The 57,671-nt window shown below is 55.6% G+C and carries 56 protein-coding genes and 1 pseudogene (2 of these 57 only partly in view); 30 read left to right on the top strand and 27 right to left on the bottom strand.

The window, feature by feature from the left end; genetic code table 11:
* From AC22LX_RS01625 to AC22LX_RS01550, 16 genes are all read left to right on the top strand, one after another.
* Nucleotides 1-310 carry the 3' end of a Vmh family MBL fold metallo-hydrolase gene (locus AC22LX_RS01625; protein ID WP_047048579.1) on the top strand. The gene continues 542 nt to the left of window position 1, outside the view, so 310 of the gene's 852 nt are visible here — the last part of the coding sequence; the start codon falls outside the window, past its left edge; the stop codon is at nt 308-310.
* Between the two features lie 174 nt (nt 311-484).
* Nucleotides 485-625, top strand: a complete 141-nt coding sequence (gene sra / locus AC22LX_RS01620) for a stationary-phase-induced ribosome-associated protein (RefSeq protein ID WP_015366494.1) — start codon at nt 485-487, stop codon at nt 623-625.
* 185 nt (nt 626-810) lie between these two features.
* The gene (locus AC22LX_RS01615; protein WP_015366493.1) at nt 811-2,508 is read left to right on the top strand and encodes an NAD-dependent malic enzyme; all 1,698 of its coding nucleotides are present in this window, start codon (nt 811-813) and stop codon (nt 2,506-2,508) included.
* Between the two features lie 178 nt (nt 2,509-2,686).
* Nucleotides 2,687-3,415, top strand: a complete 729-nt coding sequence (locus AC22LX_RS01610) for a glycosyl transferase (RefSeq protein WP_487333691.1) — start codon at nt 2,687-2,689, stop codon at nt 3,413-3,415.
* Between the two features lie 416 nt (nt 3,416-3,831).
* Nucleotides 3,832-4,878: a LacI family DNA-binding transcriptional regulator gene (locus tag AC22LX_RS01605; RefSeq protein ID WP_487333690.1), complete on the top strand. Its 1,047-nt coding sequence runs from the start codon at nt 3,832-3,834 to the stop codon at nt 4,876-4,878.
* Between the two features lie 144 nt (nt 4,879-5,022).
* The gene (locus AC22LX_RS01600) at nt 5,023-6,330 is read left to right on the top strand and encodes an MFS transporter (protein ID WP_032711697.1); all 1,308 of its coding nucleotides are present in this window, start codon (nt 5,023-5,025) and stop codon (nt 6,328-6,330) included.
* Nucleotides 6,331-6,347: 17 nt separating this feature from the next.
* Nucleotides 6,348-7,112 carry an SDR family NAD(P)-dependent oxidoreductase gene (locus AC22LX_RS01595; protein WP_015705502.1) on the top strand — a complete coding sequence of 255 codons (765 nt, stop codon included), beginning with the start codon at nt 6,348-6,350 and terminating at the stop codon, nt 7,110-7,112.
* A 45-nt stretch (nt 7,113-7,157) separates the two neighbouring features.
* On the top strand, nt 7,158-7,571 hold the full coding sequence (locus AC22LX_RS01590; RefSeq protein ID WP_032714566.1) for an RbsD/FucU domain-containing protein: 414 nt from the start codon (nt 7,158-7,160) through the stop codon (nt 7,569-7,571).
* A 322-nt stretch (nt 7,572-7,893) separates the two neighbouring features.
* Entirely contained in the window at nt 7,894-9,609 is a 1,716-nt protein-coding gene (locus tag AC22LX_RS01585) for an ABC-F family ATP-binding cassette domain-containing protein (protein WP_487333689.1), read from the top strand.
* Nucleotides 9,610-9,840: 231 nt separating this feature from the next.
* The gene (gene adhP / locus AC22LX_RS01580; protein ID WP_015366486.1) at nt 9,841-10,851 is read left to right on the top strand and encodes an alcohol dehydrogenase AdhP; all 1,011 of its coding nucleotides are present in this window, start codon (nt 9,841-9,843) and stop codon (nt 10,849-10,851) included.
* A 158-nt stretch (nt 10,852-11,009) separates the two neighbouring features.
* Nucleotides 11,010-12,632, top strand: a complete 1,623-nt coding sequence (locus AC22LX_RS01575) for a TIGR04028 family ABC transporter substrate-binding protein (protein WP_487333688.1) — start codon at nt 11,010-11,012, stop codon at nt 12,630-12,632.
* A 9-nt stretch (nt 12,633-12,641) separates the two neighbouring features.
* On the top strand, nt 12,642-13,586 hold the full coding sequence (locus AC22LX_RS01570) for an ABC transporter permease (RefSeq protein ID WP_047067659.1): 945 nt from the start codon (nt 12,642-12,644) through the stop codon (nt 13,584-13,586).
* On the top strand, nt 13,583-14,434 hold the full coding sequence (locus tag AC22LX_RS01565) for an ABC transporter permease (protein ID WP_487333687.1): 852 nt from the start codon (nt 13,583-13,585) through the stop codon (nt 14,432-14,434). The genes AC22LX_RS01570 and AC22LX_RS01565 overlap by 4 nt, the downstream gene beginning before the upstream one ends.
* A complete protein-coding gene (locus AC22LX_RS01560; RefSeq protein WP_487333686.1) occupies nt 14,431-16,032 on the top strand; it encodes a dipeptide ABC transporter ATP-binding protein in 1,602 nt (533 codons plus the stop codon). Before AC22LX_RS01565 ends, AC22LX_RS01560 begins: the two co-directional genes overlap by 4 nt.
* Entirely contained in the window at nt 16,032-17,018 is a 987-nt protein-coding gene (locus AC22LX_RS01555) for a putative FMN-dependent luciferase-like monooxygenase (RefSeq protein WP_045394639.1), read from the top strand. Before AC22LX_RS01560 ends, AC22LX_RS01555 begins: the two co-directional genes overlap by 1 nt.
* Before the next feature lie 9 nt (nt 17,019-17,027).
* Entirely contained in the window at nt 17,028-18,119 is a 1,092-nt protein-coding gene (locus AC22LX_RS01550; protein ID WP_063447144.1) for an alkylhydroperoxidase domain protein, read from the top strand.
* On the opposite strand, the gene araJ is transcribed toward AC22LX_RS01550, so the two are convergent.
* The 7 genes from araJ to AC22LX_RS01515 form a co-directional block, all read right to left on the bottom strand.
* On the bottom strand, nt 18,120-19,301 hold the full coding sequence (araJ, locus tag AC22LX_RS01545; protein WP_045394155.1) for an MFS transporter AraJ: 1,182 nt from the start codon (nt 19,299-19,301) through the stop codon (nt 18,120-18,122).
* 84 nt (nt 19,302-19,385) lie between these two features.
* Nucleotides 19,386-20,102, bottom strand: a complete 717-nt coding sequence (locus AC22LX_RS01540) for an ABC transporter ATP-binding protein (RefSeq protein ID WP_045394153.1) — start codon at nt 20,100-20,102, stop codon at nt 19,386-19,388.
* A complete protein-coding gene (locus tag AC22LX_RS01535; RefSeq protein ID WP_063447145.1) occupies nt 20,102-20,974 on the bottom strand; it encodes an ABC transporter ATP-binding protein in 873 nt (290 codons plus the stop codon). The genes AC22LX_RS01540 and AC22LX_RS01535 overlap by 1 nt, the downstream gene beginning before the upstream one ends.
* Entirely contained in the window at nt 20,971-22,257 is a 1,287-nt protein-coding gene (livM, locus tag AC22LX_RS01530) for a high-affinity branched-chain amino acid ABC transporter permease LivM (protein WP_315710590.1), read from the bottom strand. The genes AC22LX_RS01535 and livM overlap by 4 nt, the downstream gene beginning before the upstream one ends.
* Before the next feature lie 9 nt (nt 22,258-22,266).
* Complete coding sequence (locus tag AC22LX_RS01525; protein WP_032711708.1) at nt 22,267-23,181, bottom strand: ABC transporter permease subunit; 915 nt, start codon at nt 23,179-23,181, stop codon at nt 22,267-22,269.
* Nucleotides 23,182-23,292: 111 nt separating this feature from the next.
* Nucleotides 23,293-24,408 (bottom strand): branched-chain amino acid ABC transporter substrate-binding protein, encoded by a 1,116-nt coding sequence (locus tag AC22LX_RS01520; protein WP_063447147.1) that lies wholly within the window; start codon nt 24,406-24,408, stop codon nt 23,293-23,295.
* Between the two features lie 153 nt (nt 24,409-24,561).
* Nucleotides 24,562-24,693 (bottom strand): hypothetical protein, encoded by a 132-nt coding sequence (locus AC22LX_RS01515; protein ID WP_015366472.1) that lies wholly within the window; start codon nt 24,691-24,693, stop codon nt 24,562-24,564.
* A gap of 276 nt (nt 24,694-24,969) precedes the next feature.
* Between AC22LX_RS01515 and AC22LX_RS01510 the strand changes: the two genes are divergently transcribed.
* Entirely contained in the window at nt 24,970-25,245 is a 276-nt protein-coding gene (locus AC22LX_RS01510; protein WP_487333685.1) for a hypothetical protein, read from the top strand.
* A gap of 53 nt (nt 25,246-25,298) precedes the next feature.
* Nucleotides 25,299-25,484, top strand: a complete 186-nt coding sequence (locus AC22LX_RS01505) for a hypothetical protein (RefSeq protein WP_045394141.1) — start codon at nt 25,299-25,301, stop codon at nt 25,482-25,484.
* A 12-nt stretch (nt 25,485-25,496) separates the two neighbouring features.
* On the opposite strand, the gene AC22LX_RS01500 is transcribed toward AC22LX_RS01505, so the two are convergent.
* Nucleotides 25,497-25,805, bottom strand: a complete 309-nt coding sequence (locus AC22LX_RS01500) for a monooxygenase (RefSeq protein ID WP_045394138.1) — start codon at nt 25,803-25,805, stop codon at nt 25,497-25,499.
* 195 nt (nt 25,806-26,000) lie between these two features.
* Between AC22LX_RS01500 and ppk2 the strand changes: the two genes are divergently transcribed.
* The 3 genes from ppk2 (at nt 26,001) to AC22LX_RS01485 (ending at nt 27,515) form a co-directional block, all read left to right on the top strand.
* Entirely contained in the window at nt 26,001-26,819 is an 819-nt protein-coding gene (gene ppk2 / locus AC22LX_RS01495) for a polyphosphate kinase 2 (protein WP_213797171.1), read from the top strand.
* Nucleotides 26,820-27,006: 187 nt separating this feature from the next.
* Nucleotides 27,007-27,192, top strand: a complete 186-nt coding sequence (locus tag AC22LX_RS01490; RefSeq protein WP_213292526.1) for a hypothetical protein — start codon at nt 27,007-27,009, stop codon at nt 27,190-27,192.
* Entirely contained in the window at nt 27,189-27,515 is a 327-nt protein-coding gene (locus tag AC22LX_RS01485) for a CcdB family protein (protein ID WP_487333684.1), read from the top strand. The genes AC22LX_RS01490 and AC22LX_RS01485 overlap by 4 nt, the downstream gene beginning before the upstream one ends.
* Before the next feature lie 51 nt (nt 27,516-27,566).
* On the opposite strand, the gene fdnI is transcribed toward AC22LX_RS01485, so the two are convergent.
* The 3 genes from fdnI to fdnG are packed head-to-tail and all read right to left on the bottom strand — an operon-like array spanning nt 27,567 to nt 32,159.
* Nucleotides 27,567-28,223: a formate dehydrogenase-N subunit gamma gene (gene fdnI / locus AC22LX_RS01480; RefSeq protein WP_045366159.1), complete on the bottom strand. Its 657-nt coding sequence runs from the start codon at nt 28,221-28,223 to the stop codon at nt 27,567-27,569.
* Nucleotides 28,216-29,100, bottom strand: coding sequence for a formate dehydrogenase subunit beta (gene fdxH, locus AC22LX_RS01475; RefSeq protein WP_045394130.1), 885 nt, complete (start codon nt 29,098-29,100; stop codon nt 28,216-28,218). Before fdxH ends, fdnI begins: the two co-directional genes overlap by 8 nt.
* 11 nt (nt 29,101-29,111) lie before the next feature.
* Nucleotides 29,112-32,159 carry a formate dehydrogenase-N subunit alpha gene (fdnG, locus tag AC22LX_RS01470; protein ID WP_113771823.1) on the bottom strand — a complete coding sequence of 1,016 codons (3,048 nt, stop codon included), beginning with the start codon at nt 32,157-32,159 and terminating at the stop codon, nt 29,112-29,114.
* 224 nt (nt 32,160-32,383) lie between these two features.
* Here fdnG and yddG point away from each other — a divergent pair, with 224 nt between their 5' ends.
* Nucleotides 32,384-33,262, top strand: a complete 879-nt coding sequence (yddG, locus tag AC22LX_RS01465; RefSeq protein ID WP_047048656.1) for an aromatic amino acid DMT transporter YddG — start codon at nt 32,384-32,386, stop codon at nt 33,260-33,262.
* Here yddG and AC22LX_RS01460 read toward each other — a convergent pair.
* From AC22LX_RS01460 to AC22LX_RS01430, 7 genes and pseudogenes are all read right to left on the bottom strand, one after another.
* Nucleotides 33,259-34,032, bottom strand: coding sequence for a 1,6-dihydroxycyclohexa-2,4-diene-1-carboxylate dehydrogenase (locus AC22LX_RS01460; protein ID WP_213293147.1), 774 nt, complete (start codon nt 34,030-34,032; stop codon nt 33,259-33,261). The genes yddG and AC22LX_RS01460 overlap by 4 nt on opposite strands.
* 9 nt (nt 34,033-34,041) lie before the next feature.
* Nucleotides 34,042-35,058, bottom strand: a complete 1,017-nt coding sequence (benC, locus tag AC22LX_RS01455; protein WP_063447810.1) for a benzoate 1,2-dioxygenase electron transfer component BenC — start codon at nt 35,056-35,058, stop codon at nt 34,042-34,044.
* A gap of 9 nt (nt 35,059-35,067) precedes the next feature.
* A complete protein-coding gene (gene benB / locus AC22LX_RS01450; protein WP_015366457.1) occupies nt 35,068-35,553 on the bottom strand; it encodes a benzoate 1,2-dioxygenase small subunit in 486 nt (161 codons plus the stop codon).
* Complete coding sequence (locus AC22LX_RS01445) at nt 35,553-36,935, bottom strand: Rieske 2Fe-2S domain-containing protein (protein ID WP_045394118.1); 1,383 nt, start codon at nt 36,933-36,935, stop codon at nt 35,553-35,555. Before AC22LX_RS01445 ends, benB begins: the two co-directional genes overlap by 1 nt.
* 111 nt (nt 36,936-37,046) lie before the next feature.
* Nucleotides 37,047-37,973 (bottom strand): catechol 1,2-dioxygenase, encoded by a 927-nt coding sequence (catA, locus tag AC22LX_RS01440; RefSeq protein WP_015705528.1) that lies wholly within the window; start codon nt 37,971-37,973, stop codon nt 37,047-37,049.
* Nucleotides 37,974-38,042: 69 nt separating this feature from the next.
* Nucleotides 38,043-38,333 (bottom strand): muconolactone Delta-isomerase, encoded by a 291-nt coding sequence (catC, locus tag AC22LX_RS01435; protein ID WP_015366454.1) that lies wholly within the window; start codon nt 38,331-38,333, stop codon nt 38,043-38,045.
* Between the two features lie 12 nt (nt 38,334-38,345).
* Nucleotides 38,346-39,508 (bottom strand): annotated as a pseudogene (locus tag AC22LX_RS01430) (muconate cycloisomerase family protein).
* A gap of 209 nt (nt 39,509-39,717) precedes the next feature.
* Here AC22LX_RS01430 and AC22LX_RS01425 point away from each other — a divergent pair.
* Nucleotides 39,718-40,515 carry an IclR family transcriptional regulator domain-containing protein gene (locus AC22LX_RS01425; RefSeq protein WP_045394113.1) on the top strand — a complete coding sequence of 266 codons (798 nt, stop codon included), beginning with the start codon at nt 39,718-39,720 and terminating at the stop codon, nt 40,513-40,515.
* A gap of 2 nt (nt 40,516-40,517) precedes the next feature.
* On the opposite strand, the gene AC22LX_RS01420 is transcribed toward AC22LX_RS01425, so the two are convergent.
* Nucleotides 40,518-42,008 carry an MFS transporter gene (locus tag AC22LX_RS01420; protein ID WP_045394111.1) on the bottom strand — a complete coding sequence of 497 codons (1,491 nt, stop codon included), beginning with the start codon at nt 42,006-42,008 and terminating at the stop codon, nt 40,518-40,520.
* A 121-nt stretch (nt 42,009-42,129) separates the two neighbouring features.
* Between AC22LX_RS01420 and AC22LX_RS01415 the strand changes: the two genes are divergently transcribed.
* The 6 genes from AC22LX_RS01415 to narI all read left to right on the top strand — a co-directional run bounded on the left by AC22LX_RS01415 (nt 42,130) and on the right by narI (nt 51,041).
* Nucleotides 42,130-42,711, top strand: a complete 582-nt coding sequence (locus AC22LX_RS01415) for a TetR family transcriptional regulator (RefSeq protein ID WP_316422347.1) — start codon at nt 42,130-42,132, stop codon at nt 42,709-42,711.
* A gap of 180 nt (nt 42,712-42,891) precedes the next feature.
* Nucleotides 42,892-44,274, top strand: coding sequence for a NarK family nitrate/nitrite MFS transporter (locus tag AC22LX_RS01410; RefSeq protein ID WP_049060100.1), 1,383 nt, complete (start codon nt 42,892-42,894; stop codon nt 44,272-44,274).
* Nucleotides 44,275-44,387: 113 nt separating this feature from the next.
* Nucleotides 44,388-48,128, top strand: coding sequence for a nitrate reductase subunit alpha (locus AC22LX_RS01405; RefSeq protein WP_487333683.1), 3,741 nt, complete (start codon nt 44,388-44,390; stop codon nt 48,126-48,128).
* Nucleotides 48,125-49,669, top strand: a complete 1,545-nt coding sequence (narH, locus tag AC22LX_RS01400) for a nitrate reductase subunit beta (protein WP_047048682.1) — start codon at nt 48,125-48,127, stop codon at nt 49,667-49,669. Before AC22LX_RS01405 ends, narH begins: the two co-directional genes overlap by 4 nt.
* Nucleotides 49,669-50,364: a nitrate reductase molybdenum cofactor assembly chaperone gene (gene narW, locus AC22LX_RS01395; protein WP_045394098.1), complete on the top strand. Its 696-nt coding sequence runs from the start codon at nt 49,669-49,671 to the stop codon at nt 50,362-50,364. The genes narH and narW overlap by 1 nt, the downstream gene beginning before the upstream one ends.
* Complete coding sequence (gene narI / locus AC22LX_RS01390) at nt 50,361-51,041, top strand: respiratory nitrate reductase subunit gamma (RefSeq protein WP_045394095.1); 681 nt, start codon at nt 50,361-50,363, stop codon at nt 51,039-51,041. The genes narW and narI overlap by 4 nt, the downstream gene beginning before the upstream one ends.
* Nucleotides 51,042-51,572: 531 nt before the next feature.
* Here narI and nhoA read toward each other — a convergent pair.
* A complete protein-coding gene (gene nhoA, locus AC22LX_RS01385) occupies nt 51,573-52,418 on the bottom strand; it encodes an N-hydroxyarylamine O-acetyltransferase (protein ID WP_045394092.1) in 846 nt (281 codons plus the stop codon).
* A 173-nt stretch (nt 52,419-52,591) separates the two neighbouring features.
* On the opposite strand from nhoA, the gene AC22LX_RS01380 reads away from it, so the two are divergent.
* Nucleotides 52,592-53,173 (top strand): flavin reductase family protein, encoded by a 582-nt coding sequence (locus AC22LX_RS01380; RefSeq protein WP_049059778.1) that lies wholly within the window; start codon nt 52,592-52,594, stop codon nt 53,171-53,173.
* A 42-nt stretch (nt 53,174-53,215) separates the two neighbouring features.
* Here the strand turns inward: AC22LX_RS01380 and AC22LX_RS01375 are convergent, their stop codons facing one another.
* The 7 genes from AC22LX_RS01375 to AC22LX_RS01345 form a co-directional block, all read right to left on the bottom strand.
* Nucleotides 53,216-53,809 carry a helix-turn-helix transcriptional regulator gene (locus AC22LX_RS01375; protein WP_227502123.1) on the bottom strand — a complete coding sequence of 198 codons (594 nt, stop codon included), beginning with the start codon at nt 53,807-53,809 and terminating at the stop codon, nt 53,216-53,218.
* Between the two features lie 66 nt (nt 53,810-53,875).
* Entirely contained in the window at nt 53,876-54,310 is a 435-nt protein-coding gene (locus AC22LX_RS01370) for a winged helix-turn-helix domain-containing protein (RefSeq protein ID WP_487333682.1), read from the bottom strand.
* Between the two features lie 345 nt (nt 54,311-54,655).
* Nucleotides 54,656-54,883, bottom strand: a complete 228-nt coding sequence (pptA, locus tag AC22LX_RS01365) for a tautomerase PptA (protein ID WP_047048700.1) — start codon at nt 54,881-54,883, stop codon at nt 54,656-54,658.
* 68 nt (nt 54,884-54,951) lie between these two features.
* Nucleotides 54,952-55,569, bottom strand: coding sequence for a glutathione S-transferase family protein (locus tag AC22LX_RS01360; RefSeq protein WP_045394072.1), 618 nt, complete (start codon nt 55,567-55,569; stop codon nt 54,952-54,954).
* 35 nt (nt 55,570-55,604) lie between these two features.
* Nucleotides 55,605-56,303, bottom strand: coding sequence for a YoaK family protein (locus AC22LX_RS01355; protein WP_045394070.1), 699 nt, complete (start codon nt 56,301-56,303; stop codon nt 55,605-55,607).
* Nucleotides 56,304-56,377: 74 nt separating this feature from the next.
* Nucleotides 56,378-57,247: a transporter substrate-binding domain-containing protein gene (locus AC22LX_RS01350; RefSeq protein ID WP_080941180.1), complete on the bottom strand. Its 870-nt coding sequence runs from the start codon at nt 57,245-57,247 to the stop codon at nt 56,378-56,380.
* Between the two features lie 20 nt (nt 57,248-57,267).
* Nucleotides 57,268-57,671, bottom strand: partial view of an amino acid ABC transporter ATP-binding protein gene (locus AC22LX_RS01345; protein ID WP_045394065.1) — the 3' portion only. 373 nt of this gene lie beyond the right edge of the window; the window shows 404 of its 777 coding nt (coding positions 374-777); its start codon lies beyond the right edge, outside the window; it ends in the stop codon at nt 57,268-57,270.

The raw sequence follows: 57,671 nt of genomic DNA, 5'->3' as shown, positions 1-57,671 counted from the left end.
GGGCATGCACGTCTGGACCGCCGATACCCAAAGCGCGGCGAGCCGTCAGCAGTGGCGCCAGACCCTTAACGATATGGCCGCGCTGCATCCGCAACAGGTGATCCCGGGCCACTACCTCGGCACGCCGCCGGCGGGCGACAAGGCTATCGTCTTTACCCGCGACTATCTGGAGAAATTCGAGCAGGCGCTGAAAGCGCATAAAGATTCCGCCAGCGTCATCAAAGCCATGCAGGCGCAATATCCGGGTCTCGCTGAAGAAAGTTCGCTGGAGTTGAGCGCGAAAGTGAACACCGGCGAAATGAAGTGGTAATCGCCCGCGCCTGAATCGAGAACGCTCTTAATCTGCCGACGCAAGGTTGCTATTCGCAAAAAAATGGACCACGATAATCCCGTCGCGTTAAAAAGCGCGGCGTACTTAGGGTTACGTTTCGTCCGGCTTGCGTCGGGCTTGTCCTTGAAACCAGAACAGGATTAAGGAGTAAGAATGAAATCGAACCATCAGGCACGTCATCTTCTCGGTCTGAACTACAAGCTTTCACGCCAGAAAAAAGTGGTGCTGGAAGGCGACGAAGAAACTACCGTTAACCATATCCATGCTACGGGCCGCAAACGCCGCGGTGGTTAATTTTCCAGCTGAGTGATGATAAAAACACCATCCGCTAAACAGGATGGTGTTTTTTTAAGACAATCCCACGCTTCGCATCCTTCTTTTGTTACCATCTGCTCTATACTCTGCCCGCTGCATTTCCTGCCAGCCCGATCGCTTATCGCCGCGCCCGGGTCTGAAGTGAACATCAAGGAGTTAGTGCGATGCAATTCATCTATAAAAAAAACCGTTCTCTTTATATCCCCTACGCTGGCCCGGTTCTGCTTGAGTTTCCGTTACTCAACAAAGGAAGCGCCTTCAGCATGGAAGAGCGTAGCAGCTTCAACCTGCTGGGCCTGCTGCCGGAAGTGGTCGAAACCATCGAAGAACAAGCTGAACGCGCGTGGATCCAGTATCAGGGATTTAAAACCGAGATCGATAAGCACATTTATCTGCGCAACATCCAGGATACCAACGAAACCCTGTTTTATCGCCTGATTGGCAACCATCTCGATGAGATGATGCCGGTTATCTATACCCCCACCGTCGGCGCCGCCTGCGAGCGTTTCTCGGAAATCTACCGTCGCGCGCGCGGCGTGTTCATCTCCTACCAGAATCGCCACAACCTCGACGATATCCTGCAAAACGTACCGAACCATAACGTCAAAGTGATCGTGGTGACCGACGGCGAGCGTATCCTCGGTCTCGGCGACCAGGGTATCGGCGGGATGGGCATCCCTATCGGTAAGCTGTCGCTCTATACCACCTGCGGCGGTATCAGCCCGGCCTACACCCTGCCTATCGTGCTGGATGTCGGCACCAACAACCAACAACTGCTCGACGACCCGCTGTATATGGGCTGGCGTCACCCGCGCGTGACCGACGATGAGTATTATCAATTCGTTGATGACGTTATCCAGGCCATCAAAAATCGTTGGCCGGACGTGCTGCTGCAGTTTGAAGATTTCGCGCAGAAAAACGCCATGCCGCTGCTTAACCGCTATCGTAACGAGATTTGCTCGTTTAACGATGATATTCAGGGCACCGCGGCGGTCACCGTCGGCACATTGATCGCCGCCAGCCGTGGCGCGGGCAGCCAGCTCAGCGAGCAAAAAATTGTCTTCCTCGGCGCGGGCTCCGCCGGTTGCGGTATTGCTGAACAGATCATCGCGCAAATCATGCGCGAAGGGCTAAGCGAAGAGGAAGCCCGCCAGCGCGTATTTATGGTGGACCGCTTTGGCCTGTTGACCGACGGCATGCCGAATCTGCTGTCGTTCCAGAGCAAGCTGGTGCAGAAGCGCGAAAACCTGCAAGGTTGGGATACGACCAACGAAGCGCTCTCGCTGCTTGACGTGGTGCGTAACGTGAAGCCGAATATTCTGATCGGCGTCTCCGGCCAGCCGGGGCTGTTCACGGAAGAAATTATTCGTGAAATGCACAAGCATTGTCCGCGCCCGATCGTCATGCCGCTGTCGAACCCGACCTCCCGCGTTGAAGCCACACCGCAGAACATCCTGACCTGGACCGACGGCGAAGCGCTGGTGGCCACCGGCAGTCCGTTCACCCCGGTGACGGTTAAAGGCAAGCAGTACGCCATCGCGCAGTGTAATAACTCCTATATCTTCCCGGGTATCGGCCTTGGCGTTATCGCCGCGGGGGCATCGCGCGTCACCGACGAGATGCTGATGGCGGCAAGCGAAACCTTAGCCAACCACTCGCCGCTGGTGAATAACGGCGAAGGCCCGGTACTGCCGGAACTGAAAGATATTCAGGCCGTGTCGCGCGCTATTGCATTCGCTGTCGGTAAAGTGGCTCAGGAACAGGGCGTGGCGGTGAAAACATCGGCCGAGGCGCTGCTTCAGGCCATTAGCGATAATTTCTGGCAACCGGAATATCGCAACTATCGCCGAACCTCAATTTAATACGTTATCTCTAACCGGGCCAAATATCGGGCCCGGTTATTTTTTGTCCAATCCGCCTGCCGCTTCTTTATATTTTCCCTCCTGATATTTCTTACGCCAATATATAAATAAAAACACTTGCTACTTTTCCTTACCCATGCAACATTTTCCAACCCCACATCAAACAAAGGAATGCAAAGTGGAAAATGTGACTTTCAAAGAAAACAAAAACACACAGACAATCATCCGCGTCGTATTAATCCTGATAGGTCTTACTGCTATCTTCGCGGGTCTCTCTCTCTTTAGTGGCGATATGTGGCGCATCATACCCGATGCCGACCCAGAAAAAACCGCAACCGGTACTCTCGTTGGTCTTATTATATATTCACCCAGTAAATTCTTTTTTGCGTTGCTTTATATTTTTATCGCCCCTCTAATATGGCTTTTGCTTGTTCGAAAAATCAATTTTCACCTTCTGCACCACCCTATCATCCCTGCAATTTTGTTTCTCTGCGCAGGCATCTTTGTTTTTCTGCATCCAGAAGTGACACCGGGCGAAGACTTGAGCATTCAGTACAGTCGCCACAATAGTTATCATACTTCTATATTCTGGCGAGAAAGAATAACCCGTATTTATCTTAATAACACAATTAAATACGAAACATTTGTCGAGACTAAAGACTCCAGTTGGGATTTTAGTAAATATAATATTAAAAGCGCCTGGCGCTGCAAAGTCCAACAATATTCAAGTTTTTCAACTCTGGGCTTCAATGAAAGCTGGTACCCGGACGATGATCCGCAGGTAATGGCCGCGAACTGTAGACAAATTACGGATATTGAAGGACTCTCTAAAGAAACACTCTACAGTGCCCAGCGGATTGCCACTCAAAATCCCCCGTCAGCGTCGCAAAAAAAGAACGATGAGTAAAATACGACGAAAACCGACATAAACAGTCTGGCTGGCGCGCAATGCCACTATTACTGGTAAACGCGACTTCACTATCACAGACGAGTTAATAGCAAACTACCCGTTAAGTTAGCTGGCAGGAGTGCAAACAGGTCACTCCTGCCCTGGTTGCAGCCTCAGCAAGCCCCTTTGTTCCGTGCGACATCTCAAACTGCCGTCATCGGCAATAAACCCGTACCTGTCTGCTCCACTTTATTGCAATATTTATCGCCCTGTTTACTAAACACCCGTCCATCCTTACGAGTGGCTTCACATATGCTTTATTAACTCGCTCATCCGCGAGTAAAGGTCTTGCCCGCTTACCCGGTCGCCGATAAATTAGCAGTCAGATAACACGGTGCTGAAATAAGCGCGCAGCAAAAACAGAAGGTTTAGGTATGGCGAATATTCGTGATGTCGCCCGTCGGGCCGGGGTGTCAATTAGTAGCGTGTCCAACGTACTTAATAATCGCACACAGCAGATGCGCGAAGAGACCCGACAGCGGATAGTCAAAACGATGGCTGAGTTAAATTACCGCCCGCCGCGTTGCGCCCCGCCGGTCGCCGATTCAGCAACCAAAATGCTCGGCCTGATGGTACCGTCTATCGTCAATCCGAGCTTTTCAGCGCTGGCACATGAACTGGATACTGCCGCGCGCGCTTTTCGCCATCGCCTTTTATTAGGCATTTGCTGCCGCGATGCCGCCGAGGAGTCGGCATTTATCGCGGATATGTTTTTGCATGGCGTACGCGGATTGATCGTCGCCGCCAGCGACGTACGCAAAACCCACTTTGTACGTGCAGCCGAACAAGGCATGACCATTATTAGCTATGACAATCGGCTGGCCGAAAGCGTCCCGCCTCGGGCGCGCTACTTCGATAGTGTCTCAATGGACAACGTTGAAGCGGGACGTCTGGCGGCGCAACATCTGCTGGACAACGGTTGCCGTAATATCGTCTTTGCCACCGAAAGCGGGTTAACGCTGGGACGCAGCCATAAAATCCTCGGCTTTCAGTCCGCGCTTTCCCAAAGCGGTACAGCGGCCAGAGGCGTGGTGATAGAAGGCAAAGGCAATCGGGAATTCGGCGACGCCGAGATGTTCGAACTGGGCGTAAGCCTGGCGCAAAAAATTAGCGCCTTAACGCCGCGAGTGGATGGCGTGGTAGCGATTAACGATGCTTTAGCCATCGGCCTGATGGTTGGGCTACGCGCGCAGGGCCTGAAAATAGCGGAAGATATTTCGGTGATTGGCATCGATAACATCTCCCTGTCGGCGTTATCGTCACCGGGCCTCACCTCGGTAATGGCCCCGCTTTCGGCAATGGCGTCGATGATGGTTGAGCGGCTTATCCAGAGAATTGCTGAGCCGGGATTACAAACCGACGAATTTATCTTTGCACCGGAAGTGATACAGCGTCAGTCGGTAAAAATAAAGCAACCCTAGTTGTTTTTATAAATAAATAGCATGGTGCAGATAATAGTTATTATCTGCAGGGAGACCTATACCCTATTACATTCAAAACGCATATTAATGTCGGGATTTCCATCCCATTCTTTTGTACTTTAACGAGTATAACCGGAAATAATGATGAACCTACAATCTGCGCAAGATATAGAAAAGAGCGCCATTAAGAAATTGACATGGCATATTGTTCCATTAATGATATTGCTTTATTTTCTGGCTTTTCTTGACCGTAATAATATGGCCTACGCCGCAATGGCGCTGGAAGATAGCCTTGGCCTGACGGCCACCGCCTTTGGCTTTGCTTCGGGAATATTTTTCATCGGTTATTTTATGTTTGAAATTCCCAGCAACGCCGGCACGATTAAGTTCGGTCCGCGGCTGTGGTTCGCGCGTATTCTGATCACCTGGGGAATATTTGCCACTTTGATGGGGTTCGTCAGAACGCCGACCGAACTCTATATCTGTCGTTTTATGCTTGGCGTGTGCGAAGCCGGTTTCTTCCCTTCAGTGGTGTACTACTTCACGATCTTTTTTCCGCCAGCCTGGCGGACCAAAATTCTCGGCATGTTCATTATTGTCCAGCCGCTATCCAACGCCGTGGGTTCACCGATTTCAGGCTTAATTCTGCATATCGATAACGGCTGGTTTGGCCTTGAATCCTGGCAGTGGTTATTTATCCTCGAAGGTATTCCGCCGATCATTATCGGCCTGTTCATCCCTTTTATTATTAAGAATTCACCGCAAGAAGTCGGCTATCTCAACGCTGAAGAAAAGGCGTGGTTAATGAGTAGTACGAACCGTTCAAAATCAGGGAGTAAAGTCTCGCTGGCTGAGTTCGCCAGCGGTATTAAAAATCCCAAATACCTGCTTTATGCGCTGCTGAATTTCGGGATGGTGTGTGGAATTTACGGTTTCGGGATGTGGCTACCGTCGATTATTACCGCTATTTCCGGCGATGATATTCTTCGCGTAAGCCTGATTGCCCTTATCCCCTACGGCCTGGCGGCGCTACTGGTTTATCCATGGAGTATGCTGGCCAGTAAAACACGCAAAATCGCCGTTTTTGCCGGTATCAGTATGGTCGTCGCCGCATTAGGGCTCGCCGGCGCGGTGGTGTTCTTTAAGTTCAACGTCGCGATTTCACTCTCATTCCTGACCATTGCCGCCATTGGTATCTATACCGCGGTACCGTGTTTCTTATCGATGCCTGCCAACGTCTCGGCAGGCGCAGCGACGGCCGCGGGTCTCGCCGTGGTGAGCTGCATCGGCAACCTGGGCGGCTTCGTCGCCCCTTACGTGGTCGGCCTCCTTAACGACTTCAGCCACAGCAGCACGCCGGGCCTGATATTCCTCGCCATGTGCCTGCTGATCACCGGCCTGATTTGCATTTTCTACTGCGCCAGACAGCGCGAAGGCGTCATTCAATCCTGAAAATTTAAGGAAACATCATGGGAACTCTTATTGGAAAAAAAGCATTTATCACCGGCTCTGAACAAGGTATCGGCTGGGCTACGGCGGAAAAACTGATTCTGGCGGGATGCGATGTCTTTTTGCACTACCACAGCGGCGAAGAAGGCCCGCAAAAGTTGGCGGCTATCGCCAGCGCGCGAGGGCAAAAAGCGGCCTGGCGCTATGCGGACTTGATTGACACTGAGGACGCGACCGCCTGCGTGCAGGCCGCCGCGGAATTCCTCGGCGGTATCGATATCCTGGTGAATAACGTCGGCGGTATCGTCGGGCGTAAGTGGCTTGGCGAAATTGACCGTCAGTTCTGGCAAACGGTGTTAGACGTCAATATGACCACCATGCTTAACGTCACCCAGGCGGCGCTTCCCTGGCTTAAATCGGCAACGGATGGCGCCAGCATCATTAACCTCGCCTCGCTGGCGGGGCGCTCCGGGGGGCATGCCGGTTCTCTCGCCTATTCAACCACAAAAGGGGCCATCCTGACCTGGACACGCTCGCTGGCGGCTGAACTGGGCGAGCACGGCGTGCGCGTCAATGCGGTTGCGCCGGGGCTTATTCTCGGCACCCGTTTTCATAACCGCCACACCACACAGGCTTCGGCTGACGAAACCATCCGGCAAATTCCGCTTCAGCGCGCGGGAACGCCCGATGACGTCGCCCGCGCCATCACTTTCCTTGCCGGCGAGTATGACGGATTTATCTCCGGCGCCACTATCGATATTAACGGCGGAATTTATCGCATGTAATGCAAACCGGGCGGCCAGAAATCGCCGCCCGCCAGGGAGTACCTGATGATCAAATTCGAAATTATCCATCCACAACTGCTGGCTGCTCTGGCGTGCTGCGGCCATAAATCACAAATTCTCATCGCGGATAGCAATTTTGCCTGTCGCGTTAATGCCAATGCCGATGCCACGTTGATTCAGCTCAACCTCGCGCCAGGCATGGTACCGGCAACTTATATCGTCGAAAAACTGCTTACCTGCGTTAATGTCGAACACGCGACGCTGATGGCATCACCAGCGGAATTCACTAACACCATTGCCAGTGAATACCGGGAGCTTCTACCGACAAACTGCCCGCTTGAATATGTCGAACGCGAAGCTTTCTACACAAAGTCCCGGCTGCCATTGACCCAATTGGTCATCGCTTCCGGCGAACAGCGTCGTTTTGCCAACCTACTACTCACCGTGGCCCCGGCCTAATCGTCATACCCGCCGCCGATAAGACCGGCGGCGCGATCCTCAATGCTGGTATCTGGTCAAAAGACAATTTAGCCACTACACTCCCTGCATCCATCAACCTACTGAAAAAATAAGGAGGATCCCCATGCTGTACTGTGAACTGTTTAATGTTTCACATACATTTGGCGATCGCACCAGCTCAAGCGTTATCGGTATCGTGCTGCGATAACTTTAGCTTGAGCGAAGAAGCCAACGACTAAATCCCTTCCTCGGGCTTACCGGGTTATCGTCAGCGATGTTTGACGAGGCATTCTCATGCCTGTAACTCTTGAGTAAGTTCACAATGAGCACACTTTTAAGCGCACAATCTCTCCACGTTGATACGGCCTTTGGCCCACTTTTCAACGACCTCTCCTTTACCCTGAAAAAAGGCGATCGCATTGGCCTGATTGGCTATAACGGTTGCGGGAAAAGCACGCTATTGCAGGTGCTGGACGGCACTCTCACGCCGAATTCTGGCAGCGTATCGCGGGCTAATCACTGCCTGCTGGCGCGCGTGGAACAACATCTGCCTGACGCCCTACTCAGCCAACCGCTATTGCAGGTGGTACTGGAAAAACTGGCGCCTGGCGAACGGGATTCGCTGCGCTGGCAAGCGGAGCGACTGCTCGCTGAAATGGGTTTTACGGTTCAACAGACCCAACAGCAAGCCGCCACCCTGAGCGGCGGACAACATACTCGTCTGTTGCTCGCCCGTGCGTTGATCCAACAGCCCGATTTGCTGTTGCTGGATGAGCCAGGCAACCATCTCGATCTGCCGACCCTGCTGTGGCTGGAAAGCTTCTTGCAAACCTGGCAGGGGAGCTTCGTGGTGGTGTCGCACGATAACCTCTTACTGGATGCTGTAACTAATACCAGTTGGATTTTACGTGATAACACGCTGCACGCTTTCTCACTACCCTGCAGCGCCGCCCGTCAGGCGCTGCAGGAGCAAGATGCAAGCGATGCTCTGCGCCACAAAGCGGAACAAAAGGAGATCGACCGCGTCGCTGCCAGCGCCAAACGGCTGGCCATCTGGGGTCGGGTTTACGATAACGAAGATCTGGCGCGTAAAGCCAAGCAGATGGAAAAGCAGGTTTCACGCCTGAAGGATAGCCAGACGGAACTCACCGCCGGCACGCCGTGGCGTCTTGAGGTGCATGGCGACGCCGTTCGCGCCGACCGTCTGCTGGAGATGGAAAATCTCCCCGTGCCGCCGGCGCCCGGTCTCCCCGCCCTGTTCACCACCGGTCTGGCGCGGCTGCAAAGCGGCGACCGGGTAGCGATAATGGGGCGCAACGGCGGTGGGAAATCGTCGCTGCTGCGCCTGTTATGGCGACAAATGCAGCAACCGGCTAGCGAAGCCGGGCTGCGTTTACATCCTCGACTACATCCGGGTTATTACGATCAAACCCTGCATCAACTGGCGGATGAGGCCAGCCTGCTGGAGGCGCTGGAGCCCTTTGAGCCTTCGCCGGAAACGCGCAAGCGGGCGCTGATTTCCGCCGGCTTCGGCTGGGCGCGACACGGGCAGAAGGTCAGCACCCTCAGCGGCGGCGAACGTTCACGGCTGCTGTTTGTCGGCCTGTCGCTGGCGAGCTATAGCCTGCTGCTGCTCGATGAACCCACCAACCATCTGGATATGGAGGGAAAAGAGGCTCTGGCGGCGACGTTGCGGGAGTATCCCGGGGGGCTGCTGCTGGTTAGCCACGATCGACAGCTCATCAGCCAGAGCTGTAACCGCTTCTGGTTAATTGATGAAAACGGGTTAAGCGAGTGGCACGACGTCGACGAGGTGTACGCCCGTCTGCGCAGCAACGAGCGCCTTCAGAGCCCGGCGACGCAAACGCCGCCGCAGGCGCCGCCCGTCGACGACCTGCAAGAGGATTTGCTGGAACGTCTGGTGATGCTGGAACAGCTATTGGCGGACGATTTGCAGCGTAAGCCGAAGCATCAAAAGCCGCAGCTACAGGCGCAGTGGCGTCAGGAAATTGAAGAGATAAATACCCACCTGAGTTAAATGCCTATGCCACCGGAGCGTCAGCGCCCCGGTGGCATGACGGCTTGGATACTCAGCTCCTTTCGGGTTGCGCCCCCTAAAATTGGTATAAACGGATGAATATTGTGCCAAATATGCGGCAAATCCCCCCATTCCCAACCATACCGCTTGTAATTAGCGACATAAGATCTAATCCTTAATGAGTATTATTTTCGCTGTTAGCACCTTCGTATCATTAACAAGGAGAAACGCATGAAAGCTGCTGTAGTCACCCACGACCACCAGATTGATGTAACCGATAAAAAGTTACGCCCGCTGGAGCATGGCGAAGCGCTGCTGAAAATGGAATGTTGCGGGGTCTGCCACACTGACCTGCACGTGAAAAACGGCGATTTCGGCGATAAAACCGGCGTCATTCTCGGCCATGAGGGCATCGGCATCGTGGAAAAAGTCGGCCCTGGCGTGACGTCGCTGAAGCCGGGCGATCGCGCGAGCGTGGCCTGGTTCTTCGAAGGCTGCGGCCACTGCGAATACTGTAATAGCGGCAACGAAACCCTGTGCCGCTCGGTGAAAAATGCCGGCTATACCGTCGATGGCGGAATGGCCGAAGAGTGCATCGTCACCGCTGATTACGCGGTCAAAGTGCCGGATGGACTGGATTCTGCCGCCGCCAGCAGCATCACCTGCGCCGGCGTCACCACCTATAAAGCGGTGAAGGTCTCACACATCAAACCCGGCCAGTGGATTGCCATTTATGGCCTCGGCGGCCTGGGTAACCTGGCGCTGCAATATGCCAAAAACGTCTTTAATGCCAAAGTGATCGCCGTTGACGTCAACGATGGACAGCTGGAGCTTGCCGCCTCGATGGGCGCCGATCTGACGGTTAATTCCCGCAACGAAGACGCCGCCAAAATCATTCAGGAGAAAACCGGCGGCGCCCACGCGGCCGTGGTTACCGCCGTTGCTAAAGCGGCATTTAACTCCGCCGTAGATGCGGTTCGCGCCGGCGGCCGCGTCGTCGCCGTTGGCCTACCCCCGGAAGCGATGAGCCTGGATATCCCTCGCCTGGTGCTGGACGGTATTGAAGTAGTGGGTTCGCTGGTCGGTACCCGTCAGGATCTGATTGAAGCCTTCCAGTTTGCCGCCGAAGGCAAAGTGGTGCCGAAAGTCACGCTGCGCCCGCTTGGCGATATCAACGCCATCTTTAAGGAGATGGAACAGGGCCAAATCCGCGGCCGCATGGTTATCGATTTCCGCCGTTAATTCTGTCTGACTCTGCCAGACGAAAAAGTCTAACCTGCTGACTATTCTCGCATGTTGGGAATAGTCAGAATTCGCAAATGCTTAGCGCAAATCGTTGGTTCCTTTGTATTCCGTCGCGCCCGATGATGGCAAGACAATAGATAACAAAGGAATTCACCATGCAAAATCGCTTTCGCCTGCCTACGCTTGCCGCCCTTTTTATCGCAGGCGCATTTTCAGTTTCGGCCGCGCAAACGCCGATCAAAGGCGGCACCTTAATTTATCTGGAACAACAGCCACACACCAATCTCTATCCGCCGGCCGGCGGTTTTTACCCTAACGGCGGGATCCTTAATCAGATAACCGACAAGCTGACCTGGCAGAACCCGGAAACGCTAGCTATCGAGCCGTGGATCGCCGAAAGCTGGACCAGCAACGACGATAAGACCGAATATACCTTTAAGCTGCGACCTGGCGTCACCTTCTCTGACGGCACCCCACTCGATGCCAACGCGGTCGCAAAGAATTTTGATACTTACGGTTTGGGCAATAAAGCCCTACGTCTGCCGGTTTCCGAAGTGATCAACAATTACGATCATAGCGAAGTCATCGATCCATTGACCGTCAAATTCTACTTCAAAAAACCCTCACCGGGATTCCTGCAAGGTACCGCGACGATTGGCTCCGGGCTGGTTTCCCTCAGCACCCTGGCGCGAAGCTTTGAGGCGCTGGGCGATGCCCGCCATATCATTGGTTCCGGCCCCTTTACGGTAAAAGATGAAAAACCCGGACGTGAACTAACCCTGGTGGCGCGGAAAGATTATCAGTGGGGGCCGAAAAATCTTGCTCAGCAAGGCCCGGCGAACCTCGACGGTATTACCTATATCGTCACGCCGGAAGATAGCGTACGTATTGGCGCGCTGCTGGCGGGACAGGCCGGGTTTATTCGCCAGGTGCAGGCCTATGATGAAAAACAGGCGACCGACCAGGGCTTTAATATTTATGCCGCACCGACGCGTGGCGTTAACGATAGCCTGAGTTTCCGCCCTGATAATCCGCTGGTTGCCGACCTGCGGGTACGCCAGGCGCTACTGCATGCGACCAACGCCAAACAGGTTGTCGAAACCCTTTTCTCACCTAACTATCCGCAGGCAAGTTCCGTCATCGCCCGCACCGCCGCGGGATACGTCGATTTAAGCGACAAACTGGCCTTCGATCAGCAGAAAGCCAAACAGCTGCTGGATGAGGCGGGCTGGATCCCGGGCGCGGATGGTATCCGGCAAAAAGCGGGACAACGGCTGGCGCTCACCGTCTATGAATCCCTGCCGCAGCCGCAGAACAAAGAGGTGCTACAGCTGGTCGCGCAGCAGTGGCGTCAGGTTGGCGTGGCCTTAAGCGTGAAAGCCGGCGACGCCGGCAGCCGGGTACTGGATAATCTCGACCCGCTGAAAACGCCATTAACCGTTTCTGAAGTTGGTCGCGCCGACCCGGACGTGGTGAAGAGTATGTTCTTCCCGGCTAATCGCGATGCCTTGCTGCAACAGGGCGGTTCGAGCGACAAAGTAAAATCCTTCCGTGACGATAAGCTCAACGCCCTGTTAACCGCAATCTCTGCCGAAGTGGATGGGCAAAAGCGTCTGCAGCTAACTGGCGATGCACAGCGTTACCTGCTGGATAACGCCTACATCATTCCTATCTTTGAAGAACCGCAGGTCTTTGCCGGCGCGTCATGGGTAAAAGGCGTACGTTTTGAAGCCGTAGGCCGTCCGTCGTTTTACGGCGTATGGCTGGATAAACACTAAGGGGGCGCCATGAGCCACTATCTTTGGCGACGGTTGGGACAAGGCGTGCTGGTGCTGTGGGCGGCCTTCACCCTGACCTTTTTTCTGCTGCAGGTACTTCCCGGCGACGCGATTTTGATTAAGTTTCAGAACCCCGATCTGGGGCTGAGCCCGCAACAGATCGCCGAAATGCGTGTGGCCTATGGTGCAGACAGCCCGCTGTGGCGGCAATATTTGCATACCTTGCTGGCCATGCTGCAGGGGGATTTCGGCTATTCACTCCAGGCGGGACTGCCTGTCAGTTCCCTGATTGCCAGCAATTTACCCGACACGCTGGCGCTGGCGTTGCCGGCCTTCGCGCTGGCGGTTCTGCTGGCCTTTGCGATCGCAATCGCTTCGCGTTTGCCGGGGCTACGCGGTATCAGCAATCTGCTACAGTCGTTGCCGGTGCTGTTTATTTCACTGCCGACCTTTTGGCTCGGCATCGCCTTAATCCAAATCTTTTCATTCCAATTGCACTGGGTCCCGGTTATCAATCCCGGACCTCTGCAAGGCCTGGTGCTACCCGTTATCGCGGTGGCGATACCGATTTCCGCGCCGCTGGCGCAAATTCTGTTACGCACCATGGATCACATCGCCGCACAACCCTTCGTTGCCGTTGCTCGCGCCAAGGGAATGAGCGAAACGCGGGTGTTATGGCGGCATGTCACCGGCAATGCTCTGTTGCCGACATTAAACATTGCTGGCCTGCTGCTGGGAGAACTGATCGCCGGGGCCTTAATTACCGAAACCGTTTTTGGCCGCAGCGGTCTCGGCCAACTGACGCAGCAGGCGGTGAATAATCAGGACATTGCCATTCTTCAGGCCGTGGTGATGATTTCAGCGCTGGGCTTTGTCGCGATCAATCTGCTGGTCGATCTGCTGATGCCGATGCTCGACCCGCGCTTAAAACCCCTGCGCGGAGGTGCGCTATGAGTCTGGTCGATTATGCCTCGGCGGCACGACGCCGTCCGGTGAACTGGCGCCGTTTTTCCTTCCAGCCTGGACTGTGGCTGGCATGGTCGGTGATGACGGTTGCGGTACTAATGGCTTTCGCGCCGCAATGGTTCACCGCGTTTAATCCGCTCGACGGCATCGCTGGCGCCCAGCGTCTGGCGCCGCAGGCGGGACACTGGCTGGGTACCGACCAGCTCGGTCGCGATGTGTGGAGCCGAATCGTCTACGGCGCAGGGCATTCGCTTTCCGCGGCCCTGGCCGCCGTCGCTATGGGACTGGTTGCCGGCACGGCGTTGGGCACCGTTGCCGGCGCGCTGGGCGGGCGGGTCGAAGCGGTCGTCATGCGGATTGTCGATATTCTGCTGGCTATTCCCTCGCTCCTGCTATCACTAACGGTAATCATACTGCTCGGTTTTGGCACCCTGAACGCCGCCATGGCGGTTGGCGTTGCCGCTATCGCCAGTTTCGCCCGACTGTCGCGCGCCGAAGTCGTGCGCATTCGTCACAGCGACTATGTCGAAGCAGCCTACGGAAGCGGAGGCACTTTTTTGGCCGTATTCTGGCGGCATATTCTGCCTAACTCGCTTTCGCCGGTGCTGGCTTTCGCCACCCTCCAATTCGGCCAGGCTATTCTCGCCCTCTCAACCCTGAGTTTTCTCGGCTATGGCACTCCGCCGCCGGTGCCGGAATGGGGATTACTTATCGCCGAGGGGCGTAAATATCTTTCCACCGCCTGGTGGCTCACCACCTTCCCCGGAATCGCGGTCATTGCCGTGGTACTGGCAGCCAATCGTATCAGCCAACAACTCAATAGGGATCGCCGATGAACGTGCTTAACGTAGAAAATCTGACCATCAGCTACCGCTCGGGCGGGCAGTGGCGCGAAGTGGTTCACCGGGTTAGTTTTACGGTTAAACGCGGCGAAATGCTGGCGTTCGTCGGCGAATCCGGTTCGGGCAAAACCACAACCGCCCAGGCGATTATCGGCCTGCTGGCGGAAAACGCCCGCCTCGATGCCGGGACGGTTCGTCTCAACGGTGAAGAGATTAGCCGCTGGTCAGGCAAGCGGCTGGATAGCCTGCGCGGGGCCAGAATCAGCCTGGTGCCGCAGGATCCCGGCAACTCGCTGAATCCGGTGCAAACCATCGGCGCGCAGGTCGGCGAAATACTCCGCCTGCATAAAAAAAGCAGTAAAATCGAGCGTCGACAACAGGTTATCGCCCTGCTGGAAAAAGTCGGCTTAAGCCATCCAGAGCAGCGCGTAGACCAGTATCCGCACCAGCTCTCCGGCGGTATGAAGCAGCGGGTGCTGATCGCGATTGCCATCGCCCTGAAGCCGGATTTGATTATTGCCGATGAGCCGACCAGCGCGCTCGACGTGACGGTACAAAAAAGAATCCTCGATCTGCTCGATCATTTGCGTCGTGAATCCGGCACCGCGGTGCTATTTGTCACCCATGACCTCGCGCTGGCGGCGCAGCGTGCCGACCGGCTGGTAGTTTTTCGTCACGGTGAAATTCAGGAACAGGGCAACAAGGGTGATGTTATCCGCACCCCACAGCACGGCTATACCCGCCAGTTGCTGTGCGATCTACAAGGACAAAACCTGCACTTAACCACCGCCATTCACCCGTTTGTTACGCCGGCAATACGGGTTGAAGGCGTGAGCAAACGCTTTGCGTTAGGGGGCAGCCATCTGCAGGCGCTGAATAACGTAAGCTTTATTTTACCGCGTGGCAGTACCCATGCGCTGGTCGGCGAATCGGGCTCAGGAAAAACCACCCTCGCCCGTATCTTACTGGGTTTTGAGCAGGCCGATAGCGGACAGGTGTCCATTGACGGTATTGCCAGCGGACAATTGAGCCGCGAGGCCCAGCGCCAGCTGCGGCGCAAAATTCAGTTTGTTTATCAAAACCCTTTCGCCTCACTCGATCCTCGCCAGACCTTGTTCGACATTATCGAAGAGCCGCTGAAGAATTTTCAGCGCCTGACCAAAGATGCGCGGCGCCAGCGGGTCGAGTCCGCCGCCGCCCGCGTCGCGCTGGCGCCGGAGCTACTCAACCGAACCGCTCGCGAGCTCTCCGGCGGCCAGCGTCAGCGGGTCGCTATCGCCAGGGCTCTGATCCTCGAGCCCACGATTCTGGTGCTCGATGAGGCCACCTCAGCGCTGGATGTCACGGTGCAGGCGCAAATTCTCGCCCTGTTGCTGCAATTACAGCAACAGCTTGGGTTGAGTTATCTGTTTATCACCCACGATCTGGCGACGGTGCGTCGCATCGCCCATAGCGTGACGGTGCTGCGCGCCGGGCAAGTCATCGAACAGGGCGAGGTAAAGCAGTTGTTCGCCGCGCCGCAGCACGACTATACCCGCGAGCTGCTCGCCGCCATTCCTCATTATCACGCACCCAGCATGGAGATTGCATGATGCCTAAACGTCTCGGATTTTTCACCCGGCTACTTGATCGCGCCACGCCGCAAGAGCGCTATCGCCTGGCGACGGAGCAGATCCGCCACGCGGAACGGCTGGGCTTTGATAGCGCCTGGGTGGCGCAACACCATTTTCATGAAAATGAAGGCGGATTACCGTCGCCGTTGGTGTTTCTTGCCCATGCGGCGGCCCATACGCAACGGATCCGTCTCGGTACCGCCATCATTACGCTGCCGATGGAAAACCCGCTGCGCGTCGCGGAAGATGCGGCAGTGCTGGATTTACTCGCTGAGGGTCGCCTGGAAGTGGGTTTTGGCTCCGGCGGGACGCCAACCTCTTTTCTCCCCTTTGGCCTGGCCTGCGAACAACGCGGCGCGGTCTTCGCCGATCATCTGCATTTGATTGAAAGCGCCTGGCGCGGCGATACGTTGGCTCATCCGGACAATCATCTTTATCCGCCTGCGCCGCAGCTGGCAAAACGGATTTGGATCGCCACCTTTTCAATTGAAGGCGCTATTCGGGCCGCTAAATCCGGCCATGGGTTGATGCTATCGCGCACGCAGCCGCGCCCGCCAGGTCAAAGCGAGCTGCCGCTGGATGCGATTCAGAACCCGATTATCGACGCCTACCTCGCCGCGCTGCCATCCGGCGTGGCGCCGCGAATTCTGGCCTCCCGTACCGCGTTTATTGCCGACAGCCAGGGGTATGCGCTACAGGCCGCAGAGCCGGGTTTAAGTAAACAGGCGGCAGCCCATCGCGCCGCCGGCCACGAGATTATTGGTGACACTGTCACGGATTACGCTCGCCAGCTTGATGCCCACATTGGCGATGCGCCGCATGTGCTTGCATCGCTGGCTAAAGACAGCGTGCTAGCCCGGGTGACTGACATTTCGTTTCAGGTTCATTCGGTGGAGCCATCGCATCAGGACACGCTGCGTTCTATCGAACTCATCGCTAAACACATTGCCCCGCAATTCAGATAAGGAGTCGCTATGAGCTTAAGTCAGGATATTTTGGCTGAACTGGCGGAGATCGCCGCCGATTCACCGCTGGGCAAGGCCCGCGCGTTACGCGACGCTGCGACCCGCCACGCCCAGGGAAGTTACGAGGTGCTATTTAGCCAACAGGATGAGGATTTTCCGCTCGAGGAACGGTTCGCCATCGCCGCAAAAGTGGCCAGACTTCATCAGGCAGACGCGCTGGCGGCGCATTACGCCGGTTTCGGCATTGCCGACCCGACAACCCCACGGCTTGCCGCCGCGCTGGGGTTTGCCCGCCTGCTGACCTTTACTCCGGTGGAAGCGACGCCCGCGGCGTTACAAACGCTTAGCGACGCGGGCTGGAGCCTGCGCGGTATCGTAACGCTGGCGCAGCTTATTGCGTTTGTCAGTTTTCAAAGCCGATTGCTGAGCGGCTTGCGTTTGTTAAATGACAAACCAACCTCCGCGGCCGAGACCCCGGTGGTCGCCGGCTACTGGCACACACATCCCAGGACTGCCCGCGGTAAACCTGCGCCGGTGGCCTTTACGCGCGATGAATTACACTGGGAACCGTGGATTGCCGATAAGCCGCTCGCTGAATTTAATCCCGCCGAGCAGGCGCTGCTGGCGCAGTTCGGCCACAGTGACTCCCCCTACTTCCGCCTGCTGGCGCGCAACCAACCGGTGCTTGAACAGCGCACGCTGACCGATAAAGGGATCTTCTATACGCCGGGTGGCCTGCCGCGCGCCGAACGTGAACTGGCGGCAACGGTGGCCAGTAAAATCAACGGCTGCATCTACTGCGCGTCGGTACACGCGCGCAAGGCGGCGCAGTTGGCAAAAGATGAGCGAGCGGTGGAGACCCTGCTGGCGGTGACGCCTGGGGAGAATCTCAGCGATGGTCAAGAGCCGCGCTGGCAGGCGGAGATTGACGCCGCCGCCGCGCTTTCCGTTACCCCGCCTGCGATAACCTCAGCGCATCTCAGCGCGCTGGAGCAACAGGGTCTGGATATCGTCGAACAGTTGGATCTGCTGCAATCGGCGGCATTCTTCGCCTGGGCTAACCGCCTGATGCTAACCCTTGGCGAACCGTGGCGGGATTAATCAGACCTGCCCTGCCTGGGTAACGCGATGACGCGTTACCCGCCGCTGATATCGCGCATACAGCAGCAACGAGCTCATCGCCAGGAACGACAGCGCTGCCGCCGGCAGCGCCACCGAACGCCAACCTGCGCCAAAGGTAATCATCATTCCGCCGCAGTAGGCGCCTATCGCGCTGCCGAGGTTAAACGCTATTTGCCCGCCCGCCGCCCCGAGCATTTCTCCGCCTCTGGCATTTTGTAGCAGTAATATTTGCAGCGGCGCGGCGAGTGCGAAGAGCCCGGCGCAGCAGATAAACGCCAGCGCCAGCGAAGCCAGCGGCTGTATGCCGAAGGCAAAGATGAGCAGTAACGCCGCGACAATGACGCCGTTAGTCATCGCCGCAATACGCAGCGGACTGTAGCGTCCAGAGATCCTGCCGCTAAAGAGATTGCCTAAAACCATCCCCAATCCGACCAGCATCATAATTAACATCATCGCCGACTCGCTAAAGCCGGAGACATTCATCATGAAGGGCTTGATATAGCTAAACCAGGCAAAAACGCCGGCATTGCCGAACATCGTGGCGGCGAAAATAAACCACGGCGCCGGGGTTTTAAGGAAATGGAATTGTTCGCTGAGCCGGGAGGCGGATTTGTCATATAGCGTCGGCACCCAGCGCAGTATCGCCAATAGCACCAGCACATCAAATAGCGCGATGGCCGTGAAGGTATAACGCCAGCTGAACTGATGGCCAAGCCAGGTGCCAGCCGGTACGCCAAGCAGGTTCGCCACCGTCATACCCGCGATCATCCCGGCGACCGCCGCGGTAACCCTGCCCGGCGAGGCGATTTTCGACAAGATAATCGCCCCGACGCCAAAATAAGCACCGTGAGGAAAACCTGAAATAAAGCGACCGAGCGCCAGCATGGGATAACTTGAGGAGAAGGTAAATAACGCGTTGCCTGCCACACATAGCGCCACCAGGAACAGCATCACCGATTTCAGCGAAAAACGGCTGGAAAACAACGCCATGACAGGCGCGCCAAACACCACGCCAAAGGCGTACCACGAGATCATGTTGCCGGCCGCGGGGATGGTAATGCCGACATCATGGGCGATTTCAGGCAATACCCCCATGATGCCAAACTCCGCCATTCCGAGGCCAAAGGTTCCCAGCGCTAAGGAAAAAATCGTTTTCTTCATCTAGTCGGTCACTTTAATGTGCATTCACGACGCTAGTGTAACCGATTTCACACCCTGTTTTCTCCCCTTACGACCGACGAAAACTTAACCCATCCCCAGATAAGCATTTCTGACTTCCGGGTTATCCAGCAACTCTGCGCCGCTACCGCTCAGACGTATTTCGCCGTTGACCAGTACATACGCGCGGTTAGCCAGTTTTAGCGCGTGGTACGCATTTTGCTCCACCAGCAGCAGCGTCATACCCTGAGCGGTCAACTCGCGCAAGATGCTGAAAATCTGCTTCACCACCAGCGGCGCCAGACCCAGGCTCGGTTCATCTAATAGCAATAGCTTTGGCCGACTCATCAGCGCGCGGGCGATCGCCAGCATTTGCTGCTCACCGCCGGAGAGCGTCATCGCCCGCTGCGCACGACGCTCTTCCAGCCGCGGAAACAGCCGATACATCCGCGCTTTATCTTCATTCTGATAACGATTACCAATGGGAATAGTGCCCATCAGCAGATTCTCTTCCACCGTCATGTCGGCAAAAATACGTCGTCCTTCCGGCGCCTGGGCAATACCGTTGGTGGCGATATAGTGCGTCGACTGGCGGCTAATATCATGTCCGCGATAGATAATACTGCCAGCGGAAATACGCGGCTGGCCGAAAATGGACATCAGCAGCGTGGATTTTCCGGCGCCGTTAGCGCCGATTAACGCCACCGTTTCGCCTTCATTGACCGTTAGCGATACCGACTTCAGCGCCTGGATTTGCCCGTAAAAAACATTAACCTCGCGAAATTCCATCAACGGTTGGCTCATCAGGCAATCTCCTGTTCATCGGTACCAAGGTATGCGGCGATCACGCTCAGGTTGGCCTGGATCTCAGCCGGGGTGCCATGAGCAATAACATCGCCGTGGTCGAGCACAATCACGCGATCGGAGATTTCCATCACCATGCTCATATCATGTTCGATCAGCAGTATGGTGACGCCATGATGTTCTCGCAGAAAACGAATAATCCGGCTCAGGGCACGCGTTTCCGCCGGATTGAGTCCGGCTGCGGGTTCGTCAAGACACAGTATTTCCGGCCCGGTACACATCGCGCGGGCGATCTCCAGTCGCCGCTGCTGGCCATAAGAGAGCGTTCCCGCCAGTCGATTGGCGCAGTCAACCATCTCCACCACTTCCAGCCAGTAAAAGGCCCGCTCTAATGCGCGGTTCTCCGCCTGCCGATAGCCGCGGGTGTTCAGGATCCCGGCGATCAGGTGGCGGTTGACCTGCATATGCTGGGCCACCATCAGATTTTCAATCACCGTCATTTCGCGAAACAGGCGGATGTTCTGGAAGGTACGCGCCAGCCCGGCGCGGTTGACCAGATGCGCGCCGCCGAACATTTTGTAGTACATCCGCCGTCCCAGGCGCGCAGGATGGAAAAAATCATCGGCATGCAGTTTCTGCCCGAGAACCTGAATCACATCGGTCATTCGTTGCCGGGCATTAAGACGAATGGCGCCGCCGCTGGCGCGGTAGAATCCGGTCAGGCAATTAAACACCGTGGTCTTACCCGCGCCGTTCGGGCCAATCAGGGCGGTAATCGATCCGCGTTCAACCTCAAGGTTGACATCATTCAGCGCTTTAATCCCGCCAAAATGCATCATCAGATGCTCGACCTGCAATATTGCATCGCTCATGGCGCGACTCCTTTGCGGATTTCCACCCCGGTACGCCCGGTGCGCACCAGCCCGCGCGGGCGCCAGATCATCATCAGCACCATCAGCACGCCAAAGAGCAGAACCCGGTATTCGTCAAAGCCGCGCAGAAGCTCCGGCGTGACCGTCAGGACGAAAGCCGCCAGCACCACCCCCAATGTCGAGCCCATGCCGCCTAATACCACGATGGCGAGGATCAGCGCCGATTCGAAAAAGGTGAACGACGTCGGGTTGACGAACCCCTGATAAGTCGCGAAAAAGACGCCGGCGATGCCGGCCGTCGACGCGCCAAGCATAAACGCGGACAGCTTAACCAGCACGTGATTCAGCCCCATCGCCCGGCAGGCGATTTCATCTTCCCGCAGCGCCTCCCAGGCCCGGCCAATCGGCATCCGGGTCAGGCGGTGTTTTATCAGCAACACCATTAACACTACGATAAACAACACGGCATAAATAAAGATAAATTTAAGGTTGGGGTTGTAGGCAATATGCAGAAATTCATGAATCGGAGTGCCGCCCTCTTTGGCTCGCCGGGCAAACTCGAGGCCGAAGAGCGTTGGCGATGGCACCGAAACGCCGTTGGGGCCGCCGGTAAAGCTCACCCAGTTGTTGAGCACCAGGCGGATGATTTCGCCGAATCCCAGCGTCACAATAGCCAGGTAGTCGCCATGCATTCGTAATACTGGAAAACCCAATAACGCCCCCGCCAAAGCCGCCATCACCGCCCCCAGCGGCAGCATTGCCCAGAAACCTAAGCCAAGGTATTGATAGCCAAGCGCCAGGCCATAGGCGCCAATGGCGTAGAAGGCGACGTACCCCAAATCAAGTAACCCCGCGAGACCCACCACGATGTTTAATCCCAGCCCCAGCAGGACGTAGATAAGCCCGAGGATCGCAACGGTAAGCAGATACTTACTGGCCATTAACGGGAAAACGATAGCCGCAATCACCAGCAGCGGCAGGACAAAACGCAGCCGACTACGATAGCCGGGGGGACGGACAAATACACCCTGGTCGTTGCCTTCAAAACGTCCGACAAACTGCTTCCCCCCGCGGGTTTGCAAAAGCAGACTGAGCAACAGCCGCCCAGCCATCACCACCGCCACCAGCACGATGACGCGCTGTGGAGAAAGCGTAAAACTGTACCCCTTCAGCACGATGCCCACGATCGGGCCAAAGACTATCAGCGCGCATAAACCGGCCAGCACGCTATCAATAACGCTGCGTTTGACATCGATGCCGTCTAAACGGGAAATATCGGTCATATGTCCCCCTTAGACCTTGGCCACAACAGGACGTCCTAACAGCCCTTGCGGACGAAAAATCAGAATCGCCACCAGCAATGCGAACGAGAAGACATCCTTATAATCCGAGTTCACTAACCCGGCGAACTGCGCCTCGGCGACGCCCAGCAGCAGGCCGCCAAGCATCGCCCCCGGTAGCGAACCGATCCCGCCCAGCACCGCCGCGGTGAAGGCCTTAATGCCGATAATGAAGCCGATATAAAAATCAAACGTGCCGTAATTCATGGTCACCAGCACCCCGGCAAGGCCCGCCATGGCGGCGCCAATCATAAACACCAGCGAGATCACCCGATCGGTGTTAATGCCGAGAATGGCCGCCATTCGCCGATCCTGCTGGGTCGCGCGGCAAACCCGACCTAACTGCGTGTGGTTGATTATCCAGCTCAGTACCACCATGCCGACGAAGGCGGCGAGCAGGATGAAGATTTTGGTCCAGGTGATTTGCACCACGCCATCACCTACCGTAATCCGCAATACGCCGTGCATCAACGTCGGGATCCCCTGTTGATTGGGGCCCTGACTCAGTTGCACGTAGTTTTGTAAAATCAGCGACATACCGATTGCCGAGATCAGCGGCGCCAGACGCGTTGAATTACGTAGCGGCCGATAAGCAATGCGTTCGATGGCCCAGCCGTACACCCCGGTGACGATAATCGTAAACACCAGCGTGCCGAAAATCAGCAGCGGGAAGGAGTGAATACCGAAGTAGGCCAGCAGCGCCAGCCCGATAGCACACAGATAGGCTGAGACCATATATACCTCGCCGTGGGCGAAGTTAATCATACCGATGATGCCATAAACCATGGTGTAGCCAATGGCGATAAGCCCATATACCGCGCCAAGCGTTAAGCCATTGATCAGTTGTTGCAGAAAGAATGCCGCCATATGAACCATCCTGCCAGTCAAGGTGCAGCAGACGCAGAGGCCTTAACGTCTGCTGCTTATGGTGGTACGACGCCCCTCTGATGAGGACGTTATGCGCACTACAATCCCGGGTTACAGCTGATGATATTTGCCTTTATCATCCCATTGATAAACCACGTAATCCGATACTTTCAGGTCGCCTTTGCCATCCCAGGCTTTTTTACCCATCACGGTATCGACGCTATGGTTTTTTAACCATTCGCTGGCTTTGGCATTATCGGTACCGGCGGCGTTATAGGCGGCGGCGATAGCCTGAATCGAAGCGTAGGCGTAAAGGGTATAGCCCTCCGGTTCAAAACCGCTGGCGCGGAATTTGTCGATCACCGTTTTACCTTCAGGAATGGTGCGCGGATCCTTACCGAAGGTCATTAACACGCCATTGGTAAACTGCGGCCCGCCCGCGGCGGTAACTAACTCTTCGGTCACCACGCAGTCGCCGGAGAAGAACTTAGCCTGGACGCCCTGCTCGCGCATCTGGCGCACCAGCGGGCCGGCTTCCGGGTGGCAGCCGCCGAAATAAACCACATCCGGTTTCAGGGCGCCGATTTTGGTTACCAGGGCATTAAAGTCTTTTTCCCCGCGGGATAAGCCTTCATACAGCACTTCTTTCGTCCCGCGTTTAGCCAGCGCCGCGCGTGTCGCATCGGCTAATCCCTGACCGTAGGTGTCTTTATCGTGAATGACGGCGATCTTCTTCGCCTTCAGCACATCCAGCATGTAGTTGGCGGCAATCACCCCTTGCTGGTCATCGCGCCCGCACATGCGGAACATATCTTTCATTCCGCGTTCGGTGATTTGCGGATTGGTGGAACCCGGCGTGATGGTCAGGATGCCGGCTTCGTCATAGACCTCGGAGGCGGGCATCGTCGAGGAAGAGCAGAAGTGACCCACCACCGCCGAGACGCCGGAGTCGTCGACCAGGCGGTTAGCCACTGCCACCGCTTGCTTGGGTTCACAGGCATCATCGCCCTGTACCAGCACAATTTTTTCGCCTTTAATTCCCCCGGCTGCATTAATATCAGCCGCCGCCTGCGATGCCCCTTTCCAGTATTGGGCGCCATAGGTCGCATTCGGCCCGGTAAATGGGCCGGCCACGCCAATCTTCACATCCGCCTGTGCATAAAATGCCGCGCTCAAACAACCTGCTATTGCAAAATGCAGAGTCAACTTTTTAAGTTTTAAAGACATTCGGATAGTCCTCAGCGATATCGAACAGACGCCACAAACTGGCGCAGTAAAAACCACTTACAGCGTAACGTGCCAATGCTGGAATAAGCCGTAGCGGCTTCGGTAGATAAAGCAAAAAACCCGCCAGGAAGAGAGGTATCGCCAGATCGATTACTAATAGTCGCGTAGCGTGACCGCAATCGGTACCACCCCGGCAATGCGCCAGTCTTTACAGGTCAGGAGGTCTGTTGCCGTCACGTGGCCTGCCGGGAACGCTGGTGTCCATACCGACAGTGAGCTAAACATAGAACGACTTTAGCAACCTTGCGCACCGGGCTGGTGCAAAAGTGCGGTGATGATCAAAACTAGTGAAAATTTTGCTGCATTAATGTGAAATTAATAACGAGAGGATGGGGAATGCTCGGCAATACAGGTCGCCACCATAAAGAATTGCCGATGAATAGCAACTTTATGCTGCCAGACGGCGTTTACGCTTTGAAACATTAACTTCTTTTACGTATTATCTTAAGCCTTGCTCTTTTACCTGCCGCCGTGGCGGGTTTCGCCTCATGGATGAAAATCATGACTTTAAAAAAATTAATTATTGCCATCAGCGCGCTTTCTATTAACGCCTGCGCCTTCGCAGCGGGTAATCTCGCCGACCAGTTACATTATACGCCACCGGAACCGGCAGACCTTGCCGTTAATCCACCAGCAGAATCGCCTGAATCGAAAACGGAACAACCAAAATTAACGATGACGCCCGACGTTAATGCCTACACCTATTACAACGAAAAGGTGAATCCCGTTACCAATGATATTGACCGTATTGAACAAGGCGGCGTCGTCGAATTCTGATTTTTACCGGCGCATCGTGCACGCCGGTAAACATTGACTACGGAGTATTCGCCATGATGAAGGATTATCTGATCATCGCCTGGATTACTATCGTCGCCTGCTGGCCCATTACGTTACCGGTGTTAGCCGTGGTCGCGGGAATACTATTTTATTCCCGCCATCGCGTGGCGGGTCTCGTTGTATCCGGGCTGTTTATCCTCGAAGCCGTGGCGGCATGGCAGTTTGAGCGCTATATGTAACCACGGTTTGTTTTAATTGAGCGGCCCGTGGTTAACCTGGCTGAGCGCTAAATTGACATCGAAAATCTTGTAGAACATCTCCTGCACGCCAAATTGCTGCAGGCGGGCGGCGTGTTTTTTTGCATAAGCCTGCGCGCTCTGTTCATCTTCGAACAGATATATGCCGCCGGCTTCCTGCGTAGCGCTATTCTCCGTCCAAATCTTCCAGATAAAACCGGGCTCCTGGTTAATAGATTGCGCGAGCTCGGCTAATTGCGCCGACATTTCATCGCCAAACGGGCCGCTAAAAGCAAAGTGCACCTGCAAAAGTTTTTTCGACATACTCTCTCCCTGAATGATTTTAGCTAATTGACGAGACTATCCTACCCGATTCCTGATTAATCAGCAGTGAGATGATGCGCTTAATGGCTATCTTTCTCTCTCCGCCGGATGAGAAGTTTTCCGCCGCTTTGCCTGGGTCTGATTACACTTTAAACAGCGACCTGCCTTTCAGGCCGTCACGCAATGAGGACTGTCATGGGAAACAAGAAAAAAACCGTTGCGCCCGTCATACCCGCCAAAACGGAGCCGTTAAGCGAGAAAGAGTATCAGCAGGCGTTGCGTAAACTGCACGTCGAGTTGGTCAAGCTACAGCGGTGGGTAGTGCATAAAGGGCTTAAGATATGCATCGTCTTCGAGGGTCGCGATGGCGCCGGCAAAGGCGGCACCATCAAAGCGATAACCGAACGCGTCAGCCCGCGGGTTTTCCGCGTCGTCGCCCTGCCTGCGCCAACCGAGCGCGAACGCAGCCAGCTCTATTTTCAGCGTTATATCAAACATCTTCCCGCCGCCGGCGAGATAGTGATTTTCGATCGCAGCTGGTACAACCGGGCCGGCGTTGAGCGGGTGATGGGATTTTGTACCGAGGAGGAGGTGCAAAAATTCCTCGACGGCGCGCCGATGGTAGAGCGAGGGATGGTCGATTCCGGCATTATTTTACTGAAATACTGGCTGGAGGTAACGCCGCAGGAGCAAGAACGGCGCCTGCGGGACCGTATTGATGACGGACGCAAAATCTGGAAGCTATCGCCGATGGATATTAAATCCTTCAACCGCTGGGATGACTACACCGTAGCGCGTGATGCGATGTTTGCCGCCACCGATACCGCCTGGGCGCCGTGGTTTGTCGCCCGCTCGGAAGATAAAAAACGCGTACGCCTGAATATTATTACCCATCTGCTTTCGCAGATCCCCTACGAGGCTCTACCAACGGAACACATTACCTTACCGAAACGTAAAATTGGCAAAGTGAAACCGACCCATTTTCCTTTCCGGTTTATTCCTGAGAAGTTTTGAAGGAATAGCTTTATCACCTTTGCGCAGTATTCCCCCTGCGCAGAGGATTATTACAATAAACGTTAATATTTCATCTGTTGCGTTGCTCTGGAACCCGGCTCGCAAAATAAATATTAAAATTACTGCTGAGGTTTATTTTTAAGTGAGTAAAGAGAATAATCACTGAACCACCAGCAAGGAACCTACTATGAAAAGTAATACGCTACGTAAAAGATGTACTGACGTGCCAGCCCAGAAGGAGTCAGCGCAGACAGGAAAGGATTTACGAGAAACAGATAAGCAGCGCCAACATAAGGAATTCATTGCCGCAATGAATGAATTTATTGCAAAAGCAGGTACTCTCACAGATGATGAGTTTTTCAGGGTGCTATGATGCTTGAACAATTCAATGTCTATCGAAATTGTTCTGCGCAAACAAATAACCCCCTACCGTATTATATGATAGTGCAGAATGATTACTATGCTGACCTGGCCACTAGAGTCATTATTCCTTTAATGCGGGCGCGACAGTTACCTCGGTGGCATCAGCATGTCGCCCCAAGGATAAATATAGAGTTTGACAGCTTTTTACTTTGTACGCCGATGATCAGTAATTTAAATAATAAACGAATCCAGCCACAGGATTTCGTCTGTAATCTGAGTTGTGCGCGTCAGGGGGTCATTGATTCAATCGATACACTTATCACTAACTGCTGAATGCCGGGAGCCCGCCCCGATATCACCGGAGCGGGTTTACCCCATAAAGGCTTACTTCATTCCCTCACGGCTCTCTTTTTGCGCTTCCAGGCGTTCGACATCGCGATACCAGCGCGGGTGATGTTTCTTCGCCCAACGGCGGCTGACCTTACCCTCAATCATGCCTTTAATCGACCCTTTCACCCAGAATGCCATATACATATGAATGAGGATCGCGTGGATCAGGATAATCGCCGAAGTAGCGTGTATCAGCAGGCTGTAACGGATAACCGGAATCGGGAAATAGTCCGCAAAATACGGGCGCCAGATAATCACCCCGGTCACCAGCAGCACAAAAATCATGCTCATAATGGTCCAGAACATCATCTTCTGCCCGGCGTTATATTTACCGACGCGCGCGACCTTATGTTCATTGCCTTTCAGAACCTCCACAATGCCTTTCAGCCAGGGGATATCCTGTTTATCAGGGATATTGTGGTGGACAAAACGCACAAACATAAACATCAGCGCGACAAAAATCAGCACCCCGAAAAACGGGTGCAGGATACGCCCCATCTGCGGGGTGCCGAAGGTTTCCGTCAACCACTGTAGCGTCGGGAAGAAAAACGAAATCCCCGACAGCGCCACCAGGAAGAAACAGATAACCACCGTCCAGTGACAGGCGCGGTCGATAAATTTGGTGCGCACTATCATTTTCGATTTATTCATCATGTTCCTCCTCATCGTCATCAACTTCCTTGTTCGGCCCGATACCGATGTAGTGGTAAATCAGCCCGGCAAAGGTGGCAATAAAGCCCGCCGCCGACAGCGGTTTCAGCGCCCCCTTCCACAGATTGATACTGGTATCGATCTGCGGCGCTTTCGGCAGCTTGTGATACAACTCCGGCTGGTCGGCATGATGCAGCACGTACATCACGTGGGTGCCGCCTACGCCCTGCGGGTTGTAGATCCCGGCATTGGCATAGCCGCGTTTTTTAAGCTTAGCCACCCGCTCCTGCGCCACTTCCAGCATCTCTTTTTTCGTGCCGAAGTGGATAGCGCCGGTAGGACAGGTTTTCACGCAGGCCGGTTCCTGACCAACGCTGACCCTATCCACACACAGGGTGCATTTATAGACCCGGTTATCCTCTTTATTGAGGCGCGGGATATTAAACGGACACCCGGCAATGCAGTAGCCGCAGCCGATGCAGTTTTCCTGCTGGAAATCGACGATGCCGTTGGCATACTGAATGATCGCCCCGGCGGACGGGCAGGCTTTCAGGCAACCCGGCTCTTCGCAGTGCATACAGCCATCTTTGCGGATAAGCCACTCCAGCTTGCCGTTCTGTTCGGTCTCGCTAAAACGCATTACCGTCCAGGATTTAGCGCTGAGATCCGCCGGGTTGTCGTACACGCCGACGCAGTGCCCCACTTCATCGCGAATGTCATTCCACTCGGAACAGGCCACCTGGCAGGCTTTACAGCCTACGCAGGAGGAGACATCGATAAGCTTGGCGACTTCGGCCTTATAGTCCCGCGCGCGTGGCGCGGGAGTCATCTGGTTGGTCGCGGAGCGTTTAATAATGTCTTGTGTTTCCATCGCCATTTAATCGCTCCTTACGCTTTCTCGATGTTGACCAAAAACGCCTTATACTCCGGCGTTTGCGAGTTGGAATCGCCGACGTTAGGCGTCAGGGTGTTGGCGATGTAACCTTTACGGGCCACGCCTTCAAAACCCCAGTGCAGCGGGATACCGACGGTTTCTACCTGCTGGCCGTTGACGTTCAGCGTGCGCAGTCGGCGGGTCACCACGGCAACCGCGCGAATAAAGCCGCGTTTGCTGCTGACTTTCACCCAGTCGCCGTTAACGATACCTTTGCTTTTCGCCAGCCCTTCGCTGATTTCGACAAACTGTTCCGGCTGCGCAATCGCATTAAGCAGCGCATGCTTGGTCCAGGTATGGAAGTGTTCGGTCAGGCGATAGGTAGTACCGACATACGGGAACTTATCCTTCTTACCTAAGCGAATAGCGTCATCTTCGTATAAACGCACTACCGGGCTGGAGACCACATTCGGGTGCAGCGGGTTGGTGCCAAGCGGCGTTTCCATCGGCTCGTAGTGTTCAGGGAACGGCCCTTCCGCCAGTTTATCGAGCGCAAACAGGCGCCCAAGCCCCTCTTGCTGCATAATAAACGGCCCGGTGTTGCTCCCCGGCGGCGCGGTATTGAAGTCCGGAATATCATTACCGACCCACTTACTGCCGTTCCACTGAATCAGCATTCGCTTCGCATCCCAAGGTTTGCCGTTAATATCGGCCGATGCGCGGTTATACAGCACGCGGCGATTGAGCGGCCAGGCCCAGGCCCAGCCCAGCGTATTGCCAAGCCCAGAAGGATCGGCGTTATCGCGATTCGCCATCTGGTTACCCTGCTCGGTCCAGCAGCCGGTGTAGATCCAGCAAGATGACGCGGTGCTGCCGTCATCGCGCAACAGCGCGAAGCTATTCAGCAACTGTCCTTTTTTCGCCAGTAGCACCCCATTGCCATCGTAGAGATCCGCCAGCGCGTAGCCGTTGTTCTCTTTTGCAACCTCTTCCGATTCCGGATGATCTGGCTGCTTATAACTCCAGCTCATTTTCAGCAGCGGTTCCGCGCCCTTACCGCCTTCGCGACGGTACAGCTCACGCAAACGGTGATAGATCCCGGCAAGAATTTCGCCATCGTTGCGTGCTTCACCCGGCGCGTCCTGGCCTTTCCAGTGCCACTGCAGCCAGCGACCGGAGTTGGCGATCGAACCGTCTTCTTCGGCAAAGCAGGTCGATGGCAGACGGAAGACTTCGGTCTGAATCGTAGCCGGGTCGACATCATTAGACTCGCCGTGGTTCTGCCAGAAAGTCGATGTCTCGGTCACCAACGGATCGATAACCACCATATATTTCAGCTTACTGAGGCTACGCACCACTTTGTTTTTGTCCGGGAAGGACGCAACCGGGTTGAAGCCCTGGCAGATATAGCCGGTGACGTTGCCGTTATCCATCATATTGAAGTACTTGATGACGTCGTAGGCTTGATCCCATTTCGGCAACCAGTTGAAGCCCCAGTCGTTCTCTTTCTGCGCCGCATCGCCGTAGAACGATTTCATCAGGCTGACGAAGAATTTCGGGTAGTTGCTCCAGTAGTTCACCTGGTCGGCCAGCGTCGCTTTCGGCGTGTTGGCGCTAAGATAACTTTGCAGATCGCTCTGTTTATCGGACGGCAGCGTCAAATAACCCGGCAGACTGGTCGACAACAGACCCAAATCGGTGAGCCCCTGAATATTGGAGTGTCCGCGCAGCGCGTTGACGCCGCCGCCCGCCATGCCCATGTTGCCGAGCAGCAGTTGGATCATCGCCATGGTGCGGATGTTCTGCGCGCCGACGGTGTGCTGCGTCCAGCCCAGCGCATACAGGAAGGTGGTGGTGCGATCCGCGACGCTGGTTGAAGCCAACACCTCGCACACTTTGAGGAAGTCTTCTTTCGGCGTACCGCAGATGTTTTCAACCACTTCCGGCGTGTAGCGGGAAACGTGCTGCTTGAGCAGATTCCAGACGCAGCGCGGATGGCTGAGCGTTTCATCGCGTTTCGCGTAGCCATTTTCATCGAACTGGTAGTTCCAGGACGATTTATCATACTGGCGCTTTTCCGCATCGTAGCCGCTGAACAGGCCATCTTCGAAGGTAAAATCATCCCGTACCAGCAGGCTGGCATTGGTGTAATGCTTTACGTACTCGGCATTAATCTTATTATTTTCGATAAGGTACAACAGCACGCCCGACAGGAACGTAATGTCGGTACCGGAACGAATCGGCGCATAGATATCGGCCACCGACGCGGTACGCGTAAAGCGTGGGTCGACGACGATAAGCGTAGCATCGTTATTGTTCTTCGCTTCCATCGCCCAGCGGAATCCCACCGGATGCGCTTCCGCGGCGTTGCCGCCCATCACCATTACGACGTTTGCGTTTTTGATATCAACCCAGTGGTTGGTCATCGCACCGCGACCAAATGTTGGAGCAAGACTTGCTACCGTTGGTCCGTGTCAGACGCGCGCCTGGTTGTCTACCGCCAGCATGCCGAGCGAGCGCACAAATTTTTGCGTCAGCATGCCGGTCTCATTACTCGCCGCCGAGGCGCACAGCATTCCGGTGGAAAGCCAGCGGTTAACCGTCACGCCCTGTTCGTTCTTCTCAATAAAGTTGGCATCGCGGTCGGCTTTCATCAATTTGGCGATGCGGTTAAAAGCTTCATCCCAGGAGATGCGCTGCCATTTATCCGAACCCGGAGCGCGGTATTGCGGATACCGTAGGCGATTTTCACTGTGGACGTAGTCCAGCAGACCGGCGCCTTTCGGGCACAGCGCGCCGCGGCTTACCGGATGATCCGGATCCCCTTCGATATGATAAATCGCTTCTTTGGCGTTTTTCGCGCCGTCGCCCAGGCTATACATTAATAGCCCGCAGCCCACGGAGCAGTAAGTGCAGGTGTTGCGGATCTCTTTTGCGCGCAGCAATTTGAAATTGCGTGCCTGAGCCAGCGCCATTTTCGGGGCGAAGCCCAGTGCGGCAGCTGTTGTTCCGGCCATACCGCCTGCGCAGATTTTAAAAAACTTTCTGCGGCTGACGTCCATTGATTCCTCCATGCAGGATGTTTGTTCATCGCGCGGAGGAAACTAACAGCAATGTCCCTTTTTTTATTGCGTCAAATCAAGGTCGCCCACGCTAGCCCTCTAAAGAGTCATCGGCGACGAGTTTGACTAACCCCAAAGAGTTATGCGCTACGGAAAAGATCAACCGCCGGGCGCAAAAAGATGTTATAAATTCTGGCTGCGTTTGAGTCACTATCAGGTTAAACATGGAAAAAAAGAGAGCGACGTCAATAGGCTTCGCCGCCATTATATTATGGAGCACGATGGTCGGCTTGATTCGCGGCGTTAGCGAAGGGCTAGGTCCTGTCGGCGGCGCGGCGATGATTTATAGCCTTAGCGGCCTGCTGCTCATTTTTACCGTCGGCTTTCCCAACCTGCGCCAGATCCCGCGCCGCTATCTGTTAGCCGGCAGCGTGCTGTTTGTTAGCTATGAGATCTGCCTCGCCCTGTCGCTGGGCTTCGCCGCCACCCGCCAGCAGGCCATTGAAGTGGGAATGGTCAATTACCTGTGGCCCAGCCTGACCATTTTATTCGCCATTCTTTTTAACGGTCAGAAAAGCAGCTGGCTGGTGATCCCCGGCTTATTGCTGGCGCTGTTCGGCGTGAGCTGGGTGCTTGGCGGCGAGCACGGACTCAACCTCGATGAAATTATCAATAACGTCATCTCCAGCCCGCTGAGCTATTTTCTGGCATTTATCGGCGCGTTTATCTGGGCGGCGTACTGCACGGTTACCGCGAAATATGCCAAAGGCAAAAATGGCATTACCCTCTTCGTCTTATTAACGGCGCTGACCCTGTGGCTGAAGTTTTTGGCCAGCGCGCAGCCGCCGATGCAGTTTAGCTGGCCGGTGGTCATTAAGCTGATTACGGTCTCCGTGGCGCTGGGGCTGGCCTACGCGGCGTGGAACGTTGGCATCCTGCACGGCAACGTCAGCCTGCTGGCGGCGGCGTCGTACTTTACGCCGGTGCTCTCTTCCGCGCTGGCGGCGGTGCTGCTCAGCGCCGCGCTCTCATGGTCATTCTGGCAGGGGGCCGGGATGGTATGTCTCGGCTCCCTGCTCTGCTGGTATGCCACCCGCCGTTAGCCGAGGTCGCCGCCCGCCACCGGTAGCGTCACGCCGGTGATATAGCTGGCCTCATCGCTGGCGAGAAACAGGATCGCATTCGCCTGTTCCGCCAGCGTGCCGTAACGGCGCATCAGGCTGCTCGCCACCGTCTGATCGACAACCTGCTGATACCACGCCTTTTCCTGCTCGCTCGGCTGCTCTTCATTGCGCGGCGTCAGGCGCGGCGGCGCCTCCGTACCGCCCGGCGCGACGGCGTTAATCCGAATGCCGCTGCCGCTGTACTCCATAGCGATAGACCGGGTCAGCGCATTAACGCCGCCTTTCGCCGCCGAGTAAGGCACCCGGTTCACCCCTGCCGTCGCCACCGACGAGATATTGACGATGCTGCCTTTCCCCTGCTTCAGCATCCAGGGGAGCGCCGCGCGGCAGCCCCACAAGGTGGGGAACAGCGAGCGGCGGATCTCTTTCTCAATTTGTTCTGGCTGATACTCGGCGAAAGGTCGCGCCCAGATGGTGCCGCCGACGTTGTTGATAAGCACGTCGAGGCGGCCAAAATGCGCGACCCCGGCGGCAAACGCCTGTTCAGTACTCTGCCACTGCTCAAGGTCAGCCTCCAGCGCCAGTACCTGACTTCCGGCCTGGGCTAAAACGGCAGCCAGTTCATGTACGTAAGGCGAGCGGTCAATCAGCAACAGGGCGGCGCCTTCAGTTGCCGCCTGTTCCGCGGTCTGGCGACCAATGCCCTGCGCCGCGCCGGTGATAGCGACGACTTTATTGGTAAAACGCATCATGCCTCCTTATGCCGCCGCGCTCTGGCTGGCGATAAATTTCTCATACCAGAACCCTGCCGGGGAAATTCCTCGTTCGCGCAGCGCCGTGGCGACCGCATTCACCATCGGCGGCGGTCCGCAAAGATAGATGTCAACGTCGCCGTTATTCAGCATCGCGTCATCGAGATGTTCGGTCACGAAGCCGCGCTGCGGGCAGGAACTGCTTTCATCCGCCACCACCGGCAGCCAGCGATATCCCGTCAGTTGCTGTTTAAACGCATCCAGCGCGTCGGTTTTCACCAGATCGTCGTCACGGGTCACCCCATACAGTAACGTCACCGAACGCGGGCTACCCTGTGTCTGCAGGGTGTGTAACATGGACAGCAGCGGCGCCAGCCCGGTGCCACCCGCCAGCATGAGCAGCGGGCGTTCGCCGCTGCGCAAATAGAAGCTGCCCATCGGGCCGCTGAGGGTCAGGCGGTCGCCGGACCGCGCCTGCTGGGTTAACCACTGGCTCATCATGCCGCCAGGCACGTTACGGATCAGAAAGCGCCCTTCGAGAGAACCCGGCAACGAGCTAAATGAGTAGGCGCGCACATGAGGCGTGTCCGGTACCTGAATGTTGATATATTGCCCCGGCAGAAAAGCCAGCGGCTCATCCAGCGCGACCACCAGTTCAATGGCGGTATCGGACAGTAAATTCACCTGTCGTACCTGCGCCCCGGTGTTCGTCAGCGCGGTTTTACACTGCGCGGCGGCCACCGGCACGTCGATCACACAGTCGCTGGTCGGGACCATCTGGCAGGTCAGCACCTGGCGAGCCTGCGCTTCGTCGTCGCTTAACGCCTCGTCGAGATAATCCTCCCCCAGGTCGTATTCACCGCTGGCGCAGTGACATTTGCAGGTGCCGCAAACGCCGTCAGAACAGTCCATCGGCAGGTTTACCTTCTGGCGATAGGCCGCATCCAGCACCTTCTCTCCGGCATTGCATTGAATAAATCGCGTAATGCCGTCCTCAAAATTAAGAGCAATATTAAAAGTCATAAGCGCCTCTTAAATGTGGTAAACGTCGATGACCTGACGGATATAGTCGTTATTCAGGCGTACCGTTTTACGAACGATCTGCGGCCTGCCGTCCTGCTCAATTAGCGTGCAGCAGGTAGAGCCGAAATAGGCATCCGTGTGTTGATAGCGATGGCTCCAGGTGACCCAGTTGTAGCGCACCGCAAGCCCCTCATCGCTCTCGCCCATCAGCTCGACATTGCTGATAATGTGCGTGGTACGCGGCTCCGGCGTGCTGGCGCCGGAACGTTCGGTTTTAATGCGATAGACACGATCCTCCAGTCCTTCACGGTTGGGGTAGTAGATAAGTGAAATCTCTTTTTGCGGGTCGCGCGTCAGCTGGTCATCGTCGCCCCATGCCGGCATCCAGTAGACCACCTGCGGGCTGTAACAACTCAGCCACTCATCCCACTGACGGTCATCCAACAGGCGGGCTTCGTAATAGAGAAACTGACGAACTTGTTCGAGATTCAGCATCAGGCCACCTCCACGCGCTGGGTAATGGACTGGTTGTAGCGCTGCTGTTCCTGTTCCAGCGCCGCCAGCATGACCGTTTGCCAGTGGTGATGATGGGCAATATACAGCGCCTCATCTTCCGATTTCACCCCGCTTAGCCGCGGCGTAAAACCCGCGTGCCTGGCGTGTTCATCCGGGCCGTCGACCCAACGTAGCGCGCCGCGGCTGAGGTCGCTCCATGCCAGATTTTCGCCAAGATAGCCGCGCTGGCAGGCGCTGAACTCTTCCAGATCGTCCGGCGTCCCCATTCCGCTGACGTTAAAGAAATCTTCGTACTGGCGGATGCGTAACGCCCGGGCCTGGTCTGATTCCCCTTTCGGCGCAAAACACCAGATGGTGACTTCGGTTTTATCGACCGCAATCGGGCGGATTACGCGGATCTGGGTAGAAAACTGATCCATCAGGTAGACGTTGGGATACAGGCACAGGTTGCGGGTTTCATTGACCATCTGGTCGGCGCGCAGTTCACCGAACTCCGCCTGCAGACGGTCGCGGTGGGCATAGACCGGGCGCACTTCCGGGTTCAACGCGCGGGTCCACAGCAACATGTGGCCGTTGTCAAATCCGTAGCCGCCGCCGACGCTCTTTGACCAGCCGTTGGCGTCAACCGCATGCGTCCCTTCCGCTTCATAGTTGCGGCGTGACATGGTTGAGGCGTAATTCCAGTGTACCACGCTGACGTGATAACCATCGGCGCCGTTCTCCGCGCCCAGCTTCCAGTTGCCTTCGTAAACGTAGCTCGACGAGCCCTTCAGCACTTCCAGTCCTTCCGGCGCCTGATCGACGATCAGATCGATGATTTTGCGGGTTTCGCCGAGATACTCCTCCAGCGGCTGCACGTCCGCATTGAGGCTACCGAATAAGAAACCGCGGTAGGACTGAAAACGCGGCAATTTTTGCAGATCGTGAGACCCTTCATGTTTGAAGGTGTCAGGATAAGCGCCGGTGCTCTCATCTTTGGCTTTTAATAATTTGCCGTTATTGCTGAAGGTCCAACCGTGGAACGGACAGGTAAACGAATTTTTATTCCCGGTTTTGCGTCGACATAACATGGCGCCGCGGTGGGCGCAGCTATTAATTAATGCATGCAATTCATTCTTTTTATCGCGAGTAATAATAACCGGCTGCCGTCCCAGCGTCAGGGTATAATAATCTCCCGGCTCGGCAATCTGGCTTTCGTGGGCGAGAAACACCCAATTACCTTCGAAGATATGTTTCATTTCAAAATCAAATAACTGCTGATCGGTAAATATAGAGCGATGGCAACGGTAAATATGATTTTCACGATCGACAATTAACGCGTTGTTAATTTTGTCTTTAAGCGCTGATAGCGTTTTTTGCATGAGTTAACTCCTCCTGCAGGATTCAGGATTAAAGATATTTGGCAAATATGGTGATTATCGGGTGTAGAGCGCGGCCCGGGCCATCAGCGTGGCCGGGGCCGCTAAAGCAGATTACTCTTTGGCGCGCAGACGGGTGCCGCGGTGCTCTTCGTCGGGGCTCAGCGCTTTACAGAGGGTGAAATCAAAGCGCACTTCGGTGTGCTCGCCGTCCAGTTCACGCTGTGCAATCGTCTCGCGGTCGCTCACTTTCACCGGGTCGGCAATCAGTCCATCGCGGGTGGCAAAGGCAAAATCATCCCACAGGTATTTGTCGCCGCTGAGGTTGATCTGGCTGGTCAGATGTTTATGCCCCGGCGCGGAGACGAAGAAGTGAATGTGCGCCGGACGGTTGCCGTGGCGGCCTAACTGATCCAGCAACTTCTGGGTTGGACCATCCGGCGGGCAGCCGTAGCCGGATGGCATAATGCTGCGCACGCTATAGCGGCCATCGGCGCCGGTGCGAATACGACGACGCAGGTTGTAGTCGCTCTGGCTCTGATCGAAGAACGAGTAATTACCCAGGGTATTGGCGTGCCAGATATCAACGATGGCGTTAGCGATCGGCTGGCCCTGGCTATCTTTAACCTGGCCGTGCAGCCACATCACTTCGCCGGCGTCGGTGCCATCATCCATGCGGGCATGGCGGTCGGCCAGCGGCGCATTGGCCACATACAGCGGCCCTTCGATGGTGCGAGGGGTGCCGGTTTCACGATGCGCCGCCGCGTCGATAGCGTCCTGACGCAGGTCGAGGAAGTGTTCAAGACCCAGCCCCGCCGCCAGCAGCGCCGCTTCCTGGCGCCCACCCAGCTCGTGCAAATAGTTCACCGCATGCCAGAACTCTTCTTCTGTGACGTTATAGTCATCGATCAGCGTGCAGATATTCTCCAGCAAACGGTGGACAATGGCTTTAAAACGTTCGTTACCGCCAGGAACATTTAAACCCGCGCCTTCACGTAATAATTTCTGCACGGCTTCTTGTTGTACGAAAGCATTACTCATAATTATTCTCTCTTATCGTTGTAGGATATTTGCCGGGTGCCCCCGGCATGAGGTCATGTTTTATTATTATTAGCTATCGTCTTCACGAATAGACGAGGGATGACGGCACAGCGCCTCTACGCGAATATCCATAAATGGATATAACGGCAATCCCATTAAAATTTGATGCAACTCTTCGGCATCTTTTACATCGAAAATGCTGACATTAGCGTAAAGACCGGCGACGCGCCAAATATGTCGCCACTTGCCTTCACGTTGTAATTGTTGCGAATAGGCTTTTTCGCGTTGTTTAATTTCATCCGCTTCGGCGGCAGGAAACCCGATCGGAATATTAACGGTCATATCAACTTTAAATAGCATTATTTTCTCCTGTTATGCTTTACGGGAATAGAAGCGCAGCTTGTCTTCATCCAGCTCCACACCAAGCCCTGGCGTTTGCGGCAACGCCACCTGACCGTCGGCAAAGGTCAGCGGCACGCTGACGATATCGTCTTTGAGTAGCAACGGGCCGAACATCTCGGTTCCCCACTGCAGCGGCAATGTCGACCAGGCATGCAGAGAGGCAACGGTCCCCACGGTCCCTTCCAGCATCGTGCCGCCATACAGGCCAATCCCCGCCGCCTGCGCGACGCGGGCCAGCGCCAGCACGCTATTCGGCCCGCCCGCCTTGGCGATTTTCAGCGCGTAAGCGCCGGTAAAGCCCTGGTGCGCCAGTTGGTAACCATCGTAAGCGGTCGCGACCGCTTCATCCGCCAGGATCGCGGTTTCGATTTGCTGGCTCAGGCGCACCAGCGCTGCATTGTCCTGCGCGCTCACCGGCTGTTCGATGAGATCGACCCCCATCGCCGCCAGCTCGCGACAACCCTTCGCGCCGGTCGCGGCGTCCCAGGCCTGATTAACGTCAACGCGAATGCTGGCGCGATCGCCTAAGGCTTCCACAATGGCGCGGGTATGGCGGAGATCGGTGGCTAATTCCCGTGCGCCAATTTTCAGCTTGAATGCCTGATGACGGCGCTCGGCTAACAGCTTTTCCCCTTCGGCAATATCTTTCGCGGTATCGCCGCTGGCTAACGTCCACAGCACCGGCAACGACGTTTGCAGCGCGCCGCCGAGCAGCGCCGATACCGGTAGCCCTAAAGCTTTGCCCTGTGCATCAAGGAGTGCGGTTTCAATGGCAGATTTTGCGAAAGTATTGCCTCTAATGGCGCTATTCATACGCGCCGTCAGCGCATTAAGGTTATCCGCCGGCTGCCCTTTCAGCAGCGGCGTCAGATAGTGGGTCAAGGCCGATGAGATAGCCTCCGGGCTCTCGACACCGTAGCTCAGCCCGCCGATAGTCGTCGCTTCACCGATACCGCATACGCCATCGGAACGGGTAATGCGCACGATGACCAGCGTCTGGCAGCCCATGGTGGTCATCGATAATTTATGTGGCCGGATGGTCGGTACATCCACTAACCAGCTCTCAATGCGTTCTACGGTCGCAGTCATTTTTTGTTCCTGAAAGATGCATAACTTTTTGTACCCACATCCATAACGGGGATGTCTGTGCTTTGACAATAGGGTCCAGCCTGGCGGATGGTCAACGGCGATAATCGAAATGTTGTGCGATTATCGGCACGCTTGTTAAATTGCGGTTAATAATGTGATCGAGGTGGTAAAACAGGCACAATTCGCCGCGCCCTGGTTTGCGCGCGGTATAGTGATTCCCCGTGAGCTTTACGTTGCAACGGAGAAAGATGCAATGAGCGACAATACCCACACTACGCTGAGCGCCAGGCAGGCCGAGCACGACCCCAATTTTATGCTGTCACTCGCCCGCGGGCTGGAGGTGCTCAATGCTTTTACTCCCCAGCGCCAGCGGCTGACCATTTCGCAGTTAAGTCAGAAAACGCAAATTTCTCGCGCGGCGGTGCGCCGCTGCCTGTATACCCTGGCGGCGCTGGGGATGGTGCACAGCCCGGACGGCCGCAGCTATGAACTGCTGCCGCGAGTTCTGGCAGTTGGCCACGCCTATCTGGCGGGAACCCCGCTGGCGAAGGTGGCGCAAACGGCGCTGGACAATCTTGGTAAGACGTTAGGTGAAAGCTGCTCCGCCGCCACGCTTGATGGCGACAACGTACTGTATATCGCCCGCGCGGCGGTCAATAACTTGCTCAGCGTCGATCTGGGCCGCGGCAGCCGCCTCCCGGCATGGACAACCTCAATGGGACGGGTATTGCTGAGCGCGTTGCCCGAAGATCAACTAGAAGTGACACTGTCACGCGCACATCTTATGCGCTACACCCCGTATACCCTGTGCGATCCTACAGCACTGCGCGCGGAAATCGCCAAAGTTCGCATGCAGGGCTATGCGCTGGCGGACAGGCAAATTGAAGTTGGATTATGCTCGCTTGCGGTACCGCTGCTGTCGCGCAGCGGCCAGGTGGTGGCAGCGCTCAACGTTGGCGTCCCCGCCTCTTCGATGAGCGCCGCGGCGCTGAAGGAGAAAGCCCTGGCGCCGCTGCGCCGTGCGGCGATGGAGCTGTCTCTTCAGCTATGACATTAACGTGACGCCGGCGTATTGGCCAGCCCGCGCCAGATCCCCAGCGCCAGTAACAACAGCAGAACGCCAGCCGTTGCCAGAGAAATGCTGTGAGCGCTGATGAACGCGGTTTTCGCCGCCGCGATTAGTGAATCAGCCGGTATCGCGGGGAGCGATTGCGCCACCTTCATCGCCTCGCCGATGGACGATGAGGCCTGTACCGCTGCTTCACCGCCAATCCCGGCAGGCAGTTCAATCGCCGAACTGTAGCTGCGGGTCAGGATCAGGCCGAACAGCGCAATACCAAGCCCCGCGCCCAATTCATAGGCCATGGTTTCAATGGCGCCTGCCGCCGACGCCTTCTCTTTCGGCGCCGCCGCCATGATCGCCGACGTTGACGCCAGCAGCGCGCTGGCGGCGCTAAAGCCCAGCAGCGTCATTAACCCCCACGCCTGCCACTGTTGCGTGCTGAAGTCGGTCATCGACAGTCCCAAAAAGCTTAAAGCGCTCAGCAACATACCGCCGGTCGCCACCTGCCGCAGCCCTAGTTTCGATACCAGCATTCCGGCAATCGGCCCGCTAAAGCCGCTGGCAACCATCACCGGCAGCATGAACAACCCGGCCTCAAACGGCGTTTTCTGATGCACGAACTGTAGCTCCTGCGCCATCAGCAATTCAAAACCAACCAGCGTAATGAGCGCGGTCATCGCCATCATCACCCCGCTTAAAATAATGCGGTGGGTGAAGAGACGCATATCCACCATCGGCGTCGGCATCGACAGCTGTTTGCGGACAAACCAGGTCAACATGGCCGCCCCGCCGATAGCCACCAGCGCGATTAGCCACAGCGCCAGCTGCCCCTTTAGCGCCGACTTAGCGCTAAACACCAGCATCAGAATGGCCGCAATCAGGATCAGCGCCTGCGGCAGATTCAGCGGTTGCTCGCGGCGGGCGGGCTGACGGGGTACAACCTTAGCGTTGATGGCAATGACCAGCAGCACGATTGGCACGTTGATCAGGAACACCGATCCCCAGTAGAAGTGTTCCAGCAGCATGCCGCCCACCAGCGGGCCAAATGCCGCGCCGCCGGATCCCACCGCGGCCCATAATCCCAGCGCCATGTTACGCTGGCTGGCTTCGGCGAAAGTGCCGCGGATCCCGGCAAGCGTCGCCGGCACAATCATTGCCGCGCCAACCGCCAGCAGCGCGCGGGAGATAATCAGCGTTATCGCCGTCGGCGACAGCGCGGCGCACAGCGAAGCGATACCAAAAATTGCGCTACCAAGCAGCAATAAGCGCTTAAAGCCGATTTTATCGCCCAATGCGCCCATCGGCAGCACCATACCGGCCATCACCAACGAATAGATATCAATGATCCACAGTAGCTCGTTGCCGCTGGTGCCAAGCGCGACGCTGAGCGTCGGGGCGGCCACATGCAGCACCGTTGCGTCAATTGCTACCGGGATATAAACCAGCAAAATCGCCATCAGCGTTAACCATTGCCGAGACATACTACTTTTCCTCAATTTTCGAAATTGGACACGCGTCCAGGATTGCGATCCTGCCGGATTGTTGAACGTCTGTCCAACTTTTTGTTACCATCATCGCATCACCTCTTTGTCATGGGTCGCTATGCACTATTTAAATCGGGAAGCGCGTCGGGAAGTTATCATGCAGGCCGCCATGCGAGTGGCGCTAAATGGCGGCTTCAGCGCCATGACAGTGCGCCAGATAGCCAGCGAAGCCGGCGTCGCCGCAGGTCAGTTACATCATCATTTTGCCTCGACCGGCGAGCTAAAAGCGCAGGCCTTTATCCGCTTGATCCGCGAAATGCTCGATATTCAGCTGCTGACCGATGACGCCTCCTGGAGCGAACGCCTGTTTTCATTACTCGGCAGCGAAGATGGCCGTCTCGAGCCCTATATACGCCTGTGGCGGGAAGCGCAGATTTTGTCCGATAGCGATGAGGAAATTAAGGCCGCGTATCTGCTGACCATGAGCATGTGGCATGATGAAACGGTCACGGCGATTAACCGCGGCGCCGAAGCCGGTGAATTTCAGCCGCAGGATACGGCAGAAAATATCGCCTGGCGTCTGATTGCCCTGGTTTGCGGGCTGGATGGCATTTACGCGTTGGGGATGCAAGCCATTGACGATGCGGCATTTACCCGTTACTTAAAACATTATATCGCGCTGGAACTCCCTCAGGCTTAGGTTACATTTAGTAACAATTGACCACCCTTCATTGCCGGCGTGAATTCTTTCACGTCTCGATTCTTATCTATTCTCAAACAATACAATTATTAAAAACAGCTGAGCCTTAATTCCAGCCTGCACAACTTCAGCTGTTTTTTTATTTATCCTTTTGATCTCGTACGCTTTAGTGAGGGTGTTATGTCGATAGAAGGTGATAAAAAGAATCATTATCTTTTAAAGGATTGGCGACCAGAAAATGAAGCCTTCTGGGAAAATAAAGGAAAAGCCATCGCACGCAGGAACTTATGGATTTCCGTATTTTGTCTGTTACTCGCCTTCTGCGTCTGGATGTTATTTAGCGCGGTCGCGGTCAATCTCAATAAAGTGGGTTTTAATTTCACAACCGACCAGCTTTTTTTATTAACGGCGCTACCTTCACTTTCCGGCGCAATATTACGCGTCCCCTACTCCTTTATGGTACCTATAATGGGTGGGCGCTACTGGACGGTTATTAGCACGGTTATTCTGGTGATTCCCTGTTTATGGCTGGGGTTGGCAGTACAAAATCCAACTACTCCGTACTGGGTATTTATCGCTATTTCGTTACTGTGTGGTTTTGCCGGCGCCAACTTTGCCTCAAGCATGGGCAATATCAGTTTCTTCTTCCCCAAGGCTAAACAGGGCAGCGCATTAGGCATAAACGGCGGTCTCGGCAACCTCGGGGTCAGCGTGATGCAACTGGTCTCGCCCATTTTTATCTTTCTGCCGATTTTTACCTTCCTGGGAGTCCGCGGCGTTGAGCAACCAGGCGGCGCCATGCTGTGGCTTGGCAACTCACCGCTGCTGTGGGTGCCGTTACTGGTCATCGCCACCGTTTTCGCGTGGTTCGGCATGAACGATATTGCCAGTTCCAAAGCCTCGATTCGCGATCAGTTACCGGTATTGAAGCGTCCGCATATGTGGCTGTTAAGCCTGCTGTATCTGGCGACCTTCGGCTCGTTTATCGGCTTCTCCGCCGGCTTCGCGATGCTGGCGAAAACCCAGTTTCCAGATGTCGATATTCTGAAACTGGCCTTCTTCGGCCCGTTTATCGGCGCGCTGGCGCGCTCCTTCGGCGGTATCATTTCCGACCGTCTGGGCGGCGTACGGGTGACGCTGGTTAACTTCATTCTGATGGCGGTCTTTACCGGCCTGCTTTTCCTCACCCTGCCGGGATCCGGTTCCGGAAGCTTCTTCGCCTTCTACGTGGTGTTTATGGGCCTGTTCTTAACCGCCGGGCTTGGCAGCGGCTCCACCTTCCAGATGATCGCCGTGATCTTCCGCCAGCTCACCATTGATAGCGTGAAAAAACGCGGCGGCAGCGACGAACAGGCCCAGCACGAAGCGGTGACCGATACCGCCGCCGCGCTCGGTTTTATCGCCGCAATCGGCGCCATTGGCGGTTTCTTTATTCCAAAAGCCTTCGGGACCTCTCTGGCCATGACCGGCTCGCCGGTGGGCGCGATGAAAGTCTTTTTTGTCTTCTATGTGGTTTGCGTGCTGGTGACCTGGCTGGTCTATGGCCGCCGTAAACCCGCCTAACCATAACGATTTATCTGCCGGATGGCGGCTTACGCCTTATCCGGCCTACGAGTTCGTTCGCTCATCCGGCCGGGTGGCACGATGCCGGACATCATCGGAGCAGGAGAAATGTCATGAGTAAATTACTGGATCGCTTTCGCTACTTTAAGCAGAAACGCGAGACCTTTGCCAACGGCCACGGTCAGGTCTACGACAACAACCGTGACTGGGAAGATAGCTACCGGCAACGCTGGCAATTCGACAAAATTGTCCGCTCCACGCACGGTGTGAACTGTACCGGCTCCTGTAGCTGGAAAATTTATGTCAAAAACGGCCTGGTCACCTGGGAAACCCAGCAAACCGATTATCCGCGCACCCGACCGGACCTGCCAAACCACGAACCGCGCGGCTGCCCGCGCGGCGCCAGCTACTCCTGGTATCTCTACAGCGCTAACCGCCTGAAGTACCCGCTGGCGCGTAAACGGCTGATTGAGCTGTGGCGCGAAGCCCTGACACAGCATCCCGACCCGGTACAGGCCTGGGATAGCATCATGCAGGACCCGCTGAAAACCCGCAGCTACAAAGAAATTCGCGGTAAAGGCGGCTTTGTACGCTCCAGTTGGAAAGAGTTAAATCAACTGATCGCCGCGGCCAACGTCTGGACCATTAAAAACTACGGTCCGGATCGCGTCGCGGGCTTTTCGCCGATCCCGGCGATGTCGATGGTCTCCTACGCCGCGGGCACCCGTTATTTATCGCTGCTCGGCGGCACCTGTCTGAGCTTCTATGACTGGTATTGCGATCTGCCGCCCGCCTCGCCGATGACCTGGGGCGAACAGACCGACGTGCCGGAATCCGCCGACTGGTACAACTCCAGCTACATTATTGCCTGGGGTTCAAACGTCCCGCAGACGCGAACCCCGGACGCCCACTTCTTCACCGAAGTGCGCTACAAGGGGACCAAAACCATCGCCATTACTCCGGACTATTCGGAAGTCGCCAAGCTCTGCGACCAGTGGCTGGCGCCGAAGCAAGGTACCGACAGCGCGCTGGCGATGGCGATGGGTCACGTGATCCTCAAAACTTTCCACCTCGATAATCCGAGCGATTACTTTCTCAACTACTGCCGTACCTATACCGATATGCCAATGTTGGTGATGCTCGACCGTCGTGACGACGGCAGCTATGCGCCGGGCCGTATGCTACGCGCCGCTGACCTGCTTAACGGACTGGGAGAAAGTAATAACCCGGAATGGAAAACCGTCGCCTTTAACGCCGACGGCGAACTGGTCGCGCCGAACGGATCCATCGGCTTCCGTTGGGGCGAAAAAGGCAAATGGAATCTCGAACAGCGGGCTAACGGCCGTGACGTCGACTTAAAACTGTCGCTGTTGGATATGCACGATAGCGTGGTGTCGGTCGGCTTCCCCTACTTCGGCGGCAATGAAAACCCGCATTTTCGCAGCGTAAAGCAGGAGCCGATAACGCTTCATCAACTGCCAGCGAAACAGCTGCCGTTAGCCAGTGGTGAAAACGCTCTGGTAGTGAGCGTGTATGACCTGGTGCTGGCGAACTACGGTCTGGATCGCGGCCTTGACGATGCCAATGCCGCGCGTGACTTTGCGGATGTCAAAGCCTATACCCCGGCGTGGGCCGAACAGATCACCGGCGTGCCGCGTCACCATATCGAGCAAATCGCCCGCGAGTTCGCCGATACGGCGCATAAAACCCATGGCCGTTCGATGATTATCCTTGGCGCCGGCGTGAACCACTGGTACCACATGGATATGAACTACCGCGGGATGATCAACATGCTGGTATTCTGCGGCTGCGTCGGTCAGAGCGGCGGCGGCTGGTCGCACTATGTCGGCCAGGAGAAACTACGCCCGCAGACCGGCTGGCTGCCGCTGGCGTTCGCGCTGGACTGGACTCGTCCACCGCGGCAGATGAACAGTACCTCTTATTTCTACAACCACGCCAGCCAGTGGCGCTACGAAAAACTAACCGCTCAGGAGCTGCTCTCACCGCTGGCCGACGCCAGCAAATTCAGCGGCCATATGATCGACTTCAACGTTCGCGCCGAGCGCATGGGCTGGCTGCCCTCCGCGCCGCAGCTTAACGTTAACCCGCTGAGCATCAAGCAGCAGGCCGACGCCGCCGGGCTGTCCCCCGCAGAGTTCACCGTCCAGTCGTTAAAAGCAGGCGATATTCGCTTTGCCGCCGAGCAGCCGGATAGCGGCCACAACCACCCGCGCAACCTGTTTATCTGGCGTTCGAACCTGCTGGGATCGTCCGGTAAGGGCCATGAGTACATGCTCAAGTACCTGCTCGGTACCGATAACGGTATTCAGGACGAGGAGTTTGGCGCCACCGCTGACGTGAAGCCGGAGGAAGTCGAGTGGCAGACCGCGGCGATTGAGGGCAAACTCGATCTACTGGTGACCCTCGATTTCCGCATGTCCAGTACCTGCCTGTTCTCAGATATCGTCCTGCCGACCGCCACCTGGTACGAAAAAGACGATATGAACACCTCCGACATGCACCCGTTTATCCACCCCCTTTCCGCCGCCGTCGGCCCGGCATGGGAGGCGAAAAGCGACTGGGAAATCTACAAGGACATTGCGAAAAGTTTCTCTGAAGTATGCGTCGGCCACCTTGATAAAGAGACCGATGTGGTACTGGTGCCGCTGCAGCATGACTCTCCGGCGGAGCTATCACAGCCGTTTGATGTCCTCGACTGGCGCAAGGGCGAATGCGATCTCATTCCAGGCAAAACCGCGCCGTCAATTGCGCTGGTTGAACGTGACTACCCGGCCACCTGGGAGCGCTTCACCTCGCTGGGGCCGTTACTCGATAAGCTCGGCAACGGCGGTAAAGGCATTTCGTGGAATACGCAAAACGAAGTCGACTTCCTCGGTAAACTTAACTACGTCAAACCCGACGGTCCGGCCAAAGGCCGCCCGCGCATCGACAGCGCGATCGACGCCAGTGAAGTCATCTTGAGCCTGGCGCCGGAAACCAATGGCCAGGTGGCGGTGAAAGCCTGGCAAGCGCTGGGAGAATTTACCGGCCGCGACCACACCCATCTGGCGCTGAATAAAGAGGATGAGAAAATCCGCTTCCGCGATATTCAGGCGCAGCCGCGCAAGATCATCTCCAGCCCAACGTGGTCCGGTCTGGAAAGCGAACATGTCTCTTATAATGCCGGTTATACCAACGTTCACGAACTGATCCCGTGGCGCACCCTCTCCGGGCGGCAACAGCTCTATCAGGATCATCCCTGGATGCGCGCCTTCGGCGAAAGTCTGGTGGCCTATCGCCCACCTATCGATACGCGCAGCGTCAGCCAGATGAAGGAAGTGCCGCCAAACGGCTTTCCGGAAAAAGCGCTCAACTTCCTGACCCCGCATCAGAAATGGGGTATCCACTCGACCTATAGCGAAAACCTGCTGATGCTGACGTTGTCGCGCGGCGGGCCCATCGTCTGGCTAAGCGAAACCGACGCAAAAGAACTGGGGATTGAGGATAACGACTGGATTGAAGCCTTCAACGCCAACGGCGCCCTCACCGCGCGTGCGGTGGTGAGCCAGCGCGTGCCGCCGGGCATGACCATGATGTATCACGCCCAGGAACGCATTATGAATATTCCCGGTTCGGAGGTGACCGGTCGCCGTGGCGGCATCCACAACTCCGTCACCCGCGTCTGTCCAAAACCCACGCATATGATTGGCGGCTACGCCCAACTGGCTTACGGCTTTAACTACTACGGCACCGTCGGCTCCAACCGCGACGAGTTCATTATGATCCGCAAAATGAAAAATATTGACTGGCTGGATGGCGAAGGTCGCGACCAGGTACAGGAGGCGAAAAAATGAAAATACGTTCACAAGTCGGAATGGTGCTGAATCTGGATAAATGCATCGGCTGCCATACCTGCTCCGTCACCTGTAAAAACGTCTGGAGCAGCCGCGAAGGGATGGAATATGCGTGGTTCAACAACGTGGAAACCAAGCCCGGTATCGGTTACCCCAAAAACTGGGAAGATCAGGACGAGTGGCAAGGCGGCTGGATCCGCGGTATCAGCGGCAAGCTCACTCCGCGTCTGGGCAACCGCGTCAGCGTGTTGTCGAAGATTTTCGCCAACCCGGTGCTGCCGCAGATTGACGATTATTACGAACCCTTTACCTACGATTATCAGCACCTGCACAACGCGCCGGAAGGCAAATACTTGCCTACCGCCCGTCCGCGTTCGCTGATTAGCGGCGAACGGATGGATAAAATCAGCTGGGGGCCAAACTGGGAGGAACTGCTCGGCGGCGAGTTTGAAAAACGCGCCAAAGACCGCAACTTCGAAGCGATGCAAAAAGAGATGTACGGCCAGTTTGAAAACACCTTCATGATGTATCTGCCGCGTCTTTGCGAACATTGCCTTAATCCGAGCTGCGTGGCGACCTGCCCAAGCGGCGCTATCTACAAGCGCGAAGAAGACGGCATCGTGCTGATCGACCAGGATAAATGCCGCGGCTGGCGGATGTGCATCAGCGGTTGTCCGTACAAAAAAATCTACTTTAACTGGAAGAGCGGCAAATCGGAAAAATGCATCTTCTGCTATCCGCGTATTGAGTCCGGGCAACCGACGGTGTGCTCCGAAACCTGCGTCGGCCGCATCCGCTATCTTGGCGTACTGCTGTACGACGCGGACCGCATCGAAGAGGCGGCCAGTACCGAACATGAAACCGACCTCTACGAGCGCCAGTGCGAGGTGTTCCTCAACCCTAACGACCCGGCGGTCATCGAAGAGGCGTTGAAGCAGGGTATTCCGCATAACGTGATCGAAGCCGCGCAACAATCACCGGTGTATAAACTAGCGATGGACTGGAAGCTGGCGCTGCCGCTGCACCCGGAATACCGCACCTTACCGATGGTCTGGTACGTCCCGCCTCTGTCGCCGATTCAGTCCGTCGCCGACGCCGGCGGCCTGCCGAGTAACGGCAATATCCTGCCAGCGGTCGAAAGCCTGCGTATACCGGTTCAGTATCTGGCGAACCTGCTGAGCGCCGGCGATACCGGCCCGGTCCTGCGCGCGTTAAAACGCATGATGGCGATGCGCCATTACAAACGTTCGCAAACCGTTGAAGGCGTGACCGATACCCGCGCCATTGAAGAAGTGGGCCTCAGCGTCGAGCAGGTGGAAGAGATGTATCGCTACCTGGCGATCGCCAATTACGAAGACCGCTTCGTGATCCCCACCAGCCACCGCGAACTGGCGGAAGACGCCTTCCCTGAACGCAACGGCTGCGGTTTTACCTTCGGCGATGGTTGCCATGGTTCTGATACTAAATTCAACCTGTTCAACAGTCGTCGCATCGACGCGATTGATGTGGGAGACGTTCGTCGACATGGGGAGGGAGAGTAATGCGGCTTCTCAAAGTCATCGCTTTACTGCTGGAGTATCCCGACGACGCGCTGTGGGATAACCGCGAGGAGGCGCTGGCGCTGGTCAGCGCCGATGCGCCCGCCCTGACGCCGTTTGTTACGCGATTACTGGCGGCGCCGCTGCTCGACCGTCAGGCCGAATGGTGTGAGGTGTTTGAGCGCGGTCGCGCCACCTCGCTGCTGCTGTTTGAACACGTTCACGCCGAATCGCGCGACCGCGGCCAGGCGATGGTCGATCTGATGAATCAGTATGAACAGGCGGGTCTGCAGATCGATTGTCGCGAACTCCCGGACCACCTGCCTTTATATCTTGAGTATCTCAGCACTCTCCCGTTGGCCGATGCCCGTGAAGGACTGCAGAACGTCGCGCCCATTCTGGCATTGCTCGGTGGGCGCTTAAAGCAGCGCGAATGCGATTACTATCAACTCTTTGACGCCCTCCTCACGCTGGCGGATAGCCCACTCAATAGTGACAGTGTCACCAGGCAGGTAGCGAGTGAGAAGCGTGACGACACGCGCCAGGCGCTGGATGCGGTGTGGGAAGAAGAACAGGTGAAGTTTATTGAAGATAATGCAACCGCTTGCGATAGCTCGCCAATGCAAGCTTATCAACGACGCTTTAGCCAGGATGTGGCGCCGCAGTACGTCGACATCCGCGCCGGAGGCCCGAAATGATACAGTACTTAAACGTCTTCTTTTACGATATCTACCCTTATCTCTGCGGCACCGTGTTCCTGGTGGGCAGTTGGCTGCGCTATGACTACGGTCAGTATACCTGGCGCGCGTCATCCAGCCAGATGCTCGATAAACGGGGCATGGTGCTGTGGTCGAACTTATTTCACATCGGCATCCTCGGCATCTTCTTCGGCCACTTCTTCGGGATGCTGACGCCGCACTGGGTCTATTCATGGTTCCTGCCGATGTCGCAGAAACAGGTGATGGCGATGGTGCTGGGCGGCGTCTGCGGCGTGCTGACCCTGGTCGGCGGCATAGGCCTGCTGGTGCGTCGTCTGACCAACCCGCGCATTCGCGCCACCTCCACCACTGCGGATATCCTGATCCTGTGCATTCTGCTGATTCAGTGCGCGCTGGGGCTGACGACTATTCCGTTCTCCGCCCAGCATCCGGACGGCAGCGAAATGCTGAAACTGGTAGATTGGGCGCAGGCGGTAGTCACCTTCCACGGCGGCGCATCGGCGCATCTGGATGGCGTCGCGTGGGTGTATCGCGTCCATCTGGTGCTGGGGATGACTATCTTCCTTATTTTCCCGTTCACCCGGCTGGTTCACGTCTGGAGCGCGCCGATAGAGTATTTCACCCGCCGCTATCAGGTGGTGCGTTCCCGGCGCTGAAAGCCAGCGGCTTTTATCATTCATCCATACCGGTAGATACTGTTATAGGTTTGCAACTGTTATGGTCCGGGAAAAACACGTGTTTTGTGTTAATTCAGAGCACATTGCGCTCCCGATATTTTTTCTGCGTTATGGCTCTCATGGCGCAGGGAGCGCACAGAGGGCGGCCAGTCGCCGCCGCCCTCTGTACTCCCGGGCTCTGGCCGCCAAAATCGCCACTTCGTGGTTCCTTCGACTTATCCCGGCAGGCTTCGGGTCGGGCCGAGGCAGCGTCCTTGCAAATCACGGCCCTCAGCCCGCATCCATGCGGGCTGCCCCGGCTTGCCGGGAACGTCTCAGCGATTTTGAGGCCACCAACATCGGCAGTTTCAGTCAGCATTGATGCGGTTGTAGCGGTGTAGCCCAGACGAGGCGCTCGCGCCGACTCCGGGGTCATATTCATCGGCCACGGCTCCAGCCTTTATTCCGGATGGCGGCTACGCCTTATCCGGCCTACGGCGACCATGCGCTTTCCTCGTCCCGTTATAAACGTTACTTCCCGGCTTCCGGATGGGTATCGAACGCCGCCATTACCGCTGCCAGCGCGGCTTCGCTGAACCCATGTTTTGGGTCGTCTACACCTAATCCGAACCGGGTTTGCAGCGCTTCATACAGCGCCGACACGTCCGCAAGATCCACCTTTTCCACCACGTGGTTGTTCTCCCAGTGGGTAAAATGGAAATTGGTGAGCGTCATTTTTCCGCCGTCAGGCAGATGACGGCACATCAGCAGATGGTGACGAAAGTGGGACTGCGGCCAGTGCGCCGACCAGAAGTTACCCATCACATAATCAGAAGCATACTGTCGACCCAGATCGAAATGGTACATCGACTGCCAGTGCTCATGATGATTAAACTGCAACGTCCACTCATCGCCTTCATGCACCAGGCGATAAATCCCATGCGGCGTATGCTGCGGAATATCCGCCAGCAGCTTAATCGGCGCGGTCAGCGTCTGGCCGCCGAAACCGACGTCGGCGATCCAGCGTTCGCCTTCGACCTCCACCAGCAGCAAGCGATGGGTGCGCGGCGGCATTTGTGGTGGATTAGCCAACACCACGCGCCCCAGCAGGCTGCGAACCGAGAAACCAATCTCACTTAGCGCCCGCTGCAACAGCCCGTTCTGCTCAAAGCAGTAACCGCCGCGGCGGGCGGTGATTAACTTCTCCTCGAGCGCCCGATCGTCAAGGTGGATTTCACGCGGCAGTAAAACGTCCAGATTCTCAAACGGGATCGCGCTATTGTGATGGCTATGCAACTCCCGCAGGGTGTCAATGGAAACATCGGGGGTTCCCGTCCAGGCCAGACGAGTAAAATACGCGCTTAAAAATGGGGTCATCAACGCCTCCAGCTTTTGGTGTCCGACATTTATAGCGTATTTTTTCCCCGCGACGGCGTATTTTGTGCGATCGCGCCAGATGATTTCTGATTTAGGTCGCGGTTGACGTATTGATTACCTTTGTATTGTGAATAAACTACTTACAGGCATTCGCCACTCACCAAGGAACGCTTATGAGCCGTTTTCGCCACGTCGAACTTCAGTACGCCAGTCGCCTGCTCAACCACGGCCCGACCATTATGATCACCAGTTATGACGCGCAGTCAGGGCGGCGCAACGTGATGTCCGCCGCCTGGTCGATGCCGGTTGAATTTGCCCCGCCTCGCGTGGCTATTGTGGTGGATAAAAGCACCTGGACGCGTGATCTCATTGAGCGTAACGGCGCCTTTGGTATCGTGGTGCCAGGCGTGGCCGCCGCCAGTTGGGTCTATGCGGTAGGCAGCGTAAGCGGGCGCGATGAAGATAAGTTCAATGCTTACGGTATCCCGACGGTGCAGGGTCCCGAACTGGGGTTACCGTTAATTGAAGAGAAATGCCTGGCGTGGATGGAATGCCGTCTGCTACCCGCCACCGCGGCACAAGAACAATACGATACGCTGTTTGGCGAAGTGGTTGCCGCCGCGGCCGATGAACGCGTTTTCGTCAGCGGCCGCTGGCAGTTTGACGATGATAAACTCAATACCATTCACCATCTCGGTACCGGTAATTTTGTCGCCAGCGGACGTCACGTGCAGGCCAATACGCCACATAATTAACAGAACGACGGCAACTCTGCCGTCATTCCCTTTCACCATCTTTTAGAGTAAGTGATAAGACGGCGGGCTTATCATGAAGCGATGAAAGTGACTTCCACCTTTAAGGTTGAAGTTAGCTTTAATTTTATCTAAATGCGCATAAATGGTTTTTACCCGCAGTCCCAACGCTCTGGCAATGGCGTTCACCGGAGTGCCTTTGGCGACATGATCAATAATCATCATTTCTCTTTCGCTGAGCGGAGCCCCATCTTTTGCCTTCATTACACTAAAATTCGGTTGACCATCATGATGATATAATTGCCGATGCTTGATCGTTAACAATAATTTTTGAACATTGTCTATGGTTTCACGACTGCTTATCCATAATATATTTTGGCGAAATAAAAGCCGCCGTGAGTGAACGTTTCTGGAGGTGCTCACACCCAGAATCATGCCCTGATAAAATTGAGATAGCGCATAAATATGCTTGTAATCTTGATAGCCATGTAACGGCAATATAATGAGATCCGCTTGCTGTATAGAATGATTACAAAAATCCAAATCAGCGTAATCGATCTCATTATCGTCAGAAGCTATCTGTTGCAGACAGTGTTCCACGCCCAGTCGGAACCAAATATCCTTACTATTAATTATCACCTTCAATTTTATAACCTTAACATGAAAACGACAGGCATACCTTGAATACGGCAGACCCTATGGCTATTAATTTAGCTCGGACAGCTCACAAACCTGAACGGTCGCATCATTATTCTGGCAGAATGGTTTATGAGTTCTTACCGAATAAACACTCGTAACGTAATGACTATTGATATAATAACCCTGAGTCTTAACGCGTAATATAATCTCTTGTTCGATGCCGATATCCTTCAGGATCCGACGTAAATTTTGCATCACTTGCCATAAACGTTGTGATGAGGGCCTTAAATCATTTTTCTCCCAGACATGTACCATCAACTCTTCATCACTAACCATTCTTTCAAGACCATGTTCAAATAAATACTCAATTAAACAGGCCATCGTTTTTCGTAGACGGATGTTTTTTCTATTACCACTTACAGTAGCTATTTCCCGGTACTTCAAGAAGTAAAAAAAATCATCCTCTAATTGGTAACCAAGTAACGCACTACCTATTATCATTCATCTCTCCATGATAAAAATCATCATTTCAAAGGCAGGTTACATGGCAAATCAGCAATCGCCTAAACAATTTTGATATGCATAATAATCAAAACATAAAACTACATTTAAATACATACAAAGCGCAATGCACTATATAGTGCATTATTATCAGTTATTTATGTTGATTAGGATTATTCTTAAATGGCCAATTACTTTACAAAAGGTAAATTAATGAAAGGTATGGAAATCAAAAAAAAGCCACTTTTATTGATCTGGATCAATAAAGTGGCATATCTTTCGCTCAAGTAAAATTGACCTTGGTCGATAGTAGTCTAATTGGCGCGATGAAAAGCGGCCCGTCCTTTACATTCGGTAGCCCGGTTTCTTAATCAAAGAATCCATTTGCGGCGCGATCTCATCATCCCACACCCGCTGCCAGTCGCTCTGCTGTACCTGATTAAGGGCAACGCTAACTGAACTGTCTTTGGTGCTGAGATGACGGATCAGAACCTCAGTGATTTCCGCAGCCAGCGCGCTTTTTTGCTCTTCGCTCAGTTCACGGGGAAAACATTTGATATCGACATGTGGCATAGCAGGCTCCTTATTATTGGGATTTTAAAACTATCACAGATTCCCTAACTCAAATCACGATTTGTGCCTTAGAGAAGATTATTGTCACGCAGTACCTGCTGCAGCTCCGCACGGCGATAAACCGCCTGAGCCACAGCGGCAAACTTTGGCGTATGCGCGGCAAACCACTCGCGCCGCGGCCCCCAGCTGTACATCGCGGCAATATAGCAATCCAACAACGTGATATTCCCGCCTAATGCGTAAGGCTCGGCTGCCAGCTGCTGTTCCAGCCAGAGATAGAGTGATTTGCGGTATTGCTGACAGCTCTCACGCAGTTCGTCAGGCGCTGAGGCTGTCCAGCGTTCGGGATAGTCGGCATAGGTGAAGGTCGGATAAACGTTAGCCACCAGCCAGATCAGCAAACGTTGAAACTGCTGGCGCTGTGGCGTACCGGCTGGCGGCGCCAGATCCGGGCGCTCATCAAGGATCATCAGCGCGATCGCCGCTGTTTCCGTCATCACGCTGCCATCCGCCAGTTGCAGGGTGGGCACCTGACACAGCGGGTTGATCGCCCGTAGTTTCTCTCGCTGCGCGCCTGGCTGGTCAAAGCCATCGACATTGATAAATTGATAAGGGATGTTGGCCAAGGTCAACATCATCTCGCTTATTGCCGAGCCCCACCCCGGCACACCATACAATTTCATGATCGTCAGTTCCCAGGCAGAAAACTTTTAGCGTAGCACTAATTCCGCGCGGCGCTGAATTCGCGCCAGGCGACGATGGCTACCAGTGCCACCGGAATAAGCACCGAGTAGAAACCCGTCAGGATGTAGCCTAGCGCCCCAAGCCCTGCTCCCAGCAGAAAACCGAGCACCGAAGCCCCCGATTTTTTGATTTTTTCTCTATTCTCGCGGTTGGGCGCCTGGCACCAGTTAACCACATCGATGGTTAACTGCGTGACGTTACCGGTCATCATCGTACTCGGGCTGGTGGTGGGTAATAATAATCGGGTGGTGGCGTTCCTCACCCCCATCGCCATCACGCCGGCCATGCCGGTGATTAACGCGGTCGCGCTATCCGCGCCGACAAAGGGCTGCCACAGCAGCCCCAACAGGCCGAAAAGGAGTAACAGCAGAATCTCAACGACGAACAAGCTGCCAAGAAAGCGTGGCGTAATGGTTTTTCGACTTTTGATAACCAGCGTGACGATCGCCACCGCCAGCATAAAAACAGGAATGGCGAGCAGTTTCGATAAAATACCTTCGCTGTTGGTGGCCAGGGCTGCCCCGGCCACCACCAGGTTTCCCGTGACGTGGGCGGTAAACAGGCCAAACAAGGTGATGAAGCTGATAGTGTCGATAGCGCCGCCGGAAGCGGCGAGCAACGCGGGCTCACGATGGTGCTGCCAGCGTTGCTCCAGTAAGAGTTGGTTTTCGGCCACAGAGATTAATCCATTAATAAGACACACGATGTAGCCATGAGTATAGCAATCCCTGGCTATTAATAATTACAGCATCAATATGTTATCCCCGGCGGATTGACCTCCGATTGCCTGACTACCTCCCCCTGTTCCCCCCAGCGCGCGAGAACCTGCTGATACTCGCCACGCGCGATCGCGCCATTCAGCGCCGCCTGCAGCGCGTATACCAGCCCATTGCCTTTTTTAGTGGTGGTGGCCACCCAGGCTTTTTTGGGACCGAGCCCGACAACTTTGGTTTTTCCGTTTAATGCAGCCTTATAAGAGGCCACCGACTGCGGACCAAAAAAGACATCCGCCCTTCCCGACTGAATATAAAGATTGCCGGAGGCATCGTCGGTAAGATAAACCGGTAACGCCGGTTGCCGTCCCGCGGCTTCGTTTTCCGCATTCCATCCCAGCAGGATCCGCTCCTGGTTGGTACCAGAACCGACAATGACTTTACGTCCTGAGAGATCCTGCGCATTTGAGATCCGCGTAATGTCACTGGTTGATTTCACCGAGAAGGCCAGCGAGTCTACGCGGTAGGTGGCGAAATCGAACTTCTCTTTGCGCTTCTCGGTCACCGCGATGTTAATCAACGCCACATCGTAACGCCCTGACGCGATCCCCAAAGGCCAGTCCTCCCAGGCCGTTGGCACCAGTTTCAGTTTCAGACCAAGGCTACCCGCCAGTAAACGGGCGATGTCCGGGTCGCTGCCGATACGCGTGCGGTTGTCGCTGGCCAGCAGCGCCAGCGGCGGCGAATTTAATGCCGAAATCGCCACCGTCAGCACACCGGGCTCCACAAAACGATAGTCCGGAGGAATTTTGCTAATCGCGTTATCATCTCGCGTCACCGGCAATGGCTGTTCATTGGCGCGCAAATCGAGTTCGGCGCGCGCCTCGCCGATGCTCAGGAGCAGCATGAGGGCTGCAGCTAATTTCCTCATGCCAGCACCCGTGATAAAAATTGCCGGGTACGCTGGTGTTGCGGATGATTTAACACTTCATCGCTGCTGCCCTGTTCAACGATTTTGCCATCGACCATAAACACCACCTGGTCGGCAACCTCGCGGGCAAAGCCGATTTCGTGTGTTACCACCACAAGCGTCGTCCCGGAGCGGGCAAGTTTCTTGATAACATCAAGCACTTCGCCAACCAGTTCCGGATCCAGCGCGGAAGTGGGTTCATCAAACAAGATCACGCGCGGATTGAGCGCCAGCGCGCGGGCGATGGCAATGCGCTGCTGCTGGCCGCCGGAAAGATGCCGCGACCAGGCATCGGCTTTGTTGCGCAAACCGACAATGTCCAACAATTCGTAAGCACGAGCGATGGCCTCCTTTCGACTGG

The sequence above is a fragment of the Klebsiella sp. PK01 genome, assembly GCF_057624675.1.
This window is presented reverse-complemented; position numbering and strand designations above follow the sequence as displayed.

Coding starts and splice junctions, on each gene's coding strand:
- sra (WP_015366494.1), top strand. CDS start 485: ATGAAATCGAACCATCAGGCACGTCATCTTCTCGGTCTGAACTACAAG.
- AC22LX_RS01615 (WP_015366493.1), top strand. CDS start 811: ATGCAATTCATCTATAAAAAAAACCGTTCTCTTTATATCCCCTACGCT.
- AC22LX_RS01605 (WP_487333690.1), top strand. CDS start 3,832: ATGGCGAATATTCGTGATGTCGCCCGTCGGGCCGGGGTGTCAATTAGT.
- AC22LX_RS01600 (WP_032711697.1), top strand. CDS start 5,023: ATGAACCTACAATCTGCGCAAGATATAGAAAAGAGCGCCATTAAGAAA.
- AC22LX_RS01595 (WP_015705502.1), top strand. CDS start 6,348: ATGGGAACTCTTATTGGAAAAAAAGCATTTATCACCGGCTCTGAACAA.
- AC22LX_RS01590 (WP_032714566.1), top strand. CDS start 7,158: ATGATCAAATTCGAAATTATCCATCCACAACTGCTGGCTGCTCTGGCG.
- AC22LX_RS01585 (WP_487333689.1), top strand. CDS start 7,894: ATGAGCACACTTTTAAGCGCACAATCTCTCCACGTTGATACGGCCTTT.
- adhP (WP_015366486.1), top strand. CDS start 9,841: ATGAAAGCTGCTGTAGTCACCCACGACCACCAGATTGATGTAACCGAT.
- AC22LX_RS01575 (WP_487333688.1), top strand. CDS start 11,010: ATGCAAAATCGCTTTCGCCTGCCTACGCTTGCCGCCCTTTTTATCGCA.
- AC22LX_RS01570 (WP_047067659.1), top strand. CDS start 12,642: ATGAGCCACTATCTTTGGCGACGGTTGGGACAAGGCGTGCTGGTGCTG.
- AC22LX_RS01565 (WP_487333687.1), top strand. CDS start 13,583: ATGAGTCTGGTCGATTATGCCTCGGCGGCACGACGCCGTCCGGTGAAC.
- AC22LX_RS01560 (WP_487333686.1), top strand. CDS start 14,431: ATGAACGTGCTTAACGTAGAAAATCTGACCATCAGCTACCGCTCGGGC.
- AC22LX_RS01555 (WP_045394639.1), top strand. CDS start 16,032: ATGCCTAAACGTCTCGGATTTTTCACCCGGCTACTTGATCGCGCCACG.
- AC22LX_RS01550 (WP_063447144.1), top strand. CDS start 17,028: ATGAGCTTAAGTCAGGATATTTTGGCTGAACTGGCGGAGATCGCCGCC.
- araJ (WP_045394155.1), bottom strand. CDS start 19,301: ATGAAGAAAACGATTTTTTCCTTAGCGCTGGGAACCTTTGGCCTCGGA.
- AC22LX_RS01540 (WP_045394153.1), bottom strand. CDS start 20,102: ATGAGCCAACCGTTGATGGAATTTCGCGAGGTTAATGTTTTTTACGGG.
- AC22LX_RS01535 (WP_063447145.1), bottom strand. CDS start 20,974: ATGAGCGATGCAATATTGCAGGTCGAGCATCTGATGATGCATTTTGGC.
- livM (WP_315710590.1), bottom strand. CDS start 22,257: ATGACCGATATTTCCCGTTTAGACGGCATCGATGTCAAACGCAGCGTT.
- AC22LX_RS01525 (WP_032711708.1), bottom strand. CDS start 23,181: ATGGCGGCATTCTTTCTGCAACAACTGATCAATGGCTTAACGCTTGGC.
- AC22LX_RS01520 (WP_063447147.1), bottom strand. CDS start 24,408: ATGTCTTTAAAACTTAAAAAGTTGACTCTGCATTTTGCAATAGCAGGT.
- AC22LX_RS01515 (WP_015366472.1), bottom strand. CDS start 24,693: ATGTTTAGCTCACTGTCGGTATGGACACCAGCGTTCCCGGCAGGCCAC.
- AC22LX_RS01510 (WP_487333685.1), top strand. CDS start 24,970: ATGACTTTAAAAAAATTAATTATTGCCATCAGCGCGCTTTCTATTAAC.
- AC22LX_RS01505 (WP_045394141.1), top strand. CDS start 25,299: ATGATGAAGGATTATCTGATCATCGCCTGGATTACTATCGTCGCCTGC.
- AC22LX_RS01500 (WP_045394138.1), bottom strand. CDS start 25,805: ATGTCGAAAAAACTTTTGCAGGTGCACTTTGCTTTTAGCGGCCCGTTT.
- ppk2 (WP_213797171.1), top strand. CDS start 26,001: ATGGGAAACAAGAAAAAAACCGTTGCGCCCGTCATACCCGCCAAAACG.
- AC22LX_RS01490 (WP_213292526.1), top strand. CDS start 27,007: ATGAAAAGTAATACGCTACGTAAAAGATGTACTGACGTGCCAGCCCAG.
- AC22LX_RS01485 (WP_487333684.1), top strand. CDS start 27,189: ATGATGCTTGAACAATTCAATGTCTATCGAAATTGTTCTGCGCAAACA.
- fdnI (WP_045366159.1), bottom strand. CDS start 28,223: ATGAATAAATCGAAAATGATAGTGCGCACCAAATTTATCGACCGCGCC.
- fdxH (WP_045394130.1), bottom strand. CDS start 29,100: ATGGCGATGGAAACACAAGACATTATTAAACGCTCCGCGACCAACCAG.
- yddG (WP_047048656.1), top strand. CDS start 32,384: ATGGAAAAAAAGAGAGCGACGTCAATAGGCTTCGCCGCCATTATATTA.
- AC22LX_RS01460 (WP_213293147.1), bottom strand. CDS start 34,032: ATGCGTTTTACCAATAAAGTCGTCGCTATCACCGGCGCGGCGCAGGGC.
- benC (WP_063447810.1), bottom strand. CDS start 35,058: ATGACTTTTAATATTGCTCTTAATTTTGAGGACGGCATTACGCGATTT.
- benB (WP_015366457.1), bottom strand. CDS start 35,553: ATGCTGAATCTCGAACAAGTTCGTCAGTTTCTCTATTACGAAGCCCGC.
- AC22LX_RS01445 (WP_045394118.1), bottom strand. CDS start 36,935: ATGCAAAAAACGCTATCAGCGCTTAAAGACAAAATTAACAACGCGTTA.
- catA (WP_015705528.1), bottom strand. CDS start 37,973: ATGAGTAATGCTTTCGTACAACAAGAAGCCGTGCAGAAATTATTACGT.
- catC (WP_015366454.1), bottom strand. CDS start 38,333: ATGCTATTTAAAGTTGATATGACCGTTAATATTCCGATCGGGTTTCCT.
- AC22LX_RS01425 (WP_045394113.1), top strand. CDS start 39,718: ATGAGCGACAATACCCACACTACGCTGAGCGCCAGGCAGGCCGAGCAC.
- AC22LX_RS01420 (WP_045394111.1), bottom strand. CDS start 42,008: ATGTCTCGGCAATGGTTAACGCTGATGGCGATTTTGCTGGTTTATATC.
- AC22LX_RS01415 (WP_316422347.1), top strand. CDS start 42,130: ATGCACTATTTAAATCGGGAAGCGCGTCGGGAAGTTATCATGCAGGCC.
- AC22LX_RS01410 (WP_049060100.1), top strand. CDS start 42,892: ATGTCGATAGAAGGTGATAAAAAGAATCATTATCTTTTAAAGGATTGG.
- AC22LX_RS01405 (WP_487333683.1), top strand. CDS start 44,388: ATGAGTAAATTACTGGATCGCTTTCGCTACTTTAAGCAGAAACGCGAG.
- narH (WP_047048682.1), top strand. CDS start 48,125: ATGAAAATACGTTCACAAGTCGGAATGGTGCTGAATCTGGATAAATGC.
- narW (WP_045394098.1), top strand. CDS start 49,669: ATGCGGCTTCTCAAAGTCATCGCTTTACTGCTGGAGTATCCCGACGAC.
- narI (WP_045394095.1), top strand. CDS start 50,361: ATGATACAGTACTTAAACGTCTTCTTTTACGATATCTACCCTTATCTC.
- nhoA (WP_045394092.1), bottom strand. CDS start 52,418: ATGACCCCATTTTTAAGCGCGTATTTTACTCGTCTGGCCTGGACGGGA.
- AC22LX_RS01380 (WP_049059778.1), top strand. CDS start 52,592: ATGAGCCGTTTTCGCCACGTCGAACTTCAGTACGCCAGTCGCCTGCTC.
- AC22LX_RS01370 (WP_487333682.1), bottom strand. CDS start 54,310: ATGATAATAGGTAGTGCGTTACTTGGTTACCAATTAGAGGATGATTTT.
- pptA (WP_047048700.1), bottom strand. CDS start 54,883: ATGCCACATGTCGATATCAAATGTTTTCCCCGTGAACTGAGCGAAGAG.
- AC22LX_RS01350 (WP_080941180.1), bottom strand. CDS start 57,247: ATGCTGCTCCTGAGCATCGGCGAGGCGCGCGCCGAACTCGATTTGCGC.